Origin of the sequence: Paenibacillus sp. PSB04, assembly GCF_025809195.1 — a bacterium.
Classification (GTDB): Bacteria; Bacillota; Bacilli; order Paenibacillales; family Paenibacillaceae; genus Paenibacillus_AQ; species Paenibacillus_AQ favisporus.
The window spans coordinates 454,691-510,816 of record NZ_CP081301.1 but is presented as its reverse complement, the minus strand read 5'-3'; the positions used below and the strand labels follow the sequence as shown (position 1 = coordinate 510,816).

The window sequence follows — 56,126 nt, the reverse complement described above, 5'->3', positions numbered from 1 at the left end:
TGGTATATAACGCCATGGGATTTGGCAAAGAGAAGCTGCCGGTTATCAGCCAGGTCGGAGATTTTTCGTTTGAAAATGTGGATGGCAAAACGGTAAGCCTGGACGATACCAAAGGCAAGGTCAGATTGTTCTACTTCTTCTACACCAGCTGCCCGGACGTATGCCCGGTAACGACCTTCATGCTGTCGCAGACGCAGAAGCAGCTCGTCAAGGACGGAACCTTCGGCAAAGACGCCGAGTTCGTCTCGATCTCCTTCGATCCGAAGGTAGATACCCGGGAGAAGATCAAAGAGTTCGGGGACAAGTTTAATGTCGATTACAACGGATGGTACTTCCTGAGAGGCGAAGATCAGCAGATCCGCGATCTGGCCGAAAAGTCGTTCAAAATCGCCATTATGGGAGACAACAAGGACAACTTCTCCCATGCGAACATTATTGCTCTTGTCGACCGGGACAATCAGGTCCGCAAGCTGTATAACGCCAACAATACGGATGAAGTTACGGCAGAATCCCTTGCGAAGGACGTTGAGGCGTTGGCCAAGGAATAATCAAACAGGAAGGCGCCAGATCCCCGGCATGCTCCGGATGGGTAGGCGCCTTTTTTTGTGAGAGATCAGAAAGTACCAACTTAGCGTTTGCGGAGTAGTTTCCTTGTATCGGGCTCCCCGCAAAGGATCTGGAATCGGCATCGAAGCATAAGCTCCACTTCGTGGGGCTATTTTGCGTTAATCTTTGGACCATACGGTGTAGGAATCGGGATAAACGATAAATTCCTCAAGCCCCGCTTTTTCCAGCTGGGAAATGATATATTCATCCGGTGTGCCCTCAACTCCCCGGTATCCCCGTCTTGTGTAGATGTGGCCTGCATCCGGGAAGGCATCCCGGAGAACGCCGCGAATCCTCTTGCCGGAGCTGTCGTTGTCCATAAACAGATAAACCTCGCTGTCCTTAATTTCTTTGCGCAAAGACTCGAGCCTTGTCGTGTTTAACGTTCCGTATGTGCACACAATTTGAATTTCGGGATCCAGCAGGCGGCGGACCTTACTGCGGTCGTTTTTTCCCTCGACAATAATATAAATCGGCATGATGGCTCACCTCGGACTAAGAGAAGGATGTTTGTCTCGAAATTCCCCGGGAAATGTTGAAGCTTAGGTCCGGGTAATTCTAGTGTAGCTTGTTTTCGGCAAGCCATGCAAAAAAAAGTAAAACGATCTGTCCAGCAGGGTAGACAGACCGTTTAATATGGGAAGATCGCCGTTCTAGCACCAGAATGCACGCAAAATGATGACAAGCAGGATAAACAGTACCAGTACGACGCCTACGTTACTGTAAGGCACACACGGAGCTGCCGCCACGGGAGCTACCTTGGTTGCAGGTGCGGCCACCGGTGCTACTACAGGACCACAGCCGCAGTGAGAATACAGACCCATCGAGATCACCTCTCTTTCTTCCTGGTCGGTTAACACAATCCATCTTATGTGGGTGAGTGCAGGAATTATTGTGCAGGGGCCTATCTCTCGATTTTTAGGCTTATGTCTACACCGGATTCTCGTTCATATGGGGATGAAGCGCAGATCCCTTGCGGTTGATGGGGATCATCATAAGTCCCGCCATGAGGAGGACAAAAGCGATGTAGTACGGCGACACGGATCCTCTCAGCTGGCCGGCGGCGATCGGACCGATAAAGGAGCCGATGGACATGGCGATGGACTGGAGCGAAAAGATCCTCCCCAGCTTGCTGCCGCCGCTGAGCTGAATAAACATGGAGGCAAGTCCAGGGAAGATGATGCCTTTTGCCGAACCGAGAATAAACAGGATAACGACCAGCGGCACATGAGGAAACGCGGCCATGCCAAAGAAGCAAAGAGCCATCAATAGAACGCCTGCAATGACCCTTTTGTAGGGTGAATAGCGGTTGATAAACAGCATGCTCAGCGTAACCAGGGCGCCGATGCTCAGGACGGAAAACAGGATGCCGGTCGATTTAATGCCTTCCACCCCGGTATCGCGCAATGGCAGTTCGAAGAACAGGATCCCTTGGGAACAGGAAACGACAAAGGGGAGGATAAAATAGCGCCAGGATACGCTGGGGGCAGGGGACGACATTGGAGCTTCTTCATTACCGCCATGGGCATCCGTCATCGCCTTGACCGGTTTCGGAACGCTGAAGACCGCCATGACCCCGGTCGCAATCAGCAGCCACCCGAGACCCTGGAACGTTGTCGAATAACCGGTATGTGCCACGATAAAGGCTCCCGCAGCCGGCGACACGACCGAGGCCAGGGTATGCACTACGCCATGACCGGACATATATTTGCCCTGGGTCACCTCGTTTTTGGACAGGGAAGCGAGCAGGGCAAGGCAGGCTGGCGACAAGAAGGCCAGCACAAAGCCGCTGATCGACCGCAGGACCAGCAGCTGCCAAGGGTACTGAACATGCGCCTGCAGCAGGAGGACGATACCGGCCGATACGAGGCTGAAAATGATATAGCGCCGGCTGCCGTGCTTGTCGATGACCGTACCTGCAATCAAATTGCCGGGCAAATGGGTGAGTGCATAAATGCCCATCATCCACCCGATAAAGACCGGCGCTGCTCCCAAGGAGACCGCGAATGGCGTGAGTATGGGGTACTGGGCGTGAAGGTCGAAGAAGGCGAGAAACAAAAACATGTACAGCCAAATAGCAGTTTTCACGTGAGCAGCTCCTTTTTCGCAGATTCATCATCTGTACGTTCGGTGTGGAACGGGTTGGCCCGCGGATGAGACAACCATTCGTTCATCAATCTACGTGTACGTTTCTACTTGGCGGCTTAGACCCTCTTTTTTGGGACGGGCAAATCGATAGCTTTGCAGGTTACGTAAGACTGGACTGCTGTATGCCGGGCAGATTGTGGATTTCTTGATATTGGAGGCGCCTACGCCCCGGGAACGACGGAAAGCCCCGTCTAAGGGCTGGCTGACAGCCGATGTCCGGATCATGTATAATCGAATGGAAGTTTCTAAATCACTTGATAGGGTGGCTTAAGCCCTTCAGGTCGATGGGAGTGTGTTTTTGAAATGGATATGCAGGTATGGTCCGATTTTCTGCAGCAAAACTGGCTGGTGATCGTGATTGCCCTTGTCGTGCTGTTTATCGTCCTGAATCTGGTCAAGACGATGGTCAAATGGGCGCTCGTCATCATCATCGTGCTGGCGCTTGTCGTATACAGCGGCATTTCCCTGGAGCAGATCAATCAGGTCGTAACGACGGTGAAGGACGAGACCGTAGATACGCTGAAGAACGAGGCTATGGATGTCATGATGAAGGAAGCCAAGGATGCCAAATATGCAGACAACGGGGACGGAACGTTTACGATCACGACGCCGAACCTGGAAATGAAGGGAACCACGGGCAGCGACAAAGTGGATGTCACGTTCCGCGGCGTGCCCCTCGGGCAGTGGAAGATCAACGACACGGTCAAATCGTTTATCTCTGAATCCCAGAGCCAGGCGGGCGGTTCAAATGGAAAATAAAGGACTTAATCCATGCACCAACGTGGAGGGGGTCATCTTATGCTGCAATCATGGATAGAAAGTCTTAAGGAATTTAACATCATCAGCATCCTGCTGCTGCTGATCCTGCTGGTGTCCCTGCTTCAGGGCTGGAGCCGGGGCGCATCCCGCTCTGCGGGAAGGCTGCTGTCCCTGCTGAGGGAAAGCGTCTTTATTCTGCTGGGGCTGGTGCTTGCGGTTCCTTTTACCTTGTGGGTATCACCCAGAGTTCAAGAATGGCTCGCCGATTATGCCAGCCAGCTCCCGAACCGGGATTTGAAAATGTGGGAGCAGATTTACTATACGTTCATTACGGCGATGGCCGATTTTCCGCTGATGCGGTTTGCCGTCATCTTTATCGTGAGCTACAGCATCATCCGTTTCCTGATCCGTTGGTTAACGGTGCTGATCTTCGGCGGGAGCAGCGCGCTCTTTAACCCGGGCGGGAAGTCCTCCGCTTCGCTGCTGAGCCGATTGGCCGGTGCGTGCATCGGCCTCTTGATCGGGGCAGGACGGTGTATCGTCGTCGTCGCGCTGCTGTTCGTGTACGTATCGCTGTATCCGCACACCTCGTTTACCCAATACGTGGAGGCGTCGCCGATCTATAAAGAAGGGGCGCAGCGGGTCATCGAGCCGTTGTCGGGTCACTTGGTAAAAGACAAGCTTCCGGTATTCACGAAAGCTGTCGAAAAAGAGCTGAACGGCATCATGCAGCGCAAGTACGAGGTGATCGACCACGCGATTCCTTCGGATATCGAGGCGGCCGCCGCCGAGATCGTCAAGGGCGCGGAGACCGACGAGGAAAAGGCGCGTAAATTGTACGACTGGGTCGGCACCCGGGTGCAGTACGATTACGGCAAGGTCGATGATTACGAGCAGCGGGGCATTTGGCATGAACAGACGCCGCAGGATACGTTCAACACGAAGAAGGGTGTCTGCATCGATTATGCCAGACTGTATGCAGTGATGGCCCGGTCCCAGGGCTTGCAGGTGAAGGTGGTCACCGGCCAGGGCTATGACGGCCAGGGCGGATATGGACCGCATGCCTGGAATGAAGTGTATTTGTCTGAAAAGAACAAGTGGGTGCCGCTGGATCCGACATGGGCGCAGAGCGGCGACTGGTTCAATCCTCCGAAGTTTGCGGAGACGCATATTAAGGAGCAGATGCTGTAATTCAAGCTTAATGGTATAAGATCATTGATAAATCCCCTTACCCGTTCTGGGCAAGGGGATTTTGTGTTTTGATAGATGATGCTTTGAAGCCGGATGCTGGGCTTCATTCCCGAGTTTCGCAGCTTCCTTAAGGTTGCCGTCAAGGTTAGGCAGGCAGCTTGATTTGCTGACCGGGATAAATCCGGTTGGCGTTCTTGATATGATTCAGGTCGCGCAGCGTCTGCCAGGTCGTATCGTATTTCAGCGAGATGCTGTACAGCGTATCGCCTTTCTTGACGATATAGACCTTCGCGGCTGGAGCAGGGGCCGGTTTGACCTCAGGCTGCGGCTTGGCTGGCGCTGCCGGCTTCGAAGGCGCCGACGTTTCCGGTTTGGCCGGCGTTGGCGCAGGTTCGGACGGTGATGGCGCTGTCGTTGCCGCAGGGGCAGGGCCTTCGGTAATCCGACCGGCCGGTCCTTCCGGAATCGGCTTGCCCTGCTGGATATAGTTGATCAGGGCTTCGTCCAGGGCGCCGTACATGCCGGCTTGCGGATACTTCGTGAACATCGTGTATTCGTCGCCGCCGACAGCCATAAAGTCATTGGTCGCGAGCGAATACGTGGCGTCAAGATCGAGCGCTTTATCGCCGATCTTGACGGAGTGAACGCGGCTTCCTTTCGGCTTGGACGTATCAATCTTAAACGTCACCCCTGAAACCTGGGAGAAGCCTCCCTTGGACTGCGGATAATCGGATACACCGTTCTCGAGAGCCGCCTTAATATCAGAGCCTTTAACCTTCAGCTGCACGATTTGGTTGCCGAACGGCAGAACCGTAACGATGTCGCCTTTGGTGATGGTGCCGGCTTCGATCGACGCACGGATGCCTCCGCCGTTCGTGATCGCCACATCCGATTGGCTCACATCGCGCATCGCATCGGCCAGCAGGTCACCGAGGTTAGTCTCGCCGGTGCGCGCTTTCTCGCGGGAACCCTCCAGCTTCACAGGCGTTTCGCCGACTTTTTCCTTCAGAATCGGCTCCTGCTCCTTCTGGATGGAAGCGACCAGATCGGCGACCTTCGGGTCGGCCTTGATATCGGCAGCTTCCTTCTCATCGATCAGCGTGGCTTCTTTCTTCACCACTTTATGGTTGTCGACCCACAGATCGACGACGCCGACATATTTCGTGTATTCGCCGGCGCTGGCGATCAGCGTGTTGTTGTCCGCCATTAGGCCGTTTTCCAGAACCGTATGGCTATGTCCGTCGATGAAAATGTCGATGCCGGGCACTTCCTTAACGACCTTAAGGCTGGTGTCGACACTCGATTTGTCCTGACCGAGGTGGCCAACCACGACAACGACGTCGACCTGCCCGCGGATTTCGTTCACCCATTTCTTGGCTTCGGTCGATGGATCGGCGAACTTCAGTCCGGTGACGTTGGTCGGGTTCGTCTTATATGCGGTCTCTGGCGTGCTGAGGCCGATTATGCCGAACTTGACGCCGTCGACTTCCTTGATTATGTAAGGCTTGAAGAGGGTAGTGCCGTCAGACTGGATGACGTTCGCGCTCAGCATCGGGAACTTCAACTCCTTGGAGAGTTCCACGAGATGCTTCCAGCCGTAGTTGAATTCGTGATTGCCCGGAACCATGGCGTCATAACCCATTTCGTTCATGACCTTCACGATGCTCTCGCCTTGAACGAGCGTGGCAAATGGCGTACCGTGTACGGCATCGCCTGCATCAAGAACGAGCGTATCCGGATTTTTGCTGCGGTATTGGTTAAAGATTCCTGTGACCTTGGCAAATCCCATTTCAGGGGATGCTTCTACCGCACGGCCGTGCATATCATTCGTGTGCAGAATCGTAATATGCTTGCCGGACGGGGCGGATGGCTCCGGGGTGTTCCCGGTCGTACCCTCTGCCGCTGCTGCCGCCTGGGCCGAACCAGCCAACAGCACCGCGCTGAACAGAAGGGAGGTGAACCATTTCCTTGTGATCATGAATCTCATAACCTCCTAAATCGTATTAGATAAATTTTCCTTCCCTATTATTCTAATAGACTATCGGAATGGTGAAATAAGACTTATGAATCATTTATTGGCCTAAGGTTGAATATAAGTGTGCATTTCCGGCGGAATGCCGACACGCTTGCAGTAGGTTTCAGCCGTTTCGCCCTGCAGTATCGCCGTTCCCGCGGACAGAAGGCCGACGGCAAACCGGTTGGCCTGCCGCTCCAGCTTGCCGGGGGCAAAGTAGGAATGCTCCTCCAGAAAAAAACGGTTGATCCCCTTATGGAGTCGGTCATGGCCGAGCTCATGCGCGCAGACAAACCGCTGCCACTCGGGGGACAGCTCGCTGTGAATCACAATGAACCGCCGTCTCAGTTTCCGGTAATAGAGTCCCTTGGTGGATTTGCCGAGATCGAGGTAGCGGATATGAATGCCAAGGGACCGGGAAAGTTCGAAAGGGCAGCTGGTCTTATATTTTCGGATTAACTTTCGAATCATTTCATCCATAGGATTCACCTGCAAGTTGTGGATTGTTCGTCCCATCCATCACGAAGAAGAGGGGCTGTCCGGAGAACCGGGCTCCTTCTTCTTCCGCTTATTCATCTGCTTCGCTTCCCAGAACAGCCCCGTGAGGACATCCTTGATGCGCTGCTTGTCCTCGGCGTCCAGCGGAATTCCGTCGAACATCAACTCTCCGTCTTCCTCGAGCATTTTCTTAAAATCCCGCTTGTCCTTATAGGTCGCCCATGCCGGCGCTTCCTCCCGCAATCCTTTGGCAGCCCCGTCTGCATCCCAATACCCTGCGGCGCTCATCAGTTCGCCGTAAGGAACTTCCAGCGCGTCCGCGAGCTTCCGGATGGTCGGCGGTTTAGGCACGCCCCGAATCCCGTTCTCCATGCGGGAAATTTGCGAATTGCTGATGCCCGATGCTTCGGCAAGCTGGTTGATCGTCATGCCCTTCTGCTCGCGCAGCCGCTTAAGCACGGCTCCGAATTCTTTTTCCACGGTTTAGCCACTCCCTCTATGACGTTGATCTATTTCTATCCGTTACTATAATCCAATGTTGCCAAAAGGTAAAGAAAAATGATGTTATAATTACCAAATGGCATGAAAGAAAAAGGAATCTGGAGCGAAATGGTGGTTAAGCCGGGATTTCCGGGTTTTACGGGATACCCAAAAAGTGGTATGTTAACATCATTATACGAACAAAAATACGAACAAGCCACAGTTTTTTTAGGTGAACATCCATGAAGGAGCGTGTTTGAATATGGATCAAATGCTGCCGCAGCTGGACCGCCGCAAGACCCAGGCCGCCGTAGAAGCGATTTTGGAGAAATACCGGATCTATAAAACGATTACGTTTGAAGTCAGGGAAGCGAGCGTTACCCCCTCTTATACCGAACGGTTTCACGGACCGACCAACGTGACCTCGGACCAGACGGCGCAGGTCGCCGTCTACAATGTAGACGCGCCTGCGGCCCGCCAGGCATACTGCCGGATGATCGAGTCGATCGTGGAACGGCTGGGCGAACGGGAACAGACGCTGATCCGCGAACGGTATATGAAGGAAGATGACGTTTTCGACTATAAAGTCTACAATTACGTGCTCGACCCGCCGGTCAGTAAGGACACGTACACGAAAATACGAACGCGAGCCTTCTATAAAATGGCGCTGGCGTTTGCGGACCGCGGGCTGTTGACGTTATCCGAGCTTCAAAAAGCCAAGGCATGCAATTCCAAATAAAGCCTGCTCATAAGCGGGACAAGCCGGGGACCGGAGAGGTCTTCGGCTTTTTTTTATCTAATGGAAAGCGGGAGTTTCAGGGGATGAATCGGCCGCAGAAGTGCTGATCCTAACCATTTCTATTTGGAATAAAAAGGATGCAAAAATACGAACATATATTCGTACTATTTTCCGCCGATAACCGTCCGAACTGCCGTCAGCGTTTTCGAATCCGGGGTGTAAGATTATATCATCGGGAATGAAGCAAAGAGACGTACCGAACACAATCAGTGGATGTTAAGCCGGCCGGAAGGGCCGGTTTTTTTGCGGACGTGTGACGCTTCATTGCCCGATGGCTTTGATCAGATAGAAAGGAGGGGGCCGAGTTGATAAGGATTCAGCGGACACAAAAGAATGGAAGGGGCTGTGACGCAAAAGAAACGGTTCGGCGGGTAGTAGTATGAGGGAAGCCGTTAAACAGGCAGTCGCTGCCTTGATTCCCGAGCTGGAAGGCCGGATCTACGATGTGCAGCCGCCGGCCGGAGGGGACGACGGGCCATACGCTGTTCTCACCCTTGGCGAGGAGATTTGGAAGTCGGCTTGGGCGGGTTACCGTCAAGTGGTGCGAGTAAAGCTGTACAGCGGCAGTGCCGGGATATCCCGGCTGGATGCCTGGGCACAGCAGCTGGTTCAGGGGCTGCAGCGCAGAAGAATAGCAGGTCCGGATCCGGGAGCGATCCTGCTGCATTACTTGGGTGTTCCGGAAGCGGACGCGCTTGATCCGGCCTCGGGCGGCATCATCCGGTGCCTCAGGTTCGGTGCGTACCTGCCTGAGACTTCGGGAGCCGAAGCGCCTGCCCCTGCGGATGCATGGCTCAGCGCCCTGGCGGGATGGACACGGGGCAAGCTTGCTGACCTGTGGCAGGTCTACGAAACGTCATGGCCCGCGGACCGGGAGGAGCATGCCGTATTGTGGCGCCTTGCCGGCTGTGAGACGAAGATGGCGGGGGCTTCGATGTACGAGATCCGCAAAACATTTGTGGGGCATTTGGCGGCACCGTTCCCGGAGACCGAGCATCATGCCTCGGTCTCATTGGTGGAGGAGCTGGGGACACAGACCCAGCTGCCGCTTGGTGACGGGGAACGCCGCTACCTGTCAGTAGCGGAAGTTTCCGCGAATATGCAGGCCGACGCCATACTGGATGGACAGCTTAAGCTGACCCTGGTGCAGCGGCGGATGCGTCCTGCGGAGGAAGCGGCGCTGATCCGCCGCGTTGCCGTTCAACCTATCATGAAATGAGGTGGCCCGATATGGGCGTAAAGAAAATTTCGAAAACCCCGGAAGCCGGAGGCGGCATGCCGAGGTATGAGCTGAAGGAATTGAAGGCGCAGGCCAAGGAGCTGTTCGGGGTCCGGGCAGAGGTCGTGGCAGGTGCTATGCATGACACGGACGGTCAGCATTTTTCGATCGCCGAGGTACAGGGAAAGATCCAACAATTCATGAAAGCGAAGGTGGTCTAACTTATGGCAGGTGGAACTTGGGAAAGCACAAATCAACCGGTGCTGCCGGGATTGTATATGAACTTTAAAGCAGCGGCAACGTCGGCCATTCAAGGCGGCAGCCGCGGAACGGTGATCGTTCCGGTCAAAGCCAATTGGGGTCCGGTCCGCGAGTTTGTGGAGATCGGCAGCGAGCAGGCGATTGCTGCGACGTTTGCCGCGGATAGCGAAAATGGGGCGACCGCCTACCCGGCCCTCTATCTAGCGCTGCTCGGCGGTCCGAAGAAGCTGCTGGCCTACCGCCTGGCGGACGATACGGCCCAGGCGGCGGCCGTGACGCTGCAGAGCGGCGATGCTTCGCCGGCCGCGGTCTTGAAGCTGACGGCGAAGCACCCGGGCAGCCGCGGCAACGGCTTTACCGTGACGGTGCAGCCTGCGCTCGGCAATCCGGCCGCAAAGGAGCTGCGCCTGTATGAAGGCGCCAAGCTGCTCGGCACCTTCACCGGCGCCGACGGCACGGCCGCTTCCTTGGCCGCGAGCATCAATGGCGGCAATGACTGGGTCACTGCCGAGGCCGTGGATGGCGGCGGTGTACCGGCCGACGTCAGCGGACTGGCGCTGACCGGCGGAGCGAGCGGCATCGGCGGCCTGACGAACGCCGATTATGTCGCCATGCAGGAGGCCGCCGAAGGCCAGGACTTCGACCTGCTGGCGCTCGACTATGCCGCCGACATGGCGCTGCTGCAGAGCTTTGCCGCCTGGATCAAGCGGCTGCGCGGCGAAGGCCGCGGCGTCATGGCCGTCTTCGGAGGCAGCGCCGCCGATGACGTGTCGAAGGATGCGGCCGATCTGGCGGCGGCCCGCTCCCTGGCCTTGAACCACGAGGGCATCGTCAACGTGGGCACCGGTGTCCGTCTGTCCGGGACGGACTACAGCTCCGCGCAGACGGCCGCCTATGTGGCCGGCCTGATCGCAGGGCAGCGCCTGAACCAGTCCGCGACGTACGCGGTCACGCCGTTCGAGGACGTTACCCGGCGCTGGACGCGCTCCGAGCAGGAGCAGGCCGTGAAGAGCGGCGTGTTCCTGCTCTTCTTTGACGGCCGCCAGGTGAAGGCGCTGCGCGGCATCAACACGCTGGCGACGCCGGCCGAGGGCCAGAGCAGCGCCTGGAAGAAGATCCGCTCCATCCGCGTCATGGACGCGATCAATGCGGATCTGCAGCGGGCGGCGGAGCAGACGTATATCGGCCGCGTGAACAACACGGAAGAAGGCCGCCTCGCCCTGATCGGCGCGGTCAAGGAGTATCTCGGCCAGCTGTCGCTGAGCAGCGTTATTGAGCCGGACGGCTATGACGTCATCCTCGACCCGGCCTACTACGGTGATTCTGCGGTGAAGCAGCCGGAGCCGGATCAGGTGTTCCTGCAGTGGAACGTGAAGCTGACGGACGTGATGGAGCAGCTGTTCGGCACATTTAACGTGCAGTGATGGAAGAGCCGCGATCTTTTTTTAACCATGCAAGCTATGAAAAAAACTATGAATAACTCTGAGGAGGAACCCCTATGTTGGATGCTTCAAAAGTCATTCTCGGCACGTACGGCCAGGCCTATATCGACGGTGTATGGCAGACGCACATTAACAAGCTCGAAGCCAGCGTCGAAATCGAAAAGCGCGAGCTCAAGCTGGTGGGCAGCGACTGGACGGTCCACAAAAGCGGCTGCAAAAAAGGAACCGGCACGATGAGCGGCTACAAAGTGACCTCGGACATGATCAACCGCGGCTTCACGAAGTTTGAAATCATCTCCAAGCTGGACGATCCCGAGTCCTACGGGCACGAGCGCGTTCGCCTGATCCGCTGCATGCCGGACAAAATCCAGCTGGCTAACTGGACCGCCGGCGAGGAAGTGCAGGAGGAAACGACGTTTACCTTTGAAGGGTACGAGCTGCTGGACCCGATCTCGGCGGACTAAGGAGTTTGGAGAAATAGCTGCCAAACTGCAAAAGTGTACTTCATCCAGCCTATCACCATTTTAGAAGAAGATAGAAGCAAAGGTGCACTGATTTCTGGTGAAATTCGCGAAATGGCGGGTTGGCCGGAAATGAAGCTGCACTTTTGCTTTTATTTTAATAATGTCCTTTAGATGTGATTTCCCGGAGAATAGCTGCACTTTTGCGCTTATGGGTGTTCTTTTCTTTTTGTGAACCGGAACTGGCGCACCTATTGTACGGCCTGACTGGATAAGCAAAAGGGCTGAGAAAGTACTCTTTTCAAGGAGTAAAACTCTCAACATCATCCCTTTAGGGACATAAACCATTCATTAATTGAAGGAGAGGAAGACGCATGAGCTTGCAGGATAACTGGAGTGAGGAACAAATTTTGGACAGCCTGTTTGAGGCGGCGGAGAAGCTGCCGGAGGAGACTGTGCGCATCAAGCGCCTGGATATGCAGATCGTGCTGCACGGCCTGACCTCGAGCAAGGTGGACAGCATCCGCGAGCGGTGTACGGTCCGCCGGACGGTGAAGGGGGCAGTGGATGAAAAGGTCGATACCGAAACGTTCAACGCGCTGCTTATCTCCGAAGCCACCGGCAAGCTGGAAGTGAAGGGGCTCACGCTGAACGGCTGGGGCGATCCGCGGATCACAAGCCGATTGAAGCTGTCGGGCGGGGAGCAGGCGGTGCGCCGCATGCTGCTGGCCGGGGAGCTGGACGCCGTCGGCGACAAGGTGCTGGAGCTGTCCGGTTTCGGGGTCGAGATCGCTGACCTAAAAAACTGATCGGCTCCGGGGGAATGACGACGATGCTGTACCACTTGTGGGCCCGGCATCACCTTCGTCCCGGAGAATTTTGGCGGCTCCCGCGCGGGGAGCGGCTGCTGCTGCTCGCTTTTTCCCAGGAAGAAATCGAACAGATGGCAGCCATGAATCAAGGTTAAGGAGGTGAAGAATTCATGGCAGAAACGTTAAATTACCGGCTGAATCTCGTCATTGATCCGAAAAACGTAATCAAGGCGAACCGGGAACTGCGGGCGATGGAGCGGTATTTCGAACGGATTCAGGGGCGGGTGCTGAAGATCGGGAGAACCCGTATGGTTCCCGAAATCGCACTGAAGGACAGTGCCTCGAAAGGGCTGGACAGCCTGCTGGAAAAAATCAATCGCGTGAAGTCCCAGGTTATCCGGGCGACGGCGACTGTAGATGTTGCAGTAGGTGGGGGAGCGTTAGGCGGAAAGATTGATTTTTCCACTCTCGTTACAGCGCTTCAGGAAAACTCGGCCGCCGTCAAAAAGCTCACGGAAACGATAGGTGAGCTGAAGATCGGTGGGGAGAAGAAGGACGGCCCAAAGTCCACTTCTGACAAAATCAAGGATGTATTTTCTGCACTAAAAAACTTTGGCGGAGGGTTGAAGAGCGCAGGGGAAATCCCGGATAAAGGCAAAGCCATCAAAAAGGCTTGGAATGGCGAGGACAAAGATAAGGAGAAAAAGGACCTGGCGGCCGACCCTGACGCTGCCAAAAGGGAAACTCCTCTAAGGACTGAAACTTATAAGCGGAAAAAGACCTTGGGCCGAGCGTGGAAAACGATGGGCGCAGCGGGTGATTTCATCGGTACCATTGGTTCTGCTGGTGAAGGCGTTATCAGCGGAATACAGGGGTTGTGGAAAAGTGGAAAGGATTTCTTCGGTGGCAGTAAAAGCAGCGCGATCGCCAATTCAGCCACAAAAGCCGCCCAGAGCAGCGGGATCGCTGCTCCTACCGTAAAATCCATCGGAAGCAGTGGAATGATGACTTCAGCCGCCAAGGGCATAGGCAAAAATCTGCCAGGGGTCCTTGGATTCGCAGCCGATGCCATATCCATTATGACCGCAAAGACCGGGAAAGAGCGGGCTCAAGCCATCGGGTCCTCCGTCGGGAGCGGCGTCGGAACGGTTTTGGGAGGCTTTTTAGGATCGGTTATTCCTGGTGGAGGAACGGCGGTCGGAGCAATGCTGGGTGGTGCAGCCGGAGGTTATATAGGAGAGAAGGTCGGCGGCTGGGTCTCGGGTCTGTTCTCGAAAAAGAAGAAAAAGGACAAGCCGGCTCCCGTAAAACCTGAATCCAGCATAGGATCTGCACCAGCTGTTTCTACAGGATTGCCGTACGGACAATATGCTTCACCTGCATGGACAGCCCAAAAAGGGTTACCGGGAATGATCTACCCGAATAGGTATGTGCCCCCAACATCTCCCCTCCCATTAACCGGCAAAGCTTACGGTCCCTACCTGCCCGGAGCCCAAGGTCCGACCGCTCCGATGGGAACAGGCCCACGGCTGCAGGCTGCAACCGGAGGCGTTAAGCCGGGAATCGGGGGCAACGGAGGCGGCAAAACGACGCCACAGCTCGTGCAGATCAGTCCGGAGCAGATGTCGGCGCTGTCGGGGCTTCTGAAGGATTTTAAAACGGAAACCAACTACAATCTCCCGGCGGGTGCGGTGCAGGTGACTGTGCATGAAGAGACACCCATAGATGTGGAGGGCCTGATCCTCCAGATCGGGCAGCGCTTGCGTTCGGAGTTTGCCAAAGCTGCGCAGAACCGCAAACCGGGGGCGAAAGCATATGTGTAACGACGTTTCCAGAGAGGAGGAACTGCTGTGGATTTGGTGTTAATGACCGGGAAGGGTGAGCGATTCACGTTTCCGGTCAATCCGGAGGAAGTGATCATTTCCAGGCAAAAGGGCTACGATACCGCCAACATTCTCTCGTCCGGGGAGTTCGATTTTCCGCAGGGGGACCGGATTAAGGAAATCTCGTTTTCCTCCTTTTTTCCGAAAGTGTACGACGAATCCTTCTGCAAAGGGGGAAAGGGCGAGCTGCCTGATCCGCAGGTGGCGATGAACAAACTGAATGATTTTTTGGTGATGAAAACCCCGCTCCGGTTTGTCATCAGCGAAGCCGGGATCAATGTGCCCGTGTTCGTGGCCTCCCATCAAACGACGTTCCGGGGCGGGGAGCCCGGGGACGTGTATTTCGATATCACGCTCCGCACGTGGAGAGAGCTTAAGGTGGCGAAAACGGCTGGCAGCGGCACCGGCGGCGGGACGGCAGTCAACAAAAAGCAGCGCACCGACATGAAGGAGAAAAACAAAACCTACACGGTCAAGGCGGGGGACTCCCTTTCCAAAATCGCCAAACTGGAGCTCGGCGACAGCTCAAAATGGAACCAGATCTACAAGCTGAACCAGAAGGTAATCGGCAAGGATCCGAACGCCATTAAGCCGGGGCAGAAGCTGGTGCTGTCATGAGTTACAAGGTGATTTTGCAGGACAAATACGATTTGACCCCCTTGGTGGAGGCGATCAATCTGCGCGACTCGCTGGAGCAGATCGCTTACCAGGGCACGGTCAACTTGGTGGTGACGCCGGATTTGCCCCCGATCTCGCCGGGCATGGCGATCCGCATCAGCGGTATTCCTTACGGGAAAAAGAATTACGTCACTCTGCTGCATCCTGCGGTGGTATGGGAGGTCGAGACGACGAACAACGGCATGAAGCGGATGACTATAACGCTATACGACCGCACAGTCTACTTGGACAAATCAGAGGACGAGTATTTGTTCCCGGCGAAGCAGACGGCGACGCAGCGTTTTAAAAAATATGCCTCTGACTGGAATCTGAAAATCGCCAAGCTGCCGGATACCGGCAAGGAGCTGGGCCGGGCCGTGTACCGGACGCAGTCGCTGTATGCCAGCATGTTTGCTGATTTGCGGGCTACCGCCAAAGCTGGCGGGAAGCTGTATCATCCCCGGATGATCGCCTCCGGCCTGGAGCTGTACGAGCTGGGTACGAACCCGGACATTTACGTTCTTGAGGCGGTAACGGATACGATGCAGACGCGCACGCTGGAAGGGGCGGCGACGAAGGTGAAGGTGCTGGCGACCGCGGCGAGCGAGACGGGCAAAGAGGTTCCCTCCAAAGTTCTCGCCATTGAAGAAAAGGACGTAGCCAAGTACGGCCAGCTCCAGGCGATTATCCAGGACGACGAGGTAAAAAACGGAGCAGCCGCCCGTGAGCTCGCCCGCAGCAAGCTGCGCGGCATCCAGGAGACGATCACCGTCAACGCGCCGGATATCAATACGATTCGGGCGGGGGATGCGGTTAAGTTGGGCCAAGTGCAGCTGATCGTCATCTCGGTCAGCCGCGAACTGGGCAACCCGGGCAGCATGTCGCTGGAGCTCGGAACCTACGACGACGTCAAAAGGAGGTTTTACCTTGAATAAAGACCCTTATGGACAGCTTGCATCCTCTTTGTACGCTTCGGTCGGCAAGCACACGCGCCAGGCGCTCGGCGGCGTCGGGGCGGTGCTGGGGACGATCACGTCGACGGGGCTGAAGCTGGACGATTTCAAGCACGAAATGCAGGACTACATGGTGGCCGAGCTGCCCGGGCTGCTTGCGCTGCCACGTTATATGGCGGTTGGAGCATCTGGAACGCGAACGGATACCCCGAATTGGGGGAGCGTGGCGATGGATACGTCGTTTTATTTTGACGAAACCGAAGTTCCGGATGCTGCGCTGAAGCTGGGTGCCGGGCTTAAGCCCGGGGACCGGGTGCTGGCCGTCCGCGTAAATGGCGGGGATGACGTGGTCGTTGTCTGCAGGGTGGTGAGCGGCCGTGGCTAATTTGTTTCCGGAGACGGAAGACATGGTCTGGACCGAGGATGCTGAGACGGAACTATTGGAAGGGAGCGGGGCAGTGTTTGGGAGGAGCTGGCGGTTCGATTTTGACGCCGGGGAATTCGTCATGTCCCCCTCCCGTAAAATCGCAGTTGCGGACGAAAGGGAAGCCTGGGTAACCTGGTGCGAAAAAGCGATCCGTACCCCGCGCTACCGCCATCTCATCTATTCCAGGGACTACGGCAGCGAGCTGGAGGATCTGGTCGGCAGCGGCTACGATCACGCTCTGCTCGAGAGCGAAATCCGGCGCATGGTTTCCGAGGCGCTCCTGGCGGATGCGCGTACGGAGAGCGTGGATCAGTTTACGTTTGCGTGGGAAGGCGAGGCCTGCCGCTTCAGATGCCGCATCCAAAGCGTCCGGGACGAGGTTGAAATCATAGAAAGCGTGGTGATCTGATGGCGGAGTTGCCGCTTTTTTTGCAGGATCAGACGGAAGAAAACATTATGAGCCGCATGCTGGCCAGGGTGCCTTCGGATATTGATAAGTCCGAGGGCTCTTTTATTTGGGACGCGCAGGCGCCGGTGGCGTTCATGCTGTCCGAAGCGGCGCTGTGGGCTCAGGAGGTGTTGAGGCGGGGGTTCGCGAGTACGGCTTTCGGTGAGTACCTGACCTTAAGAACGGCGGAGCGCGGGGTGAACCGGAGAGCAGCGGTGCCTGCGACCGGGACCGTGAGGTTTGTGGGGCAGCCGGGAAAAAAACTGGCAAAAGGAACCTTAGTTGCTACGCCGGCTGACGAATTTACGGGTGAGTCGAGTATTGAGTACCAAACAACCGCCGACGTGACGCTGGGTAGCAGCGGCGAGGGACATGCGCCTATCACTGCTTTAGCAGCAGGAAGCCAGGGAAATGTCCCGGCAGGCGTCATTGAGGTCATGCTGGTTCCAACTAGCGGCATCATCTCGGTGACCAATCCGACAGCAGTAACCGGCGGCGCTGACGAGGAGTCGGATGAGTCGTTGTTGGAACGGTACTATGCGGAAATCCGAAACCAGGGGACCAGCGGTAACAAAGCTCAATATATCCAGTGGGCCAATGAGGTTCCCGGCGTGGGAGGAGTGCAGGTCGCTCCGTTATGGCAAGGTCCGGGGACTGTAGGCATCTATTTGGTCGATATGGATAAGCGGGCAGCCAGTCCGGCAATCGTTGAAGCAGTTCAGGCGTATATTGATCCGACCATGGACGGTCAAGGGGAAGGAAAAGCTCCAGCTGGACCGGTTGTAACGGTGATGCCCGCAAAAGAGGTACCGATCGATATCTCGGTCCAGCTCACTTTGGCTGACGGTGCAACCTTAGGCATGGTCAAGGAGCAGATGATCGGCGGCATTACCGCCTATTTGAAACAGCTGGCTTTCGCCGATCCGCTTGTCCGCTTTACCAGAATTGCTGCCATTCTGCTGGATATCCCGCCGATCATCGATTATTCCAATCTGACGGTCAACGGCGCCGCGGATACAAATATCCAAATCAGCCCGGGTGAAGTAGCCGTATTGGGGGCGGTGGACGTTCATGAGTGACGCTGCATTTACAAATTCTCGTGGTGCCGAACTGTTCTCCTATCTGCCAGCTTACTACGAATTCAGCCGGGTCATTCGAGCTGATGTGGATGCCAAGGGCGCGGAGATGGATGCTCTTTATGCGGCGCTGAATGAGACGCTGGAGCAGTTTTTTGTGAAGACGGCGACGTGGGGGTTGGAACGGTGGGAGGCGGAGCTGGGGATTAGCATTGATCGAAATAAACCGATTGAACAAAGGCGGTCATTGGTTGAGTCGAAGCTTCGGGGAGCGGGAACCTTTTCCGGCAGATTGGTTAAAAATGTTGCCGAGGCATATGACGGTGGGAAGATTAGTGTATCATTCCAGCCGGCTGAATGGAGTTTCATTGTAAAATTCCTGGAGACAGTCGGAGTTCCGCCCAACCTTGATGATTTAAAAGGGGTCATTGAAGAAATAAAACCCGCGCATCTTCAAGTTAAATACGAATTCAATTATTTAATCATTCGTGAAATCGACGAAGTAATGTCTCTAATCCAAATAGAAAAAACTCCACTATCTAAATTTGCAGGGGGTGCTTGAGTTGTCCAGTAATACACCTAATATTGGCCTGTTAAAAAAGGACCCATTAACTGATGGTAACGATACATTTAATATCAAAACGATGCTGAATGATAACTGGGATAAGATTGATGAGGCCGTTAAGGCTGTAGAGGATGCGGTGGATGATATTTCAATCCCGGACGCCTCCCTTACAGAAAAGGGGAAAGTGCAGCTATCAAGCGAAACGAATAGCACATCCGAGGAACTGGCAGCGACTCCTAAGGCAGTCAAAGAAGCGACGCTTCAGGCGAAATCCTACACAGACCAGCAAATCAGCTTGGTTACTGAGACCGGCATACCGAAGTTGGTCAGCTACCCACTGCTGGTGACAGCCACAGCCGATAATCAAAAGATTTTCGAGATCCCACTTGATCTATTCGACGCGAATACTGACACCTTGTTAGTAGCGATTAACCGCGCAGTCCTGGACGCTACTCAGTACACCGTGACAAATACCGTCCGCGATGGAACAGGTCAAGTCACGCAGCGGGCGAAGATCAATCTTTTGACTGGCGTGGCAGCTACGTCTGAGGTGACGATGGTTGTACTGAAAAATATCCCACTTGGCCCGGATGGTGCCATAAATGGTGCGGTGCTGGCGTTAGAATCTATCCCGATAAATCGGGTTAATGGGCTGCAAGATCAGATTCAAAGCATTACCAGATGGGGGGCTCTATAAATGGCTGATGTAAGTAAACGATTTGGAAAAGGATTACTTTCTACTACAAATACGACGGTCTATACAGCGCCAAGTAATAAAAAGGCAATTGTTAAAGCGGTAACAATCTGCAATATGGGTGATTTGGACATGGTGTTCAGTTTACGATTCGCTGATACCTTTCTTGCTTTTTTTCATAAGGTAAAGGCGAATGATACACTTACTGTTCCATTTCTAGATCAGATTTTAGAAGCTGGCGAAAGCATCTCTGCTTCAATAGCAAATGTACCGGGGAAAACAGGAACTGTCAGCGGTACTTATTATATTTCTGGCCGAGAGGTGGATGTCTGATGCCTGATTTGGATAGTTTTCGGCTTGATCAGTACCGGATTGACGGTGGCGGTGGAAGCGGCAATGCACAACCATCTGACGTATTGGCGGGAATGACGTTTACAAACGATGATGGGGAACAAATTGGGACATATGTGCCTAGCAATAAAATAGCTACAGGATCGATTCCTTCCGGCCTATCAGGCACCATTGCTAATTTATCGTTCAAACCGCAGGTGGTTTTGTTTGATCTTTCATACAGAGAAACTGAAACGTCCAGCCCGAGTCAAGTGACTACTATTATCAGAGGGTACTCTGTGGCAGTAGCGCCTTCCCCAAGTAACTCACAAGTAGTTTCCAAATTAACTTCAGAAATGTATTTCAACTCATTTTCTTTTTCGGCAAGTTATGGACTTGGTAATGTTGTATTCGGCAGTAACTATATAACGTGGGAATTATCAAGAACTGGAAATATAGGCGTGTTAACTAATTATGGATATATAATTCTCGGCGTATAGAAAAGGAGGGATAAATATGCGAGATATCAAACCATTAGGCAGGAAATTCTTTTGGGTAAAATCAACAGGGAATATTATTGCTCAACGGGATGAAAGAATCGAAGGTATAGAATCCACTAAGGAAGAGGATTTTGAAATTTATATTGAGCTTCAAGGATTAGACCGTGATGCTATTGAGATGACTGTCTTTGAACCCGGCCAGTACGCCGAGGACTTCGCACAGGCTAAGAACTGGCGGTTTGATCCGGAGACCGGAAAAATTGTATTCAGCTACCCAGATCTAAATGATCCGACGCCGCAGGAACCATTATCTCAGCCACCATTAACCGCACAAATCAGCGAGCTAAGAGAACGAACGGCAGGATGCTACATAAGCAGCCATCCTTGCGCAGATGGATGTTACGGTTATGGGGTAATGAAAGGAGGGGAGGACTATACACGCTTTCATGCTTAATATAAAGATCAGTAAAAAAGTGGATGAGGCCAAACTTGTACCCTACACACCGAAGTTTATCACTGAAGAAGAACGGGGACAGCGCAGCAAGGCATATTTTTTGACCTCGGGAGTGGTCCGGGGGCATTCTTTCATATACCAACCGTAGAAAGGAGAAACAACACATGGCTAAGGGAATCACCTTACAAGAGCTAGACGCATCTGCAATTGTAAATCTCGTACCGCATCTTGGAACAACTTCTAACATTGGAGATGCCTACAGCGTCACAACTCCAGTAACCATAGGCTTTAATCAGAAATTTACAATCAAATTTAATGCAGCTAGTTCAAGCGCTCCAAAGCTTAGGATCAACAATGGCACGGAATTTCCGATCATAAAACCAAATGGGAATAACGCCAGGATTTACCCGAGCGTTTACTCTTTGTTTTGGGATGGGACAAATTTTATCTTACAGGGTGAAGGAGGTGGTCTAGATGAGTCATTTGGTGATGGCAGCGATGGAGCATTAAACACCACGGGAAATGTTACTTTCACAGTAGATGCTGAGGATGTTACGACCGTAGTTAAACAATATACAAGTATCACGATTAACTCAGGTCATACGTTGAGCGTTGATAAGCGTTGCCGTGGATTAATATTGTATTGCACTGGTGATGTAATTATTAATGGTACGATAGACATGACCGGTAAAAGTGCTTTTGTTAATCCTCTTAGCAACGATCCAATTATACTTCCGTTAGCAGTTGAAACTTTGCTCGCTTACGACCCAACCAAAAACAAATTCTATTCAACACCTCGTGGAGGAAGTGGAGGAGCTGGAGGTTCTGGGGGAAGTGCTGTATCAACTTCTGGAGCTGCAGGTGGAGCAGGAGGAGGAGGAAACTTGTTTGGAGGAGGACAAGGAGGAGGCGGAGCAGGAGGTTCTGCTTCTATTACTTCTAACCCTGGTGGTTATGCGACTGGAAGTTTAGGTGGAAATGGAGGAACAGGTTCATCTGGTCCCGCAGGTGCCGGAGGAAGTAGTGTTGTAGCACTATACGATGGTGACTTTAACTTTAAATGGTTATCAGGCAGGAACGGCGGCGTCGGTGCAGGAGGTTCAGGAGCGGCTTGTAATCGAGCAGTACCTCAGAATTATTCAAGCGGCAAAGGAGGCTCTGGAGTTAACGGTGGAGGCGCTTCTGGCGGAGGAGGAGTTGCAGGAGAAAGCGGAATGGGCAACAGCGGTCCGTTAACGGCAGGAAATGGGGTAGACGGTACTAACATTGGAGGAGGTCTTGTCCTAATAATTGCAAAAGGGAATATCACAATAAGTTCAACCGGGAAAATTCTTTCAAATGGACTAAATAACGGACAAAATGGAGGATATGCCACTTACTTGTCTGGAACATATTGCGGTGCTGGAAGCGGTGGCGGTGGCGGTGGTGCTGGTGGAGGTCTCATTATTTCTCTTCATAGAGGAATTTATAAAAATAGCGGAATTCTGCAGGTAAACGGTACTAACGGCGGTAGCGCTGGCGGGGGGACTTATAGCGGAGGTGCTGGTGGTGCGGGACTTATCGGAGTTATTACAGAAAGAAAAATATAGGAGGGGTTAATTTGTTACGTTTACTTATTGTAGATAATCCTCATGATAATAGAACAAACGATTTAAAAGATAAATTGAAGGAGGTGGGTCTTGCAGACGAGATCCATATGATTCCATTCGATGAAGCCGTTAAAGTTTTTCCAGTTCAGGCAGCACCATCTATTTTTATGTTGGGAACTTCTGATCTAATTGATGAAGTTGACGCCAAAAAAATTAAAGAGTATGTGGACTTCTTTCGTGATAAAACTAACATTGAATCAGAAATAGCATATCTTGGGGATATTGCAGTAAAAGCAAGAAAGGTGGGTATTCGATGACCGATTTAGAATTTTGGACTCTAGCCTATAAAAAAAATTGGGGTACAATGCCTGAAGATTTGGGATGGGCAGTTGTGAATAACGAAATAACCCCAGAGGAGTATAAGCAGATCACAGGCCAAGATTATTCTGCGCAATAGGACGATAATACGCAACAACATATGCGCCAACAGGCGTTTTTATTTTGCCCTCGGAACCACTCCGGGGGCATCTTATTTTAACCAATCAAAGGAGGGGAACGCCGTGCCACACGAAAGGGTGAGTGACGTGGAGGATGCGACCAAAGCTTTGGTGGAGATTCAAATTCAACTCGCACGTATTGAAAAAACCTTGGAGCAAGTGCCGACGCTGGCCGCCACGATTGAGACAACCAAGGAACTCGCCCGGGAAGCCATGCAGTCGGTTAAGTCAGCACATCAAAGGCTGGACCGGATCGAGGACGGCCAAAAATGGCTGTGGCGGACGGTCAGCGGTGCGGCCATCACAATCGTGATGGGTGCCATCGCAGCCGCCGTTCAGCTTGCAGGACATTAAACAATTACTAGGAGGATGGATAAAACATGGATTGGGATATGATTTGGCAGTTAATCGACCCGAAACTATTGATTGTGGTGGCTGTTTGTTGGGTACTGGGGTATGTCATGAAGCAGACGCCGTCGGTGCCGGACTGGAGCATCGTGTACATGGTGGTCATCGCTGCTGTGTTACTTACGGTTTGGATGCATGGCTGGAACGCGGAGACGTTCATCCAGGGGATTTTGGCGGGAGCCTTTGCCGTATTCGGCCACCAGGTTGTGAAGCAGACGAAGAAAGTAGGGGACTCGGATTGAATCAAACCGAATTCATCGCCACCCTCGCCCCCTGCGCCATCGCTGACATGCAGGCCACCGGTGTTCCAGCTTCCTTAACCATCGCCCAGGCGATTCTGGAGTCCAACTGGGGGACAAGCGGGCTCGCCCGGCAGGCAAACAACCTGTTCGGCATCAAAGGCAAGGGCACAGCGGGAAGCATAGAAATGCCCACCACAGAGTATGTCAACGGCAAGGCGGTGAAGGTGGCGGCATCTTTTCGCAAATACCACTCCTGGACGGAGTCCATTGCCGACCATTCCAAGCTTTTGTTGAACGGCACGAAGGATAAGCCGACGCGGTACCACGGCGTGCTGCACGCAGAATACCGGCAGGCGGCCGAAGCAGTTTGGAAAGGCGGCTACGCGACAGATCCGAAATACCCGTCCAAGCTAATCGCGATCATGGAGCAGTATGGACTGCCTCAATATGACACATGGAGAGGAGAACACACCGAAATGAGTGTTAACATCACTGAGCTGGCACAACAGCTGGAAGATTTGAAGAAAAAAGCGGAACGCCTGACCCAACTTGAGGTCCTTCTGCAAAAGGTGGAGCAACGGATCTCCGCACTGGAGGCGCGGCAGCAGATGGAGGTTCCGGCCTGGGCGGAATCCGCGGTAAACGCGGCGGTTGAGGCGAAGATCATCAGCACCCCGGTGAATGGAAGCTACGATCTGTACAGGGTGCTGACGATTTTACAGCGGCTAAAGGTGCTCTAACGAAAACGCGAGTACCTACCATAGATAGAGACAAGTCAGGCAGGAGGGAAATCATAATTTTTTTCATACTAAAAGGGAGGCATCCGCTTATGCTGATTTATGAATACCAACCGACCATCCAGACGTTTTCGCTGCTGGAGCCGCTGCTGCCGGGCTGCGTGCGGGAACGCATCAAGGCGATTATGGACGCCGCCCCGGAAGCGATGTTTTTTTGCAAAATCGAGGACCTGAACCCGAGCATCCGCGTGTATCTCCTGGAACACGATCCGGTTGACGACTATACAGAGTGCCATCTGCTGTCATGCGACCGGATCGGTCAGGACTATGAATACCTGAGTCTTTCCGTAGAACAGGCCCGTTCCGTGGAAAGGTTCGCAGCCCAGATCCCCGTTATTTCCCGGAGTTAGCGGAAGCTTGCTTGCGTTTGACCCGCTCGTATTCTTCCTCGATCGTTTTGGACAGCAGCTCCGTGGCGGTCATGTTCAGCTTCTTGGCCGCTTCGGCAAGCTGCTTTTTGATGTAGGCAGGAACGTCGTAATGAAATTTAACTTTGTTGCCGTATGGCATAACCAAAACCCCCTTTACCCCATAACTTCCTGGTATTTGCGCTCGATAATCCGGATCAGCAGTTGGGTTGCGGACATGTCCTGCAGGGCCGCCGCTTCGATCAGCTTCTCTTTGATTTCCGGCTGGAATTCGTAAGGCAGCTTGAGCTTCGGTTCGGACATGTGGCCTTCCATCGTTTTTTCCGCATCAATTGCGAGCTTCACCAGCTCGTCCAACGTCGAAGTCTGGGACGCTTCGCGGCCGTATTTTGGCAGCACCCGGATCAAATACTGCTTCAGCGACTTCTGGTCTTCCTCGGCGATGTCCAGCTGCAGCCGGTCTTCTTCGACGTTCAGCTTGCAGTCCACGTGGTAGCCGAACAGGTTAATCGAATAGTTCATGCAAAAGACCCTCCTTGGATATTTGTTGTTTATTATATAGTGTATCGATACGCATTACAATATAATAATTTTATCCGTTTGATATATCTTCCACTCCTCTGTAATGGGTCCTCACAATGTCCTTACTACGTCATCGTCATATCCCACAATGTCTCCACTTCGTCATCGTCAAGTCCTCGCCAGGTCCTCACAATGTTCCCCGCTTCGTCATCGCAAAGTTCTCACAATGTCTTCTCAATGTCCTCACTAGGTCGCTACCACGCCCTCACCCTGTCTAAATTCCTCTTTTACCGCTCCCTTTCGCGCCCTTCAATTTCTCCCCAAGAACCTCATCAGTGCCATCCTCTGCTTTGCTCCATTTCCTTCGCCAATCTTCGATTTTGTTAACCCGAACCCGCTCCAAATATAGTATGATGTCACTAAGGAAAACCATGTAAACGTCACCAAGCGACATGGTTTGTCTTCCTTAAGAGATCAGAAAGTATAAGTTTCGGAGCCTCCGCTTCCTGATCTCGCAAGAAAAACTTCCGCTAAACGCGGTCTGTCTCCTTTGAAGGGACGTCGATAGACGTTTTTCTTAGCGGATATACATCCAGCAACATCCCGAATGTGCACAACCACAACGAGCGCATCGTTCGCTGACGGAGCAGGGAGGGTTTTATGGAAAAATACATTTTATCACTGGACCAGGGGACGACGAGTTCCCGGGCTATCTTATTTAATGAAAAAGGAGAAGCCGTACATACGGCCCAGCGGGAGATAACGCAGCATTTTCCTCATCCGGGCTGGGTGGAACATAACGCCAACGAGATTTGGGGTTCGGTCCTGTCGGTGATCGCGTCCGTGCTGTCGGAATCAGGTGTGAAGCCTGAGCAGATTGCGGCGATCGGCATCACGAACCAGCGGGAGACCGCGGTGGTGTGGGATAAGGAAACAGGCGATCCTGTGTACCATGCGATTGTGTGGCAGTCGCGGCAGACAAGCGGCATTTGCGAGGAGCTCAAGGCCCAAGGGCTCGACGACACCATCCGCGCCAAAACAGGCCTTCTGATCGATCCGTACTTTTCCGGTACGAAGGTCAAGTGGATTCTGGACGAAGTCGAAGGTGCCCGGGAGAAGGCGGAGCAGGGCAAGCTGCTGTTCGGCACGATCGATACGTGGCTCATTTGGAAATTTACCGGCGGTCGCGCGCATGTGACCGACTACTCAAACGCATCGCGCACGCTGATGTATAACATTTACGATTTAAAATGGGACGACGAGCTGCTGGAGATTTTGGGGGTTCCGGCCTCCATGCTGCCGCAGGTGCGTCCATCCTCAGAGGTATACGGCCTGACGGTGCCGTACCATTTCTTCGGCACAGAGGTGCCGATCGCCGGCGTTGCGGGCGACCAGCAGGCGGCCCTGTTTGGGCAGGCGTGCTACAGCAAGGGCATGGCCAAGAACACCTACGGCACCGGCTGCTTTATGTTGATGAATACCGGCGAAACGGCGGTCCGCTCGGAGCACGGCCTGCTGACGACGCTTGCTTGGGGCATCAACGGCAAAGTGGAATATGCGCTGGAAGGCAGCATTTTCGTGGCGGGCTCGGCCATCCAGTGGCTGCGCGACGGGCTGCGGATGCTGAAGGAGTCGAAGGAGAGCGAAACGTACGCCTCGCGTGTGGCTTCAACGGACGGCGTGTACGTCGTTCCCGCCTTCGTTGGGCTCGGCACCCCGTACTGGGACAGCGATGTGCGCGGAGCGGTGTTCGGCCTGACACGCGGCACGTCCAAGGAGCATTTTATCCGGGCGACGCTGGAATCGCTGGCCTACCAGACAAAGGATGTGCTGTCCGCGATGGAGGCAGACTCAGGTATCGAGCTGACCACGCTGCGAGTCGACGGCGGTGCGGTGCACAACGATTTTTTGATGCAGTTCCAGAGCGACGTGCTCGGCGTCTCGGTCGAACGGCCGGTCATTAACGAGACGACAGCGCTGGGGGCTGCTTACTTGGCGGGTCTCGCTGTCGGCTACTGGAAGAGCCAGGAGGACATCTCCGGCCAGTGGGCGATCGAGCGCGAGTTCCAGCCGGTGATGGAAGAGAAGGAGCGAACCGGACTGTACGAAGGCTGGAAGAAGGCCGTATATGCAGCCATGGCTTTTAAATAAACACAGAAACATATCTTGGGGGGTCTCTTTTTCGATCTGGAGGGAGATAAGCACAGATGATATGGTCCAATACGAATCGCGAACAAATCAAGGAGAGCTTGAAGCAGGAAAAGTTTGACGTCCTGATCATCGGGGGCGGTATCACCGGGGCAGGCATTGCACTGGACGCGACGACCCGCGGGATGAAGACGGCGCTGGTGGAAATGCAGGACTTTGCCGCAGGTACGTCCAGCCGCTCGACGAAGCTGGTGCACGGCGGGCTCCGCTACCTGAAGCAGTTTGAGGTCAAAATGGTCGCCGAGGTCGGCAAGGAGCGGGCGGTCGTGTACGAGAACGGTCCGCATGTCACCACGCCGGAGTGGATGCTGCTGCCGATCCACAAGGGCGGCACGTTCGGCAAGTTCAGCACGTCCTTCGGACTGCGGGTGTACGACTATTTGGCCGGCGTCAAAAAAGCGGAGCGCCGCATGATGCTCTCCCCGCAGCAGACGCTGGCGAAAGAGCCGCTCATCAAGAAGGAGGGGCTGAAGGGCGGAGGGTACTACGTGGAATACCGCACCGACGACGCCCGCCTGACGATCGAAGTGATGAAGGCGGCCGTGGCGCACGGGGCTGCTGCGCTCAATTACAGCAAGGTCGAGGAGCTGCTGTACGACGCCCGGAATAACGTGCGCGGCGCGGTGGTCCACGACCAGCTGACCGGGGACACCTACGAAATCCACGCTGCCAAGGTCATTAACGCTGCAGGGCCGTGGGTTGACCGGATCCGCGAGAAGGATGCGTCGAAGGAGGGCAAAACGCTGCGCCTCACCAAAGGCGTCCACCTGGTCATCGACCAGTCCCGATTTCCGCTGGAGCAGGCGGTGTACTTCGACACGCCGGATAAAAGAATGGTGTTCGCCATTCCCCGCGACGGCAAGGCGTATGTGGGGACGACGGATACTTTCTTCGACCGGGATACGGCGCATCCCCGGATGACGTACCAAGACCGCGACTATATTATTAACGCGATCAATTATATGTTTCCTGAGCTGCAAATTACGGCGGAGGATGTGGAGTCCAGCTGGGCCGGGGTCCGGCCGCTCATTCTTGAACAGGGCAAGGATCCGTCGGAAATTTCCCGCAAGGACGAGATCTGGGAGTCCGGATCGGGACTGCTGACGATCGCCGGGGGCAAGCTGACGGGCTACCGGAAGATGGCCGAGACGATTGTGGACGTGCTGTCCCGGGAGCTGACTGAACAAACAGGGCGCCCGTTTAAAGCATGCCAGACGAAGCATCTGCCGATTTCGGGCGGGGACTTCGGCGGCTCGGCGCAGTATGAGCCTTTCGTGCGGAAGACCGCCCAGACCGGAATCGAGGCGGGGCTGGCCCCGGATGAAGCCCTCGCGATCGCCGGCAAATACGGCACGAATGCATCCGGCGTCTTCCGGCTGATCCAGAGCCACCGGGCGGAGGCGGAAGCGCACGGGCTGCCGCTGATGCTGTTCGGCCAGCTGGCCTATGCGCTGGAAGCGGAGATGGCGGCGACGCCGGTGGACTTTTTTACCCGCCGGCTCGGCGCGACGCTGTTCGATATTCAGCTCGTGCGCACCTGGAAGGCGCCGGTCATCGAATATATGGGCAGCGTGCTGAACTGGAGCCCGGCGGCGAAGGAAGCGTACGCGGCCGATCTCGACCGCGCGCTGCTGGAGGCCGTGGAGCCGGCGGAATCCGATTGAGCATTATAAGGCAATCGAATGAAGCATTTCTATCAGGAACCTTTCATCCCCAGGATGAAGGGTTCCTTTTTGGCTTGGGATAATACCCGTCAAAACCCGCAGGCTCCCAGTCTCGACAATGGTGAATCTATGAGCAAACGATGCCTACCTGTCAATCCACTGTCAGTGATGTTTACACCAACTGTTCGGATATTTGCGATAAACTTTGCATTTTTATGGAAAATAGACACTCGCCCGCGTCCCATGTTAGTACACCTCCGGCAAAATCGCTTATAATAAAAAAACCATACTGCCCGAGAGAGGAGTGCTGTACATGAACATTAAAGAAAAAAGAGAGCATCGGCAGTACCCCGAACAAGTGAAATCCGACGCGTCCCGCGCGCCATATGAGCGGGATTATTCGCGGCTGATCCATTCGCCGACGTTCCGGAGGCTGCAGGGCAAATCCCAAGTGTTCGGCGCGGGTACGGGGGACTATTACCGGACACGGCTGACCCACTCGCTTGAGGTGGCGCAAATCGCCCGGGAAGCAGCGCGCAGCCTGCTGCGGGCGCATCCCGAGGTCAGCGACGAGCAGGCGGACAATCCGGGGCTCGTGATCGATCCGGAGGTGGTGGAGTGCGCGGCGATCGCGCATGACTTCGGCCATCCTCCTTTTGGACATAAAGGGGAAGAGGTGCTGGACGGCATTCTGGATCAGCTGATCCGGGACCGGACGAAAGAAGCCGTGAAGGGGCTGCATCTGTCCCCGGATGAAGTGAACGACGTCCGCGCTAGGCTGCGGAAAAAATACGAGCATTTCGAAGGCAACGCGCACAACTTCCGGCTGATCATGTTTTTGGAGAAGCGGGAAAATGTGGACGGCCTGAACCTGTCCGACGCGATCCTGCTCGGCATCAATAAATATCCATACCCAGGCACCCTGCTCAAAAAGGGGCTGTACCAGCACGAATGGGGCTATATTTCGCAGATCCGCCAGGACTGGGGCATTCCTGCAGGCAAAAAGACGCTCGAAGCCCAGCTGATGGATTTATGCGACGATATCGCCTATTCGGCCCACGACCTCGAAGACGGCATCAAGGCCGGGAAAATCGAAGTGCACGAGCATTTTCTGAAAGATCCGCATATTTTGCGCCTGATTGTTGAGAAAATCATGACGCTGGAGGATGCGTTCTGGGATAACTGTCCGGAAGAGCATATCCGCTACAAGGTGGAGGAAGTGCTGACGTCTTTTTTAAAAGTGTGGAATGAGAAGCTTCCGTACTGCGAGTTTGACTACTCTCGTACCCGCCGCGAGGTCAAGGCTTATTGGGTGAGCCTGTTCGTCAGCAGCCTCGGCGTCATTGACGACGGGGACTGGAAGAAGGTGACCTTCGTCAAGGAAGGCCAGGAAGATCAGGATATGCTCCGCACCGTCAGCGTGCTGAAAAGCTTCGCCTGGGTCACGATGATCCGCGACCTGCGGGTGCAGCGGCTGCAGAAGCGCAGCGAGTGGATGATCCAGCGGCTGTGGGACGCTTTTCTCGATCCGGTCGCCTCCAAATCGATTATCCCCTCCGACTGGCTGCAGCGGTTCGAGAAGGATCAGGCCGGGCCGAATCCGATCTGGACGTGGGAGCACATGGTGATCGACTATATTGCGGGCATGACGGATGCGTTTGCTGAAAAAATTTACAATGAGCTGTACGGATTGAAGGTAGGTTCCATTTACGACCTGGATTAGGCAGCCATAGAAGGGAAGGAAAGACCGGATGGGCGCTCTTAAACTTAGCGTGCTGGATCTTGTACCAAAAATAGGAGAGGCGTCCTTTGAGGAAGCACTGCAGGAAGCGGCCAGCTTGGCCCGCCATGCAGAACAATGGGGTTACACCCGGTATTGGGCGGCGGAGCACCACGACCTGGTGAACCTGTCCTGCGCCGCACCGGAAGTGCTGCTGGCGCATATCGGAGCCCGGACCGAGCGGATTCGCATCGGGTCGGGAGCGGTCCTGCTGCCGCATTACAGCCCGCTGAAGGTCGCGGAGAACTTTCGCATGCTGGCTGCGCTTTATCCCGGCCGCGTCGATCTTGGCATCGGCCGGGCTCCCGGCGGCTCGGCGCATGCCTCGATGGCGCTGAGCGGCAATTATTTGCAGCATGTGGCCGAGATGCCGGTCCGCGTCCGCTCGCTGATCGAGCTGCTGGAGGACCGCTACGCGTACGAGGACGTGCCGGTCGCGGCCAAGCCCGTCCCGCGGATCCAGCCGGAGCTGTGGATGCTCGGGACGAACAACAAAAGTGCCGGCTTCGCGGCGGAGAACGGCACGGGCTACGTGTTCGGCCAGTTCATGAGCGACCGCGACGGCGCCGAGGTGCTGGCGGCTTACAGGGAGGGCTTCAAGCCGTCGGCGCTGCTGGAGCGGCCGAGAAGCATCGCGGCCATCGGCGTCATTTGCGCCGCGACCGAGCAGGAGGCACTGGCGCTGTCCCGCCGGTCAGCCCTGCCGGAAGTCGAGCGGCCGGGAGCTGAGGCCAGCGAGCCGCAGCCGCAGGCGACCCGGCTGATCACCGGGTCGCCGAAGCAGGTGAAGTCGAAGCTGCTGGAGCTGGCGGATTCCTTCGGGTGCGATGAGTTCCTGGTCACCACGCCGGTAATGAGTTATGCCGAGCGGCTGGAATCTTACCGGCTGCTGGCGTCGGTGTGCTTATAAAAGGGAGCCAGGCAAGTTCGCCTGCCATTCTGCACACGCGGTTCTTGATTGGGAATGGGAATTTGGGAATGTAGAATAGTGACGGTGCTGAACGGTTAGATCGCAATGGAGCCTGAAGATAGGAAGAACGAACGGAGGAACTATGGAATTGACATCCGAACCATCGGAGTTTATTTATTTGTACGCTAGCCACGAGTCGGAAACGGAGCTGTGCCGGATGGAGCTGAATGCTCTGCTCGGGCAGGCGAAACCCTTGAAAGGGAGGGGCTTCATGCTGCGCAGCTCCCGGTTGCTTGACCCGGACCGCAGTCCGTATGTGTCGATGCGTCTGGACGTGCTGATGCAGGGCGACTCGATCGAAGAAATTGCCCGTCAGGCTTCGGAGTTAGAGCTTGGGGACGCCACATTCAAGGTAACCTACGTCAAATCCGGCGATCCCTGCTCCTACGAGGACCAGCGGATGCTTGAGCGCCGTGTCGGCAGCAGCATCCGGGGGAAGGCGGAGATGAAGCATCCGGACGTGCAGTTCGGCCTCCTGTCCGCCGAGGGACAGTGGTTGCTCGGATGGTGCCGGCATCCCGAACGCGCTTGGCGGCTGCACAAGGACAAGCCGCACAATTATTCCACCGGGCTCAGCGTTACGACCGCCCGTTCGCTTGTGAACATCCTTGTGCCGGAGCCTGCGGGTGTCCGGGCCGCCGATCCCTGCTGCGGCATGGGGAACGTGCTGATCGAAGCCCTGTCGATGGGCATCGACATACGGGGCTGGGACATCAATCCGCTGGCCATCCGGGGGGCCCGGGCCAACCTGAAGCACTTCGGCTATCCGGAGGTGGTGACGCTCGGCGATATGACGCAAGTGACGGATCGCTTCGATGCGGCTGTCCTGGACATGCCGTACAACCTGTGCTCGGTGCTCAGCACGGATCAGCGGCTCGTTATGCTGCAGAGCCTGCGCCGTATGGCGAAGCGGGCTGTTATTGTATCGACGGAGGAAGCGGCGGAATCGATTCAGCAGGCGGGCTTTGCCATTCTGGACATCGCCCGGGTATGGAAGGGCGGCTTTGTCCGGAACGTCTGGCTTTGCGGGTGACGGAGGCGGATTAGCAATCCGGCATGCGATTACTTTCTACTATATAATAGAAGAAAGTTCCTCATCTTAATAAATAGAAGTCTCTCATCACTTTAAGTAGAAGTTTCTCATTTTAATAGAAGAAGATTACCGTCATGAGTTGAAGTCAAGTCAATCATCTCAGTGCTCATCACGGGTATCAAGCCCAAAAAGGCTGTCTCACGATCCGGTCTGAATCGACCGGTAACGCGGGACAGCCTTTTTTCATGCTCCGAATATATCAGGACGCTCGCATAGCATCCGGAAAATTTCGGAGGCAAAACTCCGCCTTGCGGGGGACAGCTGCTGAGAGATGTCCGTATTAATAAGCACGCTCATAATTGACGAGATTACGCGGAAGCTCTTTTCCCTGCACGTAGGCCTTCAGGTTTTCGACAAAAATATCGATGACCCGCTCGGTATACCGGTCGGTGCTTCCGGAAACATGCGGTGTAATGATAACCTGCTCCATGTCCCACAACGGGTGGTCCTCAGGGAGCGGCTCCTTCTCAAACACGTCGAGCCCGGCGCAGCTGATCTGCCCGCTGCGGAGCGCACCCAGCAGGGATGCCGTATCCACCGTCGGCCCGCGGCCCGCATTGATGAAGCAGGCGCCCGGCTTGGCCGCCGCCCAGGCAGCGGCGTTCAGCAGGTGATGCGTCTCATCGGTAAGCGGCAGCACGCTGATGATGTAATCGCCTTGGCTCAGCGCCTTGTGGAGCCCGTCCATGGTGAACATCTCGTCCACGTGTGGATCGGCTTTGCCGGAACGGCGGACGCCGACGGTGCGCATCCCGAACGCCTTGGCCAGGCGAGCTGTCTCGCTGCCGATCTCGCCGACGCCGACGATGACGGCCGTTCGGCCATGCAGCTCGGACAAGGTGTCCCGTCCCGGCGCGGCCAGTTTCGTCTCCCAGCTGTGCTTGAGCTGATTGCGGACCGAGACGTGCAGCTGGCGCGAGAAGGAGAGCATCATGCCGAGGATCGTCTCCGAGATCGGAATCGCATGGACGCCGCTGGAATTCGTCAGCAGCACGCCTTTCTGTTCGAGCTTGTCCAGCGGAAGCGTGTCCACGCCGGCCGACCAGGTCTGCAGCCATTTCAGCCTGCTGTCTTGATTCAGCACCTGATCGGCAATTTGCCTGGACCAGCCAACCAATATTTCCGCTTCGTTCACGAGTGCGGGATCCGCATCGGTGCTTTTGACGACGGTCAGCTTATAGCCGGGAGCGGCTTGTTCAATCAATTGGGTCTGCTCCGGAGTCAGGGAATGCAGACAAACAATTTGCTTCATACCGTTTCAGCCTCCTTCATGTATGTACCCTTGATGTGATGTTTCTGCTACTCTAAATAGAATGAACTAATAACATGTTACAGGCCGTATGGGGCTGCTATAACAGGAAGCTTAATGCAAATCTTTAGTTCAGTCTATATATTATGAATATATTCAGGATAACAGATTTGAAACGATATACAACAGGGGCCCCCGAGGCCAAGCGAATGAAAGGGAGCAGCGGTCAAGTAAACGCCCTCCTAAGAGTATGCTTTTGCGTAACTCTGCTGCATGACAATGGGCCCGAAAGGTGAAACTATATTAATGAAGGAATTCATGCGAATTATACCTTCGGTACCAATTTTTACAGGATCATTTTATGCGGCGCAAAGGGGAAGAAAGGAGAAGTATTTGCATGGAAATGAAAGAGAAACAAGTTCAAGATAAGCCTTTAAGGCTATTCATTGCGGTCCGGATACCGGAATCGATCCGATCATTACTGGAAGAATGGAGGCACCGGAACGAGAAGGAGCTCGCTTTTAAAAAATGGACGCACCGGGAGGATTACCATATTACCGTCCAATTTCTGGGAGACGCTGAGGCTGGAAGAGTGCCGGAAATCACGGCTGCCTTAAAAAGGGCTTCCTTGAAAATCAACCCATTTCAACTGGAATTTGGAGCGTTCGGCACCTTCGGGTCAGCGGAGTCTCCCCGGGTGTTATGGGCTGGAGTAATTGACCAATCCGGCGGCCTGGACAAGCTCTATGAAGCGGTCACTTCCGAGATGGGGGAACTGGGGTTCGTAAAAGAGGCGAGACCTTACCGTCCCCATGTCACGATTGCCCGTAAATACGCGGGAAAATCGCCTTTTGCAGGCTCCAATTTACCGTCTTTGGCAGTGGAAAAATCCGGTCCTGAAGGAAAAAATCAGCCTCTGATTTGGGAGGTCGATGAATTTGTACTTTTTTCCACGCATTTGCACGAAAAGCCAATGTATGAGATACTAGAGGCCGTTCAAATGAAAGATTCGTAGATTGGAAATAAATAGCAATAGAAATCGAATATATTTTTCCGCACATGATCGAATATCGAGTTCCCTTTGTTGCCGTATCCTGTGAAGTAAATTTGTGCCGTTCCTAAGCAACATGTGTTGTAAAGACTGTCCTGTTTGTCAGTTATTGTACGATCTCGGATACAGCAATTGACTGAAAATGTTTCCAAAGGTTATTCAAAACCTGTATTTTTGGTTACTTAAAGAGGGAATGTGCCGGAAATATAGGAGGAGAAACATGTACACATTACGTCAAAACCGCTGGATGGCACTGCTGATCGGTGTGCTTCTGGTGTGTTTCTCTGCAATTTGCATGCTGCTGCAAAACGAGCAGATGCATAAAATGCAGTATAACGACAGCACGAATCAACTGGGGGCCGTAACATACAGCAAGAACGATAAAGCAGGCGCAAGCCCGCAGCATTTATCCATACAGGGGGCAAATCACCCGTTAACCGCGGAAAACTCCGTGCAGCTTTTGAATGTAAATTTATTGAAAAAATGGAATGTTAAGCATCATCCCCTTTTTGTTGAAGGGATTTCAGCACAAACACCGGCGCCCGCCAAAAAGGCCCAAGCTGTGCAAGCGAAGCCTAAGGCGAAGAAAGCTGTAGCTGTTGCAGCCAAGCCGAAGCTGGATCCAAAACTGAATCCCCCCACCACGTTATTCTTCAGCCGGACCAAACTGCTCAGTCCTTCCCAGAAGTCGGAAGCGACCAAACAGTACAAGGTAACCGCTGAGGACGTGCTTCTGCTCCGTAGAATCGTGATGGCAGAAGCCGAAGGCGAACCGTACAAAGGCAAAGTGGCTGTGGCCAATGTTGTCTTGAACCGGCTGCGGTCAGCCAATTTTCCCGATACGATTAGAAAAGTCATTTACCAGAGATATCAGTTCAGTCCTGTGGCGAACGGCCGTTTTGACCGTGTGAAGCCGAACGAGGATTCGATTCATGCCGTCAATGAGGCGCTTAACGGACGCAAGGAAGTCTCGGATGATACGTATTATTTTCTGTCGCTGAAGCTGGCCGACGACCTGACGGTTCACCATACACGGACCTTGGCCAAGACGATCGGCAACCACTCCTTTTACAAATAAATCCCGTAAGTTTAAAATGTTTATGGGTAAAGGATAATGAGGAGGTGGCGTTCATATGAAAATTACGTATTATGGTCATTCCTGTGTGGTGGTGGAGGAAGGCGGCCGGAGCGTGATCATCGATCCGTTTCTCTCGGGTAATCCGGCATCGGGTATTGCGCCTGCGGATATCCGTGTGGATGCGGTACTGCTCACCCATGGGCACTCCGACCACTTTGGCGATGCGCTGGAGATTGCCAAAGCGAATGATTGTCCGATTGTCGCCGTGTTCGAGCTGGCGGAGTTCTGCCGCAAGAAGGGTGCGAAAACCTTTGCCATGAACATCGGGGGCAGCAGCAGTTTGACGGATTCAAGGTCAAATATACGCTGGCTTTCCACAGCTCTGCGGTTCAGGACGGCGACGCGCTGATCTATGCCGGAGAACCGGCGGGCATACTGCTGACCATGGGCGGCAAAACGTTCTTCCATGCGGGAGATACGGCGCTGTTCGGCGACATGCGGCTTATCGGTGAAATGAATCAGATCGATGCTGCCGCGCTGCCGATCGGCGACGTGCTGACGATGGGACCGGACGATGCGCTGCTGGCGGCCAAATGGCTGCGGGCGGACCGCGTCATTCCGGTGCATTACAACACTTTCCCTGCCATTAACCAGAACAGTACGCTCTTCTGCGACCGTCTTCATCAGGAAGGCATTGAAGGACACGCGCTCAAGCCGGGAGAGAGCATAGAGATCTGACCGCTGATGAAGCGGTGGCTTTGACAAATGGCACCCCCCGCCGTATCCGGGCATACAGTATCGTAACATTAGCCTATCGGAAAGGCGGGGGTTGATTGTTTTACCGAACTAGTGAACATAACGGGTATTTGCCGGCCGGCGAGCTGCAGAAAGCCATACAGGGCGAGTACGAAGCGATCCGTAAGGGACGAAGGCTTCAGGAGCTGGCTCCCCCGGACCACCGGATCTATTTCAGCCGCGTGGTCGAAGAGGAGCGGCAGGGCCGTCTCGCCGAGCTGACCCGTATCTATTATGAGCATACCGGCTGCTACCCGGTCTTCAGCAAGGTTGAAACGCCGAGGGCGTATGTAACCGGACTGAAAACGACCGTCGATGACGCACTCGAAGCCGCGTGGAATTATTCGGACCTGATGCTGACGGCGACGGACCCGAAGGTCCAGAAGCTGATGCTGCGCGCGATGAACAGCGAAATGCGCTGGGTCAGCCGGCTGCAGTTTTTGTACAGCAATTATTTCCACGAAAACGGCGACATGAAGCACAAGGGCACCATTGGCATCGCCGGCAAACAGCTTCCCTCTTAAGTTGGGGGAGGCTGTTTTTCTGTATATTGGAAAAAACCTGGTTGAAATGAATAATCATACGCTTTTCAGGTTAATTACAACATGCCGCTTTAATGCTTCACTGCAAAACATTTCTTATCACATTCATAAAAAGTTTAAATTGCGCAGAGGTTTAGTGGGTGTTAAAATAATATAACCAATTCATTTTGAATAATTATCGACGTTTTATAACAAAAAGAAAACCATTCCCCCATGCAACGAGGATTTCCGCCGTTGTCGCATACCCCATTCCCCTAGTGAGCATGAAGTATTATTCTTGTAGCCAATGTCGTCTTCGTACTGGTTTATTTTGATGTATCTGGATTTACTTGCATTTATTTATTCTGAAGATAGAAAGGTTGCTTTCCATGAGACATACGGTACTTCCCCCTAAGCAGGGACTTTATGATCCGCAGTTTGAAAAAGACGCCTGCGGCATGGGCTTCGTCGCTCATATCAAAGGCCGGGCTTCCCATGAGATCGTAGGCCAGGCTCTGACGATGCTCGAGAATATGGAGCACCGCGGCGGACAGGGCAGCGAGCCCAATTCCGGTGACGGCGCCGGGATCATGCTGCAAATTCCTCACCGCTTCTTTGCGGAAGAAGCGGCCCGGATCGGCTTTGAGCTGCCTGAACCGGGGCAATACGGCGTAGGCATGCTGTTCCTTTCCCACGACGAAGCCGTTCGGGAGGCTCATGAGAGCCGGCTCGTCGAAATCATCCGGGAAGAAGGGCAGCAGTTCCTGGGCTTCCGCGACGTTCCGACCTATGACGAGATGCTGGGCAAATCCGCGAAGGAAGCCAAGCCGTACGTACGGCAGATTTTCATCGGACGCAGCATCGATGTGAAGGACGAAATGGACTTCGAGCGCAAGCTGTACATCATCCGCAGACGCGCCGAGCTGGCCATCCGTTATGGCGACGCTCCGCAGGCGGACTCCTTCTATATTTCCAGCCTTTCGTGCCGGAAAATCGTATACAAAGGGATGCTGACCACCAATCAGGTGGGGCAGTTCTATCTGGACCTGAGAAACGAGCTGGTAGAGACAGCGATCGCCCTCGTTCACTCGCGTTTCAGCACGAACACCTTCCCGAGCTGGGAACGGGCGCACCCGTACCGCTTCATGATTCACAACGGGGAGATCAACACGCTCCGCGGCAACGTGAACTGGATGCATGCGCGCCAGTCGCTGTTTAAGAGCGATATTTTTGGCGATGACCTGGAGAAGGTCAAGCCGGTCATCAATCCGGACGGTTCGGATACCGCCATGTTCGATAACACGTTTGAGTTCCTGTACCTGAGTGGACGTTCCCTGCCACACGTCGCCATGATGATGGTGCCAGAGCCTTGGAACAACCATGAAAGCATGGACGAAACGAAAAAAGCGTTCTACGAATACCACAGCACCCTGATGGAACCGTGGGACGGACCAGCGGCTATGGCGTTCACCGACGGCGTGCAGATCGGCGCCATCCTTGACCGGAACGGACTCCGTCCGTCCCGTTATTACGTGACGAAGGACGACCTGATTATTCTTTCTTCGGAAGCCGGCGTGCTCGACATTCCAGCTGAGGATGTCCTGTACAAGGACCGTCTCCGTCCGGGCAGAATGCTGCTCGTAGATACGAAGGAAGGACGGATCATCTCCGACGAGGAAGTGAAAGCCCAGATCGCTGCCGAGCAGCCGTACCGCGAGTGGCTCGACGAGCATCTGGTCAATCTGGATGAGCTTCCGGACGCGCCGGAGCTGCCGAATCCGAAGCATGACAACGTGCAGCAGCTGCAGCTCTCCTTCGGCTATACGTTCGAAGATCTGCGCAAGGTGCTGGAGCCGATGGCTTCGACCGGCCAGGAAGCGGTAGCCTCGATGGGCTACGACGCGCCGCTGGCGGTGCTGTCCGACAAGCCGCAGCGCCTGTACAACTACTTTAAACAAATGTTCGCGCAGGTGACCAACCCGCCGATCGACGCGATCCGCGAAGAGATTATCACCGCGACCGGAACGACGATCGGACCGGAGCGCAACCTGCTGCATCCGGAGCCTGAGAGCTGCCGCCAGATCCGTCTGGACACGCCGGTTCTCTCGAATGAGGATTTCGCGAAGATCCGCCACGTGCACCGTCCCGGCTTCAAGTCGATGACGATTCCGATCTTCTTCCCGGCAGAGGAGGGGGCGGAAGGCCTGCGTAAGGCGCTTGACGGATTGTGCGAAGCGGCCGACCGCGTAATCAAGAAAGGCCACAACATCCTGATCCTGTCCGACCGCGGCGTGGACAAAGAAAATGCGGCGATTCCGGCGCTTCTTGCCGTATCCTGCCTGCATCATCATTTGATCCGCCAAGGAACGCGGACGAAAGTCAGCATTCTGCTCGAATCCGGCGAACCTCGTGAAGTGCATCATTACGCGCTGCTGCTCGGTTACGGCGTGAGTGCCGTCAACCCTTACCTGGCGTTCGAAACGCTGGACGACATGATCCAGCAGGGGCTGCTGCGCGGCGTGACGCACGAGAAAGCCGTTAAAAACTATATCAAAGCCGCGACGAAGAGCGTGGTGAAAATTTTGTCCAAAATGGGCATCTCGACAATCCAATCCTACCGCGGCGCGCAAATCTTTGAAGCCGTCGGCCTGAAAGAGGATTTTGTCGAGAAGTACTTTACCCGTACGCCGTCCCGCATCGGCGGCATCGGCTTGGAAGAAGTGGCGGCCGAAGCGCTGGCCCATCACAACCGCGCCTTTACCGACAAGGACGGAAGCGACAAGGTGCTCGATTCCGGCGGCGACTATCAATGGCGCAAGGACGGGGAAGAGCATCTGTTCAACCCGCAGACGATCCATCTGCTTCAGCAGGCCGTACGCACCGGCGATTACCAGGTGTACAAAAAGTACGCGAAGCTTGTTCAGGGTGAAAACGAGAAGCATCTGACGATCCGCTCGCTGCTGAAGCTGAAACCGGTAGGAGCTCCGGTTCCGATCGAGGAAGTCGAGCCGATCGAGTCCATTATGAGACGCTTCAAGACCGGTGCCATGTCCTTCGGCTCCATCAGTAAGGAAGCGCATGAAAGCCTCGCAATTGCAATGAACCGCATCGGCGGCAAGAGTAACACCGGTGAGGGCGGCGAAGATCCGGCGCGCTATATTCCGGATGCAAACGGCGATTCCCGCCGCAGCGCAATCAAGCAGGTGGCGTCCGGCCGGTTCGGCGTGACGTCGAACTACCTGGTGAACGCGGACGAAATTCAAATCAAGATGGCGCAGGGAGCGAAGCCGGGCGAAGGCGGACAGCTTCCGGGCCGTAAAGTATATCCTTGGGTTGCCGAAGTGCGCGGTTCTACGCCGGGCGTAGGTTTGATTTCTCCGCCGCCGCATCATGACATTTACTCGATCGAGGATTTGGCGGAGCTGATTTATGATCTGAAGAACTCCAATCCGCGCGCGAACATCAACGTGAAGCTCGTGTCCGAGGTTGGCGTCGGAACGATCGCGGCCGGGGTGGCCAAAGGCCGTGCCGACATTATCCTCGTCAGCGGATATGACGGTGGTACCGGCGCATCGCCGCAGGGCTCCATCCGCCATGCGGGTCTTCCTTGGGAGCTTGGGGTTGCGGAAACGCACCAGACGCTCATCCTGAATAATCTGCGCGACCGCGTCGTCCTGGAAACGGACGGCAAAATGCTGAACGGACGCGATCTGGCCGTCGCAGCGCTGCTGGGTGCCGAAGAGTATGGCTTCTCTACGGCTCCGCTCGTGGCACTTGGCTGTATCATGATGCGCGTCTGCCAGATGGACACCTGTCCGGTGGGGGTAGCTACCCAGAATCCGGAACTGCGCAAGAACTTCATGGGCGATCCGGCGCATGTCGTTAACTTCATGAGATTTGTGGCTGAAGATATGCGTGAAATTATGGCGGAGCTCGGCTTCCGTACGATCCAAGAGATGATCGGACGCACGGACTGCCTGGATGCCGAAGAGGCGAACGGACATTGGAAGAAGCAAGGCATCGATCTGTCCGTTCTGCTGCACACACCGGAGCTTCCGGAAGGAAGCACGCGCTACCGCACGAAGACCCAGAACCACGGTCTCGAAGAGACGTTGGATATGCGCGAGCTGTTGAAGCTGGCAGCACCGGCGCTGGAAGATGGAACGCCGGTTACCGGCGAGCTTTCGATCACGAACGTAGACCGCGCCGTCGGCACGATTCTCGGCAGCGAAGTCACGCGGAAGTACGGGGCAGCCGGCCTGCCGGAAGATACGATTTCGCTGACCTTTACAGGAACGGCCGGCCAGAGCTTGGGCGCCTTCGTTCCGAAGGGCATCACGCTGACCGTGGTTGGCGACGCGAATGACTACACCGGCAAAGGGTTGTCCGGCGGGAAGCTGATCGTGAAGCCGTCGCCGAAATCGACGTTCAAGGCCGAAGAGAACATCATTATCGGCAACACGGCTTTCTATGGCGCGACAAGCGGCGAGGCGTACATCCGCGGCATCGCCGGCGAACGCTTTGCGGTCCGCAACTCCGGCGTGAATGTCGTCGTTGAAGGCGTTGGCGATCACGGATGCGAATATATGACAGGCGGCCGCGTCGTCATCCTTGGGGAAACGGGACGTAACTTTGGCGCCGGTATGTCGGGCGGCATTGCCTACGTCTATGATCCGCAGGGTTCGTTTATCGACCGCTGCAACCTGGAGATGATTCTTCTGGAGCGCGTTGAAGATGCAGAGGAAGCCCAGGAACTGAAGAGCATGATCGAGAAGCATGTCAACTACACGGAGAGTGCTGTCGGCGAGCGTGTGCTGGAAGACTGGGAGAACAGCCTCGGCCAATTTGTCCGCGTCATTCCGAAGGATTACAAGCGGATGACACAGCAAATCCGCAAGGTTCAGGAGAATGGACTGAGCGGCGAAGCTGCCCTGCTGGCTGCCTTCGAAGCCAACATGCGCGAGCTCGCGAGAGCGGGAAACAACTAATTCTTCCAAACCGGATGTTATAAAGAAAGAATTCCTATCAACAAGGTTGAAATTTTCATATTTGCGCAATAATTGCTGGAAAGGGCATACGAAATGTTTTCAATTGGAGACATAAATCGTATGCCCATTTTTTTCGACAAAAATAGAACCTGCTTCAAAAAGCAATTGTCCCATTAGACGACAACATCCAGAAGAGGCTTGGGATATAATAAAAAAGACCTAGTCACTTGGCTGATTCTTGACATTCATACTTGGAACAGACGTTGTATTTGTCAACAAAAGAGTAGCCGTGGAAATCATTTTGGATAATATGTTGAGTGGAGCGAGGGTATCTTCGATGAGAGATGAGAGAAAGTTCGGTGCCGAGGCCCGGTCCAACCAAGAACTTCCGGAGCAAACCCAATTAGACATCATGAAAGTGTTGGAGCAATGCGGGATTCATCCTGACAACTGGAAGCGCTTTGTTCAAAAGATGGAGAAGGGGACGGATTAGCGGAAATTTCGCAGATCGTGTCCGGGGGGTTCACATAAAACGACAAGGAGGGACAGAAAACGTTTTATCATTCCGATTTTAGACAGGGAGGCCACCCTGCAGCAGTTGGCTTCCATATACTCCAAAAGGGGACCCCGTCGAATTACGGTAACCGAACCTATAAAAACCTCAGCCCTCCTAAGTTCAAGGAAAGCTGAGGTTTTTCATTATTTCATGGACCGTTCCATCCGCACAAAAGCGATAAAACGTTTGGCTTCTTCCTCAGACAAGCGGCGGCCGTCAATCGTCAAATTGAACTTTTCCAGCAAGTCCTCGTCCGAAAGCTCCAGTTGATCGACAAAATCCCGGACCTCCGGATCCATGACAATCTTCGGCTGGTTCGTACGGCCGATTAGATAATCGATGGAAACGTCAAATTTGTCAGCCAGTTTGGTCAGAATCTCAAAATCAGGTTTACGGCGGTTCTTTTCATAGTGGGATAGTGCGGCTCGCGTAATGCCTATGGATTGGGCCAATTCCTCCTGGGTCCAGCCGCGTTGGTCCCGCAATTCTGCGATGCGATTACCATGATTCATGAATTAACCTCCTCCGAATACCTGAAAAAATACATAAAATCAGAAACAAATTGTCGCAAAAATAGATTCATATAGGAAATAAGTATTGACTAGTTACAAAATGTATCGTAAAGTGAAAATTGGAAATGATACCATTTGTATCAATTGTTGAGACGGATCGTATCCCTTAGCCAGTATAAGGCGTTATCCCGATTTTCATACCATGAGGCAGGAATAATCCGATGAATATGTTAACAGCACATGGCATACATCTTCAAACGTATATGTATATCCATCAGGTCGGGAACCAGACGGTTTTTCTGCATCGGACCCGTCCTGTCATCTTATGGGAATACGAGCCAAGCCGAATGGTAATCATCAGCGACTTGGATCTCCCCGTTGTGCCCGAGCTCAGGCTGGGGTTCATTATCCACGTTCCAAATGCCCCTGCCCGTCAGGTGTACGGCACCGTGGCTTGGAAAGAAAGCAGCATCTCCTTTAAGGCCCACCAATACGGCATTCGTATTGAATCCCCGCAGCAGGAGCCGGAGCGCATGACAAAACACCACAACCGCCCGCAACGAGGCGGCCGAGCGGCCTCCACACCGTATGAAAGTCCCTGTGACCACGATTCTTTCCCCGGCCCAGGACACCATTTTGATATCAAAGCATAAAAATCTTACGTTTTTTCGTAATGGGATACAGACATTTTACACTATTTATCAAAGGGCTGCATAGTGCTTTGCTTTAAAAAGGCTGAAGTATAAGCCTGTCATGAGATCGTCCGGTTGGACTTATATTGAGAGCGGGGGATGGATCAGTCATGGGACGTACGTTGACCTTGGATTTCCTGATGCAGATGCTTCAAAGGGACGAGGATGTTCAATTATGAGCAGCATGAATCCGCTGAACAAAACGGTGGACGTCGGCAAGCCCCTTCCGATCACTCCCCGGAAAGACAGGATGATGTACCTTTGGGTCAAGCGAACCCTGGATATTAGCTTATCGCTGATAGGGCTGATTTTTTTATGTCCGGTATTCCTAGCTGTTGCCTTGCTTATCAAGCTGGAGGATCCAAAAGGCTCGGTGTTTTTCTCCCAGGTCCGCGTCGGACGTGGAGGGGCACCATTTAAGATGTACAAATTCCGGTCGATGGTCAGCGGAGCCGAGCTGATGCTCGGCAATTTGATCCAGCAAAGCGATGTGACCGGAGCGATGTTCAAAATGAAAAACGATCCGCGGGTCACCCGGGTCGGCCGGTTCATCCGTAAAACGAGCATGGATGAGCTGCCCCAGCTTGTGAATGTGCTGAAAGGGAATATGAGCCTGGTCGGGCCAAGACCGCCTTTGCCGCGGGAGGTAAGCGACTATACTTCCTACGATATGCAGAGGCTGCTCGTTGTCCCGGGGTGTACAGGTTTGTGGCAGGTCAGCGGAAGGAACCATGTGGGATTTCAGGAAATGGTCGAGCTGGACCTCAAATACATAAACGAACAGTCGATATGGATGGATATGATCATTATTTGTAAAACGGTCAAGGTGCTGTTCGGCGCGGATAATGCGTACTAATCGCTGCGTGTCCAAGTGCGCAGGACGCAGCTGTGTCCATTAGGAAGGTGGCAGAGGCATCATGAAAAAATGGGTCGTTTCGACCATCGCCGTCGTATCGGTGCTGGTGGTCGGTGTCGCGGGATACGGATTGTATATTTACAATTCGGTCAAAGCGACGGCTAACGAAATATATGAAAAGCGGGAACCGTCCGTTGTACCGGTAACCGTCAGCTCGGATGGCAAGACAGGCGGCCAGGCGGATACGTCCAAGAGTGCCGAAAACCCGCCAGCGGTTCATCTGAATGAAAGGGAGCCGTTTACTGTTCTGGTCATGGGTGTGGATCAGCGAGAGGACGACCCGGGCCGCTCGGACTCGATGATCCTGCTGACGGTAAATCCGGCCAAGCAGAGTATCCTGATGTTCAACATCCCGCGTGACACGAGAACCGAAATCGTCGGCCACGGGACGACGGACAAGATCAACCATGCTTACGCCTTTGGCGGCGTAAACATGTCGGTCGCGACGGTAGAGCACTTCCTCGGTTATCCGGTCAACTATTACATCAAGGTCAATATGGAGGGCTTCGCCAAAATCATTGATTTGCTCGGCGGGGTGGAAGTGAATAATCCGTTTGCCTTTCAATATGAAGGATACGATTTCAAACAGGGCGACTTGAAGCTGGACGGCTCTGAGGCGCTGGCCTTCTCCCGGATGCGGTATGACGATCCGCGTGGAGATTTGGGGCGTAATGCACGGCAGCGGGAAATATTGGAGCAGGTGATCAATAATGCGCTCAAAATATCGAATGTCGTAAAAATCGAATCGCTACTGAACCAGGTAGGCGACAGTGTCAGGACGGACATCACTTTCGACAATATGAAGACCTTCGTGACCGATTACCGGTCCGACCTGAAGACCATCGAGCAGGTGGAGATCAAAGGCCAGGGCAAGAAGATCAACGGAATTTGGTATTACATGGTCAGCGATGAGGAGCGGCAGCGCATCCATAATGTCATTAAAGAGCATTTACAATAAGAGGCAGGCGTGGCTTGATGTCACGCTTGCTTTTTCATTTCCGGCGTCCTTTGCAGCATCTCTGAACCCGGATTGATTCATAAGCCCCACGTTGTGGGGTTATTTTTCGACGAAAACCGTCAGTTTCCTTGACAAAGGATGCAGATTCATGTAGATTTCTTGGTGTGCATGTTACAGAATGTATCTATAATAAGTCGTTGGTCATAATTTTAAGCGCAAAGACACACTTCATGGAAGGGAAGTCGATTCTCTTGAACAGTCAGCTATCCGTATTCTGCTTGCGATGTGAGCAGGTCATCCCTATGTCGGACACGGCACTTGTGTTCCGGACGGGATTTTACCGCACAGTGATTCCCCTGGGCTGCTGTACCCTATGTTATTCGCAGACACAATCAGAGGCAGATTTCCCATATGATGGGCATCTGCAAGGCGAATATGCTACAATGGGGCCAGACTTGGGCAGAAGGGGTGATAGAAATGCAGCAGGAACCGGTGGTTCGGCTGGAAGGTGTCACGAAGAAAGTCTCATCCAAAACATTGGTTGAGGATGTTACGCTGGACATCCCTCCCGGGCAGGTCTTTGGTTTTCTCGGTCCGAACGGGGCCGGAAAAACGACGACTATCCGCATGATGGTCGGGCTGACCAAGATCACCAAGGGAGATATTAAAATTTGCGGTTACAGCATCAAGGATCATTTTGAGCAGGCCATCGTCCACGTGGGGGCGATCGTGGAAAACCCGGAAATGTATAAGTTTTTGACGGGGTATGAAAACCTCCGGCACTTTGCCCGGATGATGTCAGGGATTACCGAGGAGCGCATTCGGGAAGTGGTTCAGCTCGTAGGGCTGAGCAACCGGATTCAGGATCCGGTGCGGACGTATTCACTGGGCATGCGGCAGCGCCTGGGCGTAGCTCAGGCGATTTTGCACCGTCCGAAGCTGCTGATCCTGGACGAGCCCACCAACGGGCTGGACCCGCAGGGAATCCGCGAGCTGAGGGACTACCTGCGCCGGCTGTGCAGGGAAGAGGGGACGACGGTATTCGTCTCCAGCCATCTGCTGTCCGAGATGGAGCTGATGTGCGACGCCGTGGCGATCATCCAGAACGGACGGTTGATTGACGTACGCACACTGGCCGGTGTTGAGGGAGCGCAGGAGACGACCGTGGAAACGGCATTTGCGCTGGACCGTCCGGAGCAGGCGCAGGAGCTGCTTGGGGGCGGTACGGTACGCGATGGACTGCTGATCGTCCGGCTCGACCGAAATGGCATTGCCGACACGAATGCCCGGCTCGTCCAGAGCGGATTCAAGGTGTACGGGATTCAGAAGGTAACCCGGTCACTGGAGGACCAATTCTTGGAAATGACGGGAAGTGATCAGATTGGGTAGCTTTATCCATCTCGTGCAGAACGAGAATATGAAGATATACCGGAGAGCCCGGACGTGGATCATGCTGTCGATCCTGGCCATCGTCAACATTCTGATGCCGCTCCTGTTTCACTTGGCAGATAGCGGGGGCAATATCAGCTTGTGGGAAAGCGTGCTTCAGACCGGGGCGTTTACGTTTTTTCTGTGCACCATATTTTCGGTTGTGGTCGCGTCGGATTCCGTTGCAGGTGAATTCTCCTGGGGGACCATCAAGCTGCTGCTGATCCGCCCATGGAGCCGATCGAAGATTCTGCTCTCCAAATATATTGCCGTAGTGCTGTTCAGCCTGCTGTGCACGGTGCTGCTGATCGTCGTGTCATACGGGGTCTCTGCAATCTTCTTCTCGGGAGGAGCAGGCGGTTCTCTTATGGGCGAGCGTATCGGGCCGCGTCATTACTTTCTGATTATGCTATGCGATTATGTAGACCTGTTCATGACCGTGGCGCTGGCCTTCATGCTCTCTGCCGTGTTCCGGGCAAGCGGGCTCGCCATCGGGCTGTCCTTGTTCATCATGTTTGCGAAGGGCATCTTTAATATGCTGTTCAACCCTGAGCGCTACAGCTGGGCAAAATTTTTGCCGTTTATGCACATGGACCTGTCGCAGTATCTGGCCTCTTCGGTGGGACCCGGGGGTGTGACGCTTGGGTTCTCGATTTTGATTCTGGCCATCTACTACGTCTTGTTTCTGGTCATCGCCTGGACCGTGTTCGGCAAACGGGACGTCGCGGCCTGACCTGTCACGATTTTAAAAGCCAAAAAACGCAGTGCATGTGGACGTGATCCGTTCACTTGCGACTGCGTTTTTTGCAAAGATAAGAAAGCAGAAGCTTCGGGCCGCATCAGCCGGCTTCCGATTCCAAATACCGCGGGGTGGAGGCGGTCTCCTGCGCCATTTCCTCCGGGGCGTCCTTCAGCTCCATTTTGCTGGATCCGTGGAGGATGCCGCCCTCGGTAATGACCAGCGACGTTGCCCCCAGCACGTCCCCGAACATCTGCCCGGTCGCCGTGATGGTCAGCCGGCCGAGCGTTGTCACATCGCCGTACACTTTTCCGGCAATGATGACCTCTTTGGCATGAATGTGTGATCTGGCCACCGCATGCTCCCCGACAATGACGCTGCCTTTGCTCTCAATAACACCGTTAAATTTGCCTTCGATGCGCAGGTTGGCCTCACAGGCCAGCGTCCCTTCGATTTCTGTCCCTTTGCCGATCAAAGTGTCCGTTGCGCTCTGGTGCCGGCTCGCTTTGGATCTGCTCATGTTTGAAATCCCTCCTTTTTAAGATTATAGAATTTATAAAATTCAGCGAAGCTGAACCATTCTATAATCGCAAGAAAAACTTCAGCTAAACGCGGTCTGTCTTCTTTGAAGGTACGTCGATAGACGTTTTTCTACTACTGAATATAAGGCAGCGGGTTAACAGGCTTATCCTTCTTCACGACCTGAAAATGAAGATGGGGGCCGGTGCTTCGCCCGGTCGAGCCGAGCTCGGCGATCTGTTCGCCTTTGTCGACGGTTTGGCCGACATGGGCCTGGATTTTGCTGAGGTGCATATACCAGGTTTGCAGGCCGTTCGGATGCTCAATGACGATATACCGTCCCCGCGCACCGCCGCTGTTCTCAGCCGTCACGATCGTACCCGCTCCCGCCGCATATACGGGGCTTCCGTTATCCCCGGCAATATCGATCCCCGCATGGAAGGACGCCCTTCCGGTAAAAGGGTCCGTCCGGTAGCCGAAGCTTGAGGTCGTCACCCGGGACTCGGTCGGCCACAGGTCGGGCTGCCCGGAGATCCGATCCTGCGTTTCCTCCGCTTTTTTCAAGGTCGAAGGGATTTGGTTCTCCATGGACCGCAGCAGCGTCTGCATCTCCTGAAAGTCATCTTTCGTCTCCTGGGCCAGGTCCAGCATATCGTTCTCATGCACAGCGATATATTCGCCACCGACATGCTGCGAGGCATCCCAGGACAGGGAAGACGCTTTGGCCCCGGAAGCAGGCTCGGCCATACTGGTGGTCCCGTGCTTGTCAATGAACTGCTGCAGCTGGTTCTCCAGTTCATCCACGCGGTCCATCCTCTGCTTCATATCTTTGGCTTGGCTCGACAGGTTGACGATTTCGTTCTGCAGGCGCTGGATGGACTGCTCCCGGCTGTTCACCGTCCGCTGCATCTGGACGTTCTTCAGGCTTTCGGCGGTGACCTTTTGCTCCAGCTGGGAGATCACCTGGGACGAGTGGGCCTGCAGCGCAAGAACGAGTCCGGACAGCGACAGAACGGCCACGGCGGGGACGGCCATCATCAAGGGCTTGGAGAGATGCAGCTGTTTGACGGAATGCTGGGCGTCCCGCATGACCAGGAGCGTCACCCGCCCGTTGCCTTTGGCATTTTTCATGGCGGCTCCTTTCCTCGGCTTGATTGTACTTGTCTTATCTTCTATGTATTCTCTGATCTCTTAAAACATGTCAAAAATGTGATCTTTGCCGCCGCTGCGTCTGCATGAGGCTGATCCGGGTAAATACTGAATAAAGCAGGTTGAAAGTGGTCAATCCTGAACATACAGATTGCTTTTGACCCGCAAGGAGGCTGACGTATGCTGTGGCTGCTTATCGCACTACTCGTTTTTATTTTTCAAACGGCAACGATTCTGCTTCTGGAATTCCGCAATCCTTACAAGACGGTCGCCTGGCTGTTTATATTGTTTTGCTGCCCGTTGATCGGCTTTGTGGTCTATTATTTTGTGGCCCAGGACTATAAAGCGAGGAAGAAGGTCCGTACGCAGGGTTCGCGCCTGTTTCAAGAGATCCGTCCCTTGATATGGAGTCAGGCGTCCTTGGTAAAGCGTGCCGGGGATATGCACAGCAAGGATTTTCAGCATCAGGAGCGCTTGTTTAATTTGCTGTCCCATCTGTCCGAGAGCCCGATTACCGGCTGCAACAAGAGCAGGGTGCTGACCGACGGGGAGGAAACCTTTGGCGCGATGCTCGCCGCCATGGACAAAGCAGAAGATCACTTACATATTCAATTTTATATTTTCCGGGACGACGATATCGGGAACCGGTTCAAGGACATCATGGTCCGGAAGGCGAAAGCCGGGGTCAAGGTGAGGCTGCTCTGCGACGGTTTTGGAAGCTACAGGCTTGGCCGCAGGCGCGGGTTCATCCAGGAGCTGAAGGAAGCGGGCGTGGAGTTCCACTTCTTCCTGCCGCCGCTTCTGGCCATGATCGACCGCAGGATCAACTACCGCAACCACCGCAAAATTATTGTCGTCGATGGAACCAAAGGCTTTGTCGGCGGGCTGAATGTCGGCGATGACTATTTGGGGAAATATCAGAAAATGGGATATTGGCGCGACACGCACCTGGAGATCGAGGGAGATGCCGTTTATTTTTTGCAAAATGTGTTTTTGAGCGACTGGAAGCTCGCTTCAGGCGAGCGGTTGTCGGACCCTGCGCTGTTTCCCAAGCATCAATGCGAAGCCGATGAACAGGTTCAAATCGTCAGCAGCGGACCCGATCAGGATTGGAACGCCATTCAGGAGATGTGCTTTGGCGCGATTACGGTCGCGAAAAAAAGGATCTGGATCACCTCGCCCTACTTTATTCCCGATCAGGGCATCTATGAAGGACTCAAAACCGCTGCGGTCAGCGGAGTGGACGTGCGGATCATCATTCCGTTGAAAGCCGATTCCAGGCTGGTGCATCTCGCTTCGCTCTCTTATGTTGAAGACCTGCTGCTGGCCGGAGTGAAGTTCTATGAATATCAGAAAGGCTTCATTCATGCCAAGGTCATGATCGTCGACGATCTGATGGCCTCGGTAGGTACCGCTAATATGGACATGCGAAGCTTTTTCTGCAACTTTGAGCTGACGGCAGCGCTGTTCGAGCAGTCCTCGATCGACCGGCTGGTGAAAGATTTCAAGGAAGATATGAGCCAGAGCCATCAAATCGTAACCGAGGAGTTTCAGGCCCGGCCGTTTCGGCATAAGCTGGCGGAAGTGCTGTGCCGGATGCTGTCCCCGCTGCTATGACCGCGCGGTCCTGAATCTGCTGCTGCCGAGCCTAGTGCCGTGGAGCCCAAAGAATGACGGATACGCCGGCCATGCACAGAGCCGCTCCGATCCAGTCGTAGACGTCGGGCGTGTTTTTGTCGATCCACCAGCCCCACAGCAGGGCAAGGACGATAAAAATGCCCCCGTATGCGGCATAAACCCGGCCGAAGGAAGGATAATTCTGCAGGGTGGGAATGATCCCGTACAGGATCAGGAGCAGGCTGCCCGCCGCGCCGAACCACCAGGGCTTCGCGTCCTTGATCCACAGCCATACCAGGTAACCGCCGCCGATCTCGGCCAGCCCGGCCGCTATAAATAATAATAAGGATTTCATGACAGAAAAACTCCCATCCTGATAATATACAGCTAAAAACTATGATATAATAAAGTAAGGGAATAATCACGGAAGTCCAGATTTCTTAGGCTGTACACGATGCTACCCGGGCGTTTCATGTCCCTTTATGCTACAACAATCTATAGAATCGGGGGGATTCGATGGCTGTACCTTCAAACCCGCAATCCACGGATAGGCCAAACCTGCCGCAGGATTTGCAGCCGCTCAAGGCGCCGACCTCGAAAGCCAGAGTGTTCATGCGCATCCTGGTCATGCTGATCGGAGCCGGATTGGTCTCTGTTGCACTGGAAGTATTCCTCGTAAACAATAACATCATTGACGGCGGGATTACCGGCATTTCCATTATGCTGTCCCACCTTTTTCATCTGCCGCTCGGCATTTTTCTTACGGTTCTCAATATTCCTTTCTTGTTTCTGGGTTACAAGCAAATTGGCAAGACGTTTGCCTTCTCCACGCTGGCAGCCGTCCTGGTGATGTCGATTGGCACCGCGCTGCTGGAACCCGTTAAACCCATTACGTTCGATCCGCTGCTGGCAGCCATCTTCGGTGGCGTGATTCTCGGTGCGGGCGTCGGCCTGGTCATCCGGGCAGGGGGTTCCACGGACGGCAGCGAAATCGTCGCGATTCTCATCAACAAAAAGACGCCGTTCTCCGTCGGGGAGATCATCATGTTCATCAACTTCTTTATCCTGACGAGTGCGGGCTTCGTATTCGGTTGGAATAACGCGATGTATTCGCTGATCGCCTACTTTATCGCCTTTAAAGTGATTGATATCACCAACGAAGGGATCGACCAGTCCAAATCGGTATGGATCATCAGTGAGAAATACAAGGACATCGGCGATGCCCTCACCCAGCGCCTGGGACGCGGCGTCACGTATTTGGAAGGGGAAGGAGCCTACTCCGGAGACAGCAAGAAAGTGATCTTCGTGGTCATCACCCGTCTGGAAGAGGCCAAGCTGAAGGCCATCGTCGGTGATTGGGATCCGGATGCCTTCCTTGCGGTTGGTAATATCCATGACGTTAAGGGCGGCCGTTTCAAGAAAAAAGATATCCATTAGCGGGGCAGCGAAGCTGGACTGACCCGTGAAATGCAGCAGAGCCCGGAAGATTACCTTCCGGGCTTTGCTGCGCTTAAATGGCGGATCACCTGCTCGATTGGCTGCGGGGCGAGCGCGGCGATCAGGTCGCCGTGGCGGGCAAGCCGCTCCTCGATGTTAAGCAGGTGAAAATCGGTCGGGGCAACGTTGCTGTCCACTTCCTCCCAGTGCAGCGGGGTTGACACCGTCGCGCCTGGACGTGCCCGGGGGGTGTAAGGAGCGGCGAGTGTTTTCCCTTGATAGTGCTGGAGGTAATCGAAGTAGATTTTATCGCCGCGGTTTTTCTTGAGCCGCTCCAGGGTGAACAGTTCCGGGTGCTTCTCCGTCACGAACATGCCGACGAAATGCCCGACGGTGCGCAGCTCGTCGAACGTGATCCCTTCATTGATCGGCACGATGATCTGAATACCCGTCGCCCCGGACGTCTTCGGCACCGACTGCAGTCCGAGCGAGCGCAGCACCTTGCCGACGATGGACGCGGCCTCCATGATCCGCGGTTCGACCTCCCGCGACGGGTCGAGGTCAATCATCCATTCACAGGGCAGCGTGCTCCCTGCGTAATGGAGGGACGGGTGAAACTCCAGCGCGGCCAGGTTGCCCAGCCACAGCAGCTCGGGCAGGCCGTTCAGCAGGATGTAATTGATCCCGTCCTTCTCGGCCGTCTGGACGTAGGGAGGGAGCGGCTCCGGAGCATTTTTTTGATAAAAAAATTCGCCAGGCACCCCATGCGGATAGCGGATCGTCGTGAGCAGCCGGTTCCGGCAGTACTTCAGCAAATAAGGAGCGAGCGCCGCGAGCTTTTGCAAATAAATGGCCTTGGTAATGCCCATTTCCGGCCACAGCGGCTTATCGGGATTGGTAATGGGAATGTCTTGTCCCTCGATCGAAATCGTGCCTTTCACGGTTCGCGGCATACGGATACCTCCAATCATTTTAGGCGGGATGCCATTTCTGAGCTGCATGATGGAAAGTCACGGCCATAGATCCTCGCCGTGATCCTTTGGAAGCTACGGATCCAGCCGGCAGTCCACGGGAGAAACATCGACAAACGCCTGAATACTGGGCTGGCGCAGGGTGCCGCCGGGCGTCCATTCCAGGAAATTCACCTTGACCACCCACTCGGGACGGATCCATACCGCCCCTTTGTGCCGCTCCGGCTGGTTGACGAAGGGACGGTCCTTCACCGCCATATCCGCGACCCGCTCGGTGATGCTGCGCCAGTCGGCCACCTTCAGCTTGCCCGTTCCGGCATGGCCGATATAGACCAGCCTCCCGTCCTCGGCGTACAGGCCGAGCAGCAGTGCATTCACGATGCCGTCCCGGAACGTCACCCCGCCGACCACGGCGTTCACGTCCTGGATGTTCTTCCGCTTCTGCCACCGCTTGTCCTTGCCGCCCAGGGCATAGACGCTGTTAACGTCTTTGACAACGATGCCTTCAAGCCGGTGCTGGACCGACACGTCATGCAGCAGCGGGATGTCCGTATAGCTCGGCACAAGCTGGACGTGCCCGCTGGGGATCACGGTTTCCGCTAGAAGCTGCTGCCGCTCGCGCAGCGGCCGTCCCGTTACCCATTCGCCGTTATAATACAGGATGTCGAAGATCATATAGACGATCGGCACTTGCTGGACGCGGGCTTTGATTTGCTGCTCTACGCGAAGGCTGTCCCGTTTCATGACCTGATGAAAGGAAGGCACTCCGTCTACCAGGGCGATGATTTCGCCGTCCAGAATGACCGAATCGGCACGGCAGTAAGAAGCGATATCCAGCAGCTCTGGATACTGACGCGTCCGGTTGTTCCCCTTGCGGTTCACAAGCTGGACCTCCCCGCCGTCGTAATAGGTGATCATGCGGACACCGTCCCATTTGATCTGGGCGATCCACTGCTCTCCGGAAGGGAGGACGTCTGTCATGATGGGTTCGAAAGGGACGATCGGGGTAAGCGGCATCGATGATCCTCCGATCTAACCGTTACGAGACGGTTTCGTTTTTCTTGGCCGTCTTGCGGCGTTTCGGCTTGGGCCCTTCGCCGGCAGCGGCGGCAGGTTCCGCCGGCTTGGCTTTGGCTTTGCCCTTGGCGGTCTTCTTGGCCGGACCCGGGTCGGTCGCCACCGGCTTGGCCGCTTCGATGCTGGCCTGCAGGGCGGCCATCAAGTCGATGACATTCGTCTCCTGCTTCGCCGGAGCGATCTTGATCTCTTCGCCGGCCACCTTGTGCTCGATCAGATCGAGCAGGCGTTCGCGGTAGTCGTCCCCGTATTTTTTCGGCTCAAACGGCGTGGAGAGCTGCTCAATCAGCATTTGCGCCATGCCAAGCTCCTTATCGTTGACCTGGATATTTTCCGGAAGGTTCGGCACTTGGGAAACCGGGCGGATTTCGTCCGGGTAGAACATCGTTTCGATCGCAAGGCACTCATCCAGCACGCGGATCGCCGCAAGGCTGCTCTTGGAGCGGATGGAGATTTTGGCGATCCCGATCTTGCCGCTCTGCTGCATCGCCTCTTTCAGCAGCTGGTAAGCGTTGCCCCCGGCCTGATCCGGAGCGAGATAATACGTCTTCTGGAAGTAGATCGGATCGATTTCGGACAGATCGACAAAGTCGAGGATGGCAATCGCCTTGTTGGCCTGCTCGGTAATTTGCTCGAGCTCCTCTTTTTCAAACAAAACGAACTTTCCTTTCTCGTATTCATAGCCCTTTGCGATTTCTTCCCAGCCCACTTCCTCGTCACAGACCGGGCATTTGCGGACGTAGGAGAGGGGGCTGCCGCACTCTTTATGGACGTACCTCATGGAAATATCTTTGTCCTCCGTAGCGGAGAACATTTTCACCGGGACGTGGACCAGGCCGAAGCTGATCGCTCCCTTCCAGACGGTATGCATAGTTATCGCTCCTTTAACGCTTTTTCCTACTAGTATGGGGAAAATATCCCGTTTCTATAAGGCCCGCCGCCGATTTGGGCAGGGAAAAAATGAATGGTTTGGCCGCCTGCAGGGCATATTGAACCCATGACCACATGCATGCTGTAGCGAGGAGGGAGCAAGGTTGAAGGACAGAAGACAGGACCCG

Annotated in this window: 62 protein-coding genes and 1 pseudogene (2 of these 63 running past the window's edge); 47 read left to right on the top strand and 16 right to left on the bottom strand. The window is 54.4% G+C overall.

Annotation, left to right across the window (positions count from 1 at the left end; all coding sequences use genetic code 11):
* Positions 1-548, top strand: the 3' portion of a protein-coding gene (locus K2F33_RS02665; protein ID WP_076175116.1) for an SCO family protein. 64 nt of this gene lie to the left of the window's left edge; only the last 548 of its 612 coding nucleotides appear in the window; its start codon lies beyond the left edge, outside the window; it ends in the stop codon at positions 546-548.
* 177 nt (positions 549-725) lie between these two features.
* On the opposite strand, the gene K2F33_RS02660 is transcribed toward K2F33_RS02665, so the two are convergent.
* The 3 genes from K2F33_RS02660 to K2F33_RS02650 all read right to left on the bottom strand — a co-directional run bounded on the left by K2F33_RS02660 (position 726) and on the right by K2F33_RS02650 (position 2,694).
* Positions 726-1,085, bottom strand: coding sequence for a toprim domain-containing protein (locus K2F33_RS02660; protein WP_076175114.1), 360 nt, complete (start codon positions 1,083-1,085; stop codon positions 726-728).
* 174 nt (positions 1,086-1,259) lie between these two features.
* Positions 1,260-1,430 (bottom strand): hypothetical protein, encoded by a 171-nt coding sequence (locus K2F33_RS02655; RefSeq protein WP_163882325.1) that lies wholly within the window; start codon positions 1,428-1,430, stop codon positions 1,260-1,262.
* Positions 1,431-1,536: 106 nt separating this feature from the next.
* Complete coding sequence (locus K2F33_RS02650; protein ID WP_212970527.1) at positions 1,537-2,694, bottom strand: MFS transporter; 1,158 nt, start codon at positions 2,692-2,694, stop codon at positions 1,537-1,539.
* A gap of 363 nt (positions 2,695-3,057) precedes the next feature.
* Here K2F33_RS02650 and K2F33_RS02645 point away from each other — a divergent pair, with 363 nt between their 5' ends.
* Positions 3,058-3,513: a hypothetical protein gene (locus tag K2F33_RS02645; RefSeq protein WP_263880949.1), complete on the top strand. Its 456-nt coding sequence runs from the start codon at positions 3,058-3,060 to the stop codon at positions 3,511-3,513.
* Positions 3,514-3,552: 39 nt separating this feature from the next.
* Positions 3,553-4,704: a transglutaminase domain-containing protein gene (locus tag K2F33_RS02640; RefSeq protein WP_163882505.1), complete on the top strand. Its 1,152-nt coding sequence runs from the start codon at positions 3,553-3,555 to the stop codon at positions 4,702-4,704.
* 145 nt (positions 4,705-4,849) lie between these two features.
* Here K2F33_RS02640 and K2F33_RS02635 read toward each other — a convergent pair whose 3' ends face one another.
* The 3 genes from K2F33_RS02635 to K2F33_RS02625 all read right to left on the bottom strand — a co-directional run bounded on the left by K2F33_RS02635 (position 4,850) and on the right by K2F33_RS02625 (position 7,696).
* Positions 4,850-6,682 (bottom strand): 5'-nucleotidase C-terminal domain-containing protein, encoded by a 1,833-nt coding sequence (locus K2F33_RS02635; RefSeq protein WP_263880948.1) that lies wholly within the window; start codon positions 6,680-6,682, stop codon positions 4,850-4,852.
* Between the two features lie 102 nt (positions 6,683-6,784).
* Positions 6,785-7,198: an ImmA/IrrE family metallo-endopeptidase gene (locus tag K2F33_RS02630; protein ID WP_089549896.1), complete on the bottom strand. Its 414-nt coding sequence runs from the start codon at positions 7,196-7,198 to the stop codon at positions 6,785-6,787.
* Positions 7,199-7,237: 39 nt separating this feature from the next.
* Complete coding sequence (locus tag K2F33_RS02625) at positions 7,238-7,696, bottom strand: helix-turn-helix domain-containing protein (RefSeq protein WP_263880947.1); 459 nt, start codon at positions 7,694-7,696, stop codon at positions 7,238-7,240.
* 262 nt (positions 7,697-7,958) lie between these two features.
* Here K2F33_RS02625 and K2F33_RS02620 point away from each other — a divergent pair, with 262 nt between their 5' ends.
* The 25 genes from K2F33_RS02620 to K2F33_RS02500 all read left to right on the top strand — a co-directional run bounded on the left by K2F33_RS02620 (position 7,959) and on the right by K2F33_RS02500 (position 24,560).
* A complete protein-coding gene (locus tag K2F33_RS02620) occupies positions 7,959-8,435 on the top strand; it encodes an ArpU family phage packaging/lysis transcriptional regulator (RefSeq protein WP_263880946.1) in 477 nt (158 codons plus the stop codon).
* Between the two features lie 439 nt (positions 8,436-8,874).
* On the top strand, positions 8,875-9,714 hold the full coding sequence (locus K2F33_RS02615; RefSeq protein WP_263880945.1) for a hypothetical protein: 840 nt from the start codon (positions 8,875-8,877) through the stop codon (positions 9,712-9,714).
* A gap of 11 nt (positions 9,715-9,725) precedes the next feature.
* A complete protein-coding gene (locus K2F33_RS02610; protein WP_145026201.1) occupies positions 9,726-9,935 on the top strand; it encodes a YqzN/YkzM domain-containing protein in 210 nt (69 codons plus the stop codon).
* Between the two features lie 3 nt (positions 9,936-9,938).
* Positions 9,939-11,399, top strand: coding sequence for a phage tail sheath family protein (locus K2F33_RS02605; RefSeq protein ID WP_263880944.1), 1,461 nt, complete (start codon positions 9,939-9,941; stop codon positions 11,397-11,399).
* Between the two features lie 74 nt (positions 11,400-11,473).
* Entirely contained in the window at positions 11,474-11,881 is a 408-nt protein-coding gene (locus tag K2F33_RS02600) for a phage tail tube protein (RefSeq protein WP_263880943.1), read from the top strand.
* Between the two features lie 371 nt (positions 11,882-12,252).
* Positions 12,253-12,687 carry a phage tail assembly chaperone gene (locus K2F33_RS02595; protein ID WP_076175084.1) on the top strand — a complete coding sequence of 145 codons (435 nt, stop codon included), beginning with the start codon at positions 12,253-12,255 and terminating at the stop codon, positions 12,685-12,687.
* Between the two features lie 23 nt (positions 12,688-12,710).
* On the top strand, positions 12,711-12,845 hold the full coding sequence (locus K2F33_RS02590) for a hypothetical protein (protein ID WP_263880942.1): 135 nt from the start codon (positions 12,711-12,713) through the stop codon (positions 12,843-12,845).
* A 15-nt stretch (positions 12,846-12,860) separates the two neighbouring features.
* Entirely contained in the window at positions 12,861-14,513 is a 1,653-nt protein-coding gene (locus K2F33_RS02585; RefSeq protein WP_263880941.1) for a hypothetical protein, read from the top strand.
* Positions 14,514-14,555: 42 nt separating this feature from the next.
* The gene (locus K2F33_RS02580) at positions 14,556-15,191 is read left to right on the top strand and encodes a LysM peptidoglycan-binding domain-containing protein (RefSeq protein WP_263882278.1); all 636 of its coding nucleotides are present in this window, start codon (positions 14,556-14,558) and stop codon (positions 15,189-15,191) included.
* A complete protein-coding gene (locus K2F33_RS02575) occupies positions 15,188-16,165 on the top strand; it encodes an XkdQ/YqbQ family protein (protein ID WP_263880940.1) in 978 nt (325 codons plus the stop codon). The genes K2F33_RS02580 and K2F33_RS02575 overlap by 4 nt, the downstream gene beginning before the upstream one ends.
* Positions 16,158-16,568 (top strand): hypothetical protein, encoded by a 411-nt coding sequence (locus tag K2F33_RS02570; RefSeq protein ID WP_076175076.1) that lies wholly within the window; start codon positions 16,158-16,160, stop codon positions 16,566-16,568. The genes K2F33_RS02575 and K2F33_RS02570 overlap by 8 nt, the downstream gene beginning before the upstream one ends.
* On the top strand, positions 16,561-17,019 hold the full coding sequence (locus K2F33_RS02565) for a DUF2634 domain-containing protein (protein ID WP_263880939.1): 459 nt from the start codon (positions 16,561-16,563) through the stop codon (positions 17,017-17,019). The genes K2F33_RS02570 and K2F33_RS02565 overlap by 8 nt, the downstream gene beginning before the upstream one ends.
* A complete protein-coding gene (locus K2F33_RS02560; protein ID WP_263880938.1) occupies positions 17,019-18,137 on the top strand; it encodes a baseplate J/gp47 family protein in 1,119 nt (372 codons plus the stop codon). The genes K2F33_RS02565 and K2F33_RS02560 overlap by 1 nt, the downstream gene beginning before the upstream one ends.
* Complete coding sequence (locus K2F33_RS02555; RefSeq protein ID WP_263880937.1) at positions 18,130-18,696, top strand: YmfQ family protein; 567 nt, start codon at positions 18,130-18,132, stop codon at positions 18,694-18,696. The genes K2F33_RS02560 and K2F33_RS02555 overlap by 8 nt, the downstream gene beginning before the upstream one ends.
* 148 nt (positions 18,697-18,844) lie before the next feature.
* Complete coding sequence (locus K2F33_RS02550; protein WP_412973992.1) at positions 18,845-19,396, top strand: phage tail protein; 552 nt, start codon at positions 18,845-18,847, stop codon at positions 19,394-19,396.
* Entirely contained in the window at positions 19,397-19,726 is a 330-nt protein-coding gene (locus K2F33_RS02545; protein WP_263880935.1) for a hypothetical protein, read from the top strand.
* Complete coding sequence (locus K2F33_RS02540) at positions 19,726-20,223, top strand: hypothetical protein (protein ID WP_263880934.1); 498 nt, start codon at positions 19,726-19,728, stop codon at positions 20,221-20,223. The genes K2F33_RS02545 and K2F33_RS02540 overlap by 1 nt, the downstream gene beginning before the upstream one ends.
* A 16-nt stretch (positions 20,224-20,239) precedes the next feature.
* Positions 20,240-20,677, top strand: a complete 438-nt coding sequence (locus K2F33_RS02535) for a hypothetical protein (protein WP_263880933.1) — start codon at positions 20,240-20,242, stop codon at positions 20,675-20,677.
* A 164-nt stretch (positions 20,678-20,841) separates the two neighbouring features.
* Positions 20,842-22,266 carry a hypothetical protein gene (locus tag K2F33_RS02530; protein ID WP_263880932.1) on the top strand — a complete coding sequence of 475 codons (1,425 nt, stop codon included), beginning with the start codon at positions 20,842-20,844 and terminating at the stop codon, positions 22,264-22,266.
* Between the two features lie 11 nt (positions 22,267-22,277).
* The gene (locus K2F33_RS02525; protein WP_263880931.1) at positions 22,278-22,583 is read left to right on the top strand and encodes a hypothetical protein; all 306 of its coding nucleotides are present in this window, start codon (positions 22,278-22,280) and stop codon (positions 22,581-22,583) included.
* Positions 22,580-22,723: an XkdX family protein gene (locus tag K2F33_RS02520; protein ID WP_263880930.1), complete on the top strand. Its 144-nt coding sequence runs from the start codon at positions 22,580-22,582 to the stop codon at positions 22,721-22,723. The genes K2F33_RS02525 and K2F33_RS02520 overlap by 4 nt, the downstream gene beginning before the upstream one ends.
* Positions 22,724-22,826: 103 nt before the next feature.
* Positions 22,827-23,117, top strand: a complete 291-nt coding sequence (locus K2F33_RS02515; RefSeq protein ID WP_240913446.1) for a hemolysin XhlA family protein — start codon at positions 22,827-22,829, stop codon at positions 23,115-23,117.
* A 26-nt stretch (positions 23,118-23,143) separates the two neighbouring features.
* The gene (locus K2F33_RS02510) at positions 23,144-23,413 is read left to right on the top strand and encodes a phage holin family protein (protein WP_094595181.1); all 270 of its coding nucleotides are present in this window, start codon (positions 23,144-23,146) and stop codon (positions 23,411-23,413) included.
* Positions 23,410-24,153: a glycoside hydrolase family 73 protein gene (locus K2F33_RS02505; RefSeq protein WP_263880929.1), complete on the top strand. Its 744-nt coding sequence runs from the start codon at positions 23,410-23,412 to the stop codon at positions 24,151-24,153. The genes K2F33_RS02510 and K2F33_RS02505 overlap by 4 nt, the downstream gene beginning before the upstream one ends.
* A gap of 89 nt (positions 24,154-24,242) precedes the next feature.
* Positions 24,243-24,560 (top strand): hypothetical protein, encoded by a 318-nt coding sequence (locus K2F33_RS02500; RefSeq protein ID WP_094595183.1) that lies wholly within the window; start codon positions 24,243-24,245, stop codon positions 24,558-24,560.
* Here the strand turns inward: K2F33_RS02500 and K2F33_RS02495 are convergent.
* Both K2F33_RS02495 and K2F33_RS02490 read right to left on the bottom strand, forming a co-directional pair.
* Entirely contained in the window at positions 24,544-24,720 is a 177-nt protein-coding gene (locus tag K2F33_RS02495) for a hypothetical protein (RefSeq protein WP_263880928.1), read from the bottom strand. The two genes, K2F33_RS02500 and K2F33_RS02495, sit on opposite strands and share 17 nt — an antisense overlap.
* Positions 24,721-24,734: 14 nt before the next feature.
* Entirely contained in the window at positions 24,735-25,100 is a 366-nt protein-coding gene (locus tag K2F33_RS02490) for a hypothetical protein (RefSeq protein ID WP_076175060.1), read from the bottom strand.
* Between the two features lie 660 nt (positions 25,101-25,760).
* On the opposite strand from K2F33_RS02490, the gene glpK reads away from it, so the two are divergent.
* The 5 genes from glpK to K2F33_RS02465 all read left to right on the top strand — a co-directional run bounded on the left by glpK (position 25,761) and on the right by K2F33_RS02465 (position 32,755).
* The gene (gene glpK / locus K2F33_RS02485; protein WP_263880927.1) at positions 25,761-27,251 is read left to right on the top strand and encodes a glycerol kinase GlpK; all 1,491 of its coding nucleotides are present in this window, start codon (positions 25,761-25,763) and stop codon (positions 27,249-27,251) included.
* A gap of 56 nt (positions 27,252-27,307) precedes the next feature.
* Positions 27,308-28,972, top strand: a complete 1,665-nt coding sequence (locus K2F33_RS02480) for a glycerol-3-phosphate dehydrogenase/oxidase (protein ID WP_163882472.1) — start codon at positions 27,308-27,310, stop codon at positions 28,970-28,972.
* A 313-nt stretch (positions 28,973-29,285) separates the two neighbouring features.
* Positions 29,286-30,695, top strand: coding sequence for a deoxyguanosinetriphosphate triphosphohydrolase family protein (locus tag K2F33_RS02475; protein ID WP_263880926.1), 1,410 nt, complete (start codon positions 29,286-29,288; stop codon positions 30,693-30,695).
* Between the two features lie 28 nt (positions 30,696-30,723).
* Positions 30,724-31,662 (top strand): LLM class flavin-dependent oxidoreductase, encoded by a 939-nt coding sequence (locus K2F33_RS02470; RefSeq protein WP_263880925.1) that lies wholly within the window; start codon positions 30,724-30,726, stop codon positions 31,660-31,662.
* 142 nt (positions 31,663-31,804) lie between these two features.
* Entirely contained in the window at positions 31,805-32,755 is a 951-nt protein-coding gene (locus K2F33_RS02465) for a TRM11 family SAM-dependent methyltransferase (RefSeq protein ID WP_263880924.1), read from the top strand.
* 340 nt (positions 32,756-33,095) lie between these two features.
* Here the strand turns inward: K2F33_RS02465 and K2F33_RS02460 are convergent, their stop codons facing one another.
* Positions 33,096-34,067, bottom strand: coding sequence for a D-2-hydroxyacid dehydrogenase (locus K2F33_RS02460; RefSeq protein ID WP_263880923.1), 972 nt, complete (start codon positions 34,065-34,067; stop codon positions 33,096-33,098).
* Between the two features lie 394 nt (positions 34,068-34,461).
* Between K2F33_RS02460 and thpR the strand changes: the two genes are divergently transcribed.
* The 6 genes and pseudogenes from thpR (at position 34,462) to K2F33_RS02430 (ending at position 42,990) form a co-directional block, all read left to right on the top strand.
* Positions 34,462-35,079 (top strand): RNA 2',3'-cyclic phosphodiesterase, encoded by a 618-nt coding sequence (gene thpR, locus K2F33_RS02455; RefSeq protein ID WP_263880922.1) that lies wholly within the window; start codon positions 34,462-34,464, stop codon positions 35,077-35,079.
* A gap of 256 nt (positions 35,080-35,335) precedes the next feature.
* On the top strand, positions 35,336-36,193 hold the full coding sequence (locus K2F33_RS02450) for a cell wall hydrolase (RefSeq protein ID WP_263880921.1): 858 nt from the start codon (positions 35,336-35,338) through the stop codon (positions 36,191-36,193).
* Positions 36,194-36,248: 55 nt separating this feature from the next.
* Positions 36,249-36,931: pseudogene (locus K2F33_RS02445) on the top strand (metal-dependent hydrolase).
* 95 nt (positions 36,932-37,026) lie between these two features.
* A complete protein-coding gene (locus K2F33_RS02440; RefSeq protein WP_263880920.1) occupies positions 37,027-37,512 on the top strand; it encodes a ferritin-like domain-containing protein in 486 nt (161 codons plus the stop codon).
* 386 nt (positions 37,513-37,898) lie between these two features.
* Complete coding sequence (gene gltB, locus K2F33_RS02435) at positions 37,899-42,497, top strand: glutamate synthase large subunit (protein WP_089549923.1); 4,599 nt, start codon at positions 37,899-37,901, stop codon at positions 42,495-42,497.
* Between the two features lie 337 nt (positions 42,498-42,834).
* Positions 42,835-42,990 (top strand): hypothetical protein, encoded by a 156-nt coding sequence (locus tag K2F33_RS02430; protein ID WP_163882458.1) that lies wholly within the window; start codon positions 42,835-42,837, stop codon positions 42,988-42,990.
* Between the two features lie 206 nt (positions 42,991-43,196).
* On the opposite strand, the gene K2F33_RS02425 is transcribed toward K2F33_RS02430, so the two are convergent.
* A complete protein-coding gene (locus tag K2F33_RS02425) occupies positions 43,197-43,565 on the bottom strand; it encodes a helix-turn-helix domain-containing protein (RefSeq protein ID WP_076175034.1) in 369 nt (122 codons plus the stop codon).
* Between the two features lie 221 nt (positions 43,566-43,786).
* Here K2F33_RS02425 and K2F33_RS02420 point away from each other — a divergent pair, with 221 nt between their 5' ends.
* From K2F33_RS02420 to K2F33_RS02400, 5 genes are all read left to right on the top strand, one after another.
* Positions 43,787-44,218, top strand: coding sequence for a hypothetical protein (locus K2F33_RS02420; protein ID WP_076175032.1), 432 nt, complete (start codon positions 43,787-43,789; stop codon positions 44,216-44,218).
* 223 nt (positions 44,219-44,441) lie between these two features.
* Entirely contained in the window at positions 44,442-45,113 is a 672-nt protein-coding gene (locus K2F33_RS02415; protein WP_263882277.1) for a sugar transferase, read from the top strand.
* 61 nt (positions 45,114-45,174) lie between these two features.
* Complete coding sequence (locus tag K2F33_RS02410; RefSeq protein WP_076175029.1) at positions 45,175-46,131, top strand: LCP family glycopolymer transferase; 957 nt, start codon at positions 45,175-45,177, stop codon at positions 46,129-46,131.
* A gap of 477 nt (positions 46,132-46,608) precedes the next feature.
* A complete protein-coding gene (locus K2F33_RS02405; RefSeq protein ID WP_076175027.1) occupies positions 46,609-47,520 on the top strand; it encodes an ABC transporter ATP-binding protein in 912 nt (303 codons plus the stop codon).
* A complete protein-coding gene (locus K2F33_RS02400; RefSeq protein ID WP_145947284.1) occupies positions 47,513-48,292 on the top strand; it encodes an ABC transporter permease in 780 nt (259 codons plus the stop codon). Before K2F33_RS02405 ends, K2F33_RS02400 begins: the two co-directional genes overlap by 8 nt.
* Positions 48,293-48,398: 106 nt before the next feature.
* Here K2F33_RS02400 and K2F33_RS02395 read toward each other — a convergent pair whose 3' ends face one another.
* Positions 48,399-48,818, bottom strand: coding sequence for a bactofilin family protein (locus K2F33_RS02395; RefSeq protein ID WP_089549924.1), 420 nt, complete (start codon positions 48,816-48,818; stop codon positions 48,399-48,401).
* Between the two features lie 134 nt (positions 48,819-48,952).
* Positions 48,953-49,948 (bottom strand): M23 family metallopeptidase, encoded by a 996-nt coding sequence (locus K2F33_RS02390; RefSeq protein ID WP_263880919.1) that lies wholly within the window; start codon positions 49,946-49,948, stop codon positions 48,953-48,955.
* 198 nt (positions 49,949-50,146) lie between these two features.
* Here K2F33_RS02390 and cls point away from each other — a divergent pair, with 198 nt between their 5' ends.
* On the top strand, positions 50,147-51,583 hold the full coding sequence (cls, locus tag K2F33_RS02385) for a cardiolipin synthase (RefSeq protein ID WP_263880918.1): 1,437 nt from the start codon (positions 50,147-50,149) through the stop codon (positions 51,581-51,583).
* Positions 51,584-51,614: 31 nt separating this feature from the next.
* Here the strand turns inward: cls and K2F33_RS02380 are convergent, their stop codons facing one another.
* Positions 51,615-51,938: a YnfA family protein gene (locus K2F33_RS02380; protein WP_076175017.1), complete on the bottom strand. Its 324-nt coding sequence runs from the start codon at positions 51,936-51,938 to the stop codon at positions 51,615-51,617.
* Between the two features lie 257 nt (positions 51,939-52,195).
* Between K2F33_RS02380 and K2F33_RS02375 the strand changes: the two genes are divergently transcribed.
* A complete protein-coding gene (locus K2F33_RS02375; protein WP_240913448.1) occupies positions 52,196-53,020 on the top strand; it encodes a YitT family protein in 825 nt (274 codons plus the stop codon).
* Positions 53,021-53,070: 50 nt separating this feature from the next.
* On the opposite strand, the gene ligD is transcribed toward K2F33_RS02375, so the two are convergent.
* The 3 genes from ligD to K2F33_RS02360 all read right to left on the bottom strand — a co-directional run bounded on the left by ligD (position 53,071) and on the right by K2F33_RS02360 (position 55,939).
* Entirely contained in the window at positions 53,071-53,973 is a 903-nt protein-coding gene (gene ligD, locus K2F33_RS02370) for a non-homologous end-joining DNA ligase (RefSeq protein ID WP_089549926.1), read from the bottom strand.
* Between the two features lie 93 nt (positions 53,974-54,066).
* A complete protein-coding gene (locus K2F33_RS02365) occupies positions 54,067-55,008 on the bottom strand; it encodes an ATP-dependent DNA ligase (protein ID WP_263880917.1) in 942 nt (313 codons plus the stop codon).
* Positions 55,009-55,030: 22 nt separating this feature from the next.
* A complete protein-coding gene (locus tag K2F33_RS02360; RefSeq protein WP_076175011.1) occupies positions 55,031-55,939 on the bottom strand; it encodes a non-homologous end joining protein Ku in 909 nt (302 codons plus the stop codon).
* Positions 55,940-56,102: 163 nt separating this feature from the next.
* Between K2F33_RS02360 and K2F33_RS02355 the strand changes: the two genes are divergently transcribed.
* A protein-coding gene (locus K2F33_RS02355; protein WP_263880916.1) for a hypothetical protein crosses the window boundary here: on the top strand, positions 56,103-56,126 show its beginning. Its footprint extends 300 nt past the window's final position; 24 of the gene's 324 nt are visible here — the first part of the coding sequence; it begins with the start codon at positions 56,103-56,105; the stop codon falls past the right edge of the window.

Coding starts and splice junctions, on each gene's coding strand:
- K2F33_RS02615 (WP_263880945.1), top strand. CDS start 8,875: ATGAGGGAAGCCGTTAAACAGGCAGTCGCTGCCTTGATTCCCGAGCTG.
- K2F33_RS02600 (WP_263880943.1), top strand. CDS start 11,474: ATGTTGGATGCTTCAAAAGTCATTCTCGGCACGTACGGCCAGGCCTAT.
- K2F33_RS02605 (WP_263880944.1), top strand. CDS start 9,939: ATGGCAGGTGGAACTTGGGAAAGCACAAATCAACCGGTGCTGCCGGGA.
- K2F33_RS02360 (WP_076175011.1), bottom strand. CDS start 55,939: ATGCATACCGTCTGGAAGGGAGCGATCAGCTTCGGCCTGGTCCACGTC.
- K2F33_RS02630 (WP_089549896.1), bottom strand. CDS start 7,198: ATGGATGAAATGATTCGAAAGTTAATCCGAAAATATAAGACCAGCTGC.
- K2F33_RS02640 (WP_163882505.1), top strand. CDS start 3,553: ATGCTGCAATCATGGATAGAAAGTCTTAAGGAATTTAACATCATCAGC.
- K2F33_RS02535 (WP_263880933.1), top strand. CDS start 20,240: ATGCGAGATATCAAACCATTAGGCAGGAAATTCTTTTGGGTAAAATCA.
- K2F33_RS02415 (WP_263882277.1), top strand. CDS start 44,442: ATGAATCCGCTGAACAAAACGGTGGACGTCGGCAAGCCCCTTCCGATC.
- K2F33_RS02470 (WP_263880925.1), top strand. CDS start 30,724: ATGGGCGCTCTTAAACTTAGCGTGCTGGATCTTGTACCAAAAATAGGA.
- K2F33_RS02405 (WP_076175027.1), top strand. CDS start 46,609: ATGCAGCAGGAACCGGTGGTTCGGCTGGAAGGTGTCACGAAGAAAGTC.
- K2F33_RS02560 (WP_263880938.1), top strand. CDS start 17,019: ATGGCGGAGTTGCCGCTTTTTTTGCAGGATCAGACGGAAGAAAACATT.
- K2F33_RS02390 (WP_263880919.1), bottom strand. CDS start 49,948: ATGAAAAATGCCAAAGGCAACGGGCGGGTGACGCTCCTGGTCATGCGG.
- K2F33_RS02645 (WP_263880949.1), top strand. CDS start 3,058: ATGGATATGCAGGTATGGTCCGATTTTCTGCAGCAAAACTGGCTGGTG.
- thpR (WP_263880922.1), top strand. CDS start 34,462: ATGGAAATGAAAGAGAAACAAGTTCAAGATAAGCCTTTAAGGCTATTC.
- cls (WP_263880918.1), top strand. CDS start 50,147: ATGCTGTGGCTGCTTATCGCACTACTCGTTTTTATTTTTCAAACGGCA.
- K2F33_RS02595 (WP_076175084.1), top strand. CDS start 12,253: ATGAGCTTGCAGGATAACTGGAGTGAGGAACAAATTTTGGACAGCCTG.
- K2F33_RS02520 (WP_263880930.1), top strand. CDS start 22,580: ATGACCGATTTAGAATTTTGGACTCTAGCCTATAAAAAAAATTGGGGT.
- K2F33_RS02465 (WP_263880924.1), top strand. CDS start 31,805: ATGGAATTGACATCCGAACCATCGGAGTTTATTTATTTGTACGCTAGC.
- K2F33_RS02430 (WP_163882458.1), top strand. CDS start 42,835: ATGAGAGATGAGAGAAAGTTCGGTGCCGAGGCCCGGTCCAACCAAGAA.
- K2F33_RS02580 (WP_263882278.1), top strand. CDS start 14,556: ATGACCGGGAAGGGTGAGCGATTCACGTTTCCGGTCAATCCGGAGGAA.
- K2F33_RS02420 (WP_076175032.1), top strand. CDS start 43,787: ATGAATATGTTAACAGCACATGGCATACATCTTCAAACGTATATGTAT.
- K2F33_RS02575 (WP_263880940.1), top strand. CDS start 15,188: ATGAGTTACAAGGTGATTTTGCAGGACAAATACGATTTGACCCCCTTG.
- K2F33_RS02500 (WP_094595183.1), top strand. CDS start 24,243: ATGCTGATTTATGAATACCAACCGACCATCCAGACGTTTTCGCTGCTG.
- K2F33_RS02510 (WP_094595181.1), top strand. CDS start 23,144: ATGGATTGGGATATGATTTGGCAGTTAATCGACCCGAAACTATTGATT.
- glpK (WP_263880927.1), top strand. CDS start 25,761: ATGGAAAAATACATTTTATCACTGGACCAGGGGACGACGAGTTCCCGG.
- K2F33_RS02365 (WP_263880917.1), bottom strand. CDS start 55,008: ATGCCGCTTACCCCGATCGTCCCTTTCGAACCCATCATGACAGACGTC.
- K2F33_RS02450 (WP_263880921.1), top strand. CDS start 35,336: ATGTACACATTACGTCAAAACCGCTGGATGGCACTGCTGATCGGTGTG.
- K2F33_RS02425 (WP_076175034.1), bottom strand. CDS start 43,565: ATGAATCATGGTAATCGCATCGCAGAATTGCGGGACCAACGCGGCTGG.
- K2F33_RS02540 (WP_263880934.1), top strand. CDS start 19,726: ATGCCTGATTTGGATAGTTTTCGGCTTGATCAGTACCGGATTGACGGT.
- K2F33_RS02545 (WP_263880935.1), top strand. CDS start 19,397: ATGGCTGATGTAAGTAAACGATTTGGAAAAGGATTACTTTCTACTACA.
- K2F33_RS02655 (WP_163882325.1), bottom strand. CDS start 1,430: ATGGGTCTGTATTCTCACTGCGGCTGTGGTCCTGTAGTAGCACCGGTG.
- K2F33_RS02620 (WP_263880946.1), top strand. CDS start 7,959: ATGGATCAAATGCTGCCGCAGCTGGACCGCCGCAAGACCCAGGCCGCC.
- K2F33_RS02475 (WP_263880926.1), top strand. CDS start 29,286: ATGAACATTAAAGAAAAAAGAGAGCATCGGCAGTACCCCGAACAAGTG.
- K2F33_RS02495 (WP_263880928.1), bottom strand. CDS start 24,720: ATGCCATACGGCAACAAAGTTAAATTTCATTACGACGTTCCTGCCTAC.
- K2F33_RS02480 (WP_163882472.1), top strand. CDS start 27,308: ATGATATGGTCCAATACGAATCGCGAACAAATCAAGGAGAGCTTGAAG.
- K2F33_RS02410 (WP_076175029.1), top strand. CDS start 45,175: ATGAAAAAATGGGTCGTTTCGACCATCGCCGTCGTATCGGTGCTGGTG.
- K2F33_RS02375 (WP_240913448.1), top strand. CDS start 52,196: ATGCGCATCCTGGTCATGCTGATCGGAGCCGGATTGGTCTCTGTTGCA.
- K2F33_RS02380 (WP_076175017.1), bottom strand. CDS start 51,938: ATGAAATCCTTATTATTATTTATAGCGGCCGGGCTGGCCGAGATCGGC.
- K2F33_RS02590 (WP_263880942.1), top strand. CDS start 12,711: ATGCTGTACCACTTGTGGGCCCGGCATCACCTTCGTCCCGGAGAATTT.
- K2F33_RS02635 (WP_263880948.1), bottom strand. CDS start 6,682: ATGATCACAAGGAAATGGTTCACCTCCCTTCTGTTCAGCGCGGTGCTG.
- gltB (WP_089549923.1), top strand. CDS start 37,899: ATGAGACATACGGTACTTCCCCCTAAGCAGGGACTTTATGATCCGCAG.
- K2F33_RS02660 (WP_076175114.1), bottom strand. CDS start 1,085: ATGCCGATTTATATTATTGTCGAGGGAAAAAACGACCGCAGTAAGGTC.
- K2F33_RS02490 (WP_076175060.1), bottom strand. CDS start 25,100: ATGAACTATTCGATTAACCTGTTCGGCTACCACGTGGACTGCAAGCTG.
- K2F33_RS02460 (WP_263880923.1), bottom strand. CDS start 34,067: ATGAAGCAAATTGTTTGTCTGCATTCCCTGACTCCGGAGCAGACCCAA.
- K2F33_RS02585 (WP_263880941.1), top strand. CDS start 12,861: ATGGCAGAAACGTTAAATTACCGGCTGAATCTCGTCATTGATCCGAAA.
- K2F33_RS02555 (WP_263880937.1), top strand. CDS start 18,130: ATGAGTGACGCTGCATTTACAAATTCTCGTGGTGCCGAACTGTTCTCC.
- K2F33_RS02395 (WP_089549924.1), bottom strand. CDS start 48,818: ATGAGCAGATCCAAAGCGAGCCGGCACCAGAGCGCAACGGACACTTTG.
- ligD (WP_089549926.1), bottom strand. CDS start 53,973: ATGCCGCGAACCGTGAAAGGCACGATTTCGATCGAGGGACAAGACATT.
- K2F33_RS02530 (WP_263880932.1), top strand. CDS start 20,842: ATGGCTAAGGGAATCACCTTACAAGAGCTAGACGCATCTGCAATTGTA.
- K2F33_RS02610 (WP_145026201.1), top strand. CDS start 9,726: ATGGGCGTAAAGAAAATTTCGAAAACCCCGGAAGCCGGAGGCGGCATG.